The following is a 57,671-nucleotide window of genomic DNA, read 5'->3' as shown; positions in this document are numbered from 1 at the left end:
AGGACAGGCCGCTGGGGCAGTGCAGCCCCACGCAAGCGCCGGGCTGCATGCCGGCCTCCCGAAGCGACGCTGCCGCTTCTTCAATTTTGCCCAGCAACATCAGATAGGTGCACGGCGTCGCTTTTCCGAACTCAAGACAGGCTGTCCTGTTCGGCTGCCGAGCCACGGTTGCCGAAAACACCTCGAACAGATCAACGTCGCCAGTCATTTGAGCCACCCGACCGCCATGCTCCCAGCGGCTTCACCCATCGCCCAGCAACAGCCGGAAACCCGCGCGGAAGCCTGCGCTACACGATCCGATGAAAGGCACATGCCCGCGACCGCAAGATTCTTTACCCCGGCGACTCGCAGTGCCCGCTGAGGAATCTCATAATATCCGTCGTCCTCGAGATATTCCAACTCCAACCCCCTCTCGGACGTCCAATGCTCGATCGGCCAGGCGCATTTGCAGGCCGCATCTGGAAACCGCGCGAGCCCCCGCACATCACCACCCGTCAATTGATACTCGCCCTTTGCCCGCGCCCCACTGCGCCGCGTAATCTCGCCCGCCTGAATTGCAGCCGGCCTCGGGGCAACGAAGCGCTTTGCCAGAAAACGGTGCATGGCTTCGGCTATCTGGTCCGGGGTTGCGCGAGGCGCGAGTTCGTTCCGCACCGGGGCGACGGAGAGCTTGATATAGGCTTCATCCTCCCGCACCCCCATGTCGATCCACGCACCGGAGCATTCTTGCGGCAGTTGTCCCTCGACAACGGCCTGAGCGATTGCCCTCCGGAGCGCCAAACCACGAGGGAAAGCCAAGTCAGCAGACCGGATCCCACGGACGCGGAATATCAGCCCCTCGAGCGCCGGGATCGGATCCTCGTAGAGAAGGTCCGGATCTATGGACCTGACGGCGTTCGCGTGACCACTGCTATCGATCAGCGCGCGCGTTTGCAGAACGCGCGACGATCCACCCTGACGAAAGGTCACGGAAGAGATTGCCCCCCCGTCCGTCGTTACCTTCAGATCATTGACACCGAGAAAGGCACGGATACCCGGCTCCTCAGCTACCCATGCCTCAACGACTTGGCGATAGGTCCAGGGCGATGCGCTTAGAACCCAGGCCTTGCCGATTTTCCGCTTCTTGGTATCGGCGTCCCGCAGCAGCACCCTCTCGACAAGTTCGACGGGTAGCCCCTCGTTCATCCATCCGCCGAACGCGTCGTACAGGCCGGCTATCGTATGGATCAAGGCGTGCGTGACAATGCCGCCCACCTCCGGACGCGTGTCCAGAAGGGCAACCGATGCGTTGGCACGCGCAGCCGATATTGCTGCTGATATACCACCAGCACCGGCGCCGACGATAACGACATCCACATATTCCCGCAGCACCAACCCGATCCCACTTTAGCGCGCCGGCCGTCCGCTCCTGAGCGACGCCGCACATTGGCTTGTCGATGGGTGGCGGCCTGTCATCGAGGCAACGCTTCGATGACGCTCAATTCCGACCGGGTCCGCCGCACATCCACAAGCTCGAAGCCGGAGGTCGCCAGCAGGTCGCCAAATTCAGCCCGCGTGCGCTCACGCCCGCCGGGTAATACGACCATCATCTCAATGTCCGACCAGACCTCCGAGAAAGACGGGTTCCTGTCCGGCTGCACAACTTCAAGAAGTATCAACTTTCCATCATCCTTCATCGCCGTCCGGCAATTCCGAAGTATGATGCCCGCGTCTTCATCGCTCCAATCGTGGATGATATATTTCAACATATATATATCTCCGCCGCTGGGTACAGACTTGAAGAAGTCGCCAGAAACGACGCGACACCGCTCCCCCATCCCCGCTGACGAAAGATAGGATGTTGCTTTCTCCACAACCTCCGGCCGCTCGAACAAAACACCTTCCAGTTCTGGATTTCTTTCCAGAAGCTCTCGCAAGAGCAGTCCCGTTCCACCGGCCACATCGACCAGCGTCGCTTTGGTGTCGACACGGATCGCCAAGGCTATCGCTTCGGCATGGGCACTCGACGTGAAGGCCATGGCACGGTCGAAGACATCGCGCTCGTCCGGAAATTTCTCAAGATAACTGAACACGTCCTCAGAGAAGACTTTTTCGAAGGCGGATGTCGGAACATCGACGCTGCTGAGTATCTGAGCCCAGGCGCCGGCATGCCAAGGGCTGCCCATCATAAGGGCGAAATCGCGCTGCGAGGCAGACTCGCGCGCGCGCAAGGCCGCACCAAGAGGACGAAGCTCGAAAAGGCGCGGCTCAATCTCCGTCACCAGCCCCAACGCAGAGAGAGCTCTCAGCACGCGATACAGCCTCGGCTCGGCAGTACCCGTCGAAACCGCGAGCTCGGAGACCGTCCTTGGCGCATCAGCAAGAAGATCCGGAATATTCAGCTTGATAGCGGCATATAGGAGCTGCGTATGGACAATTCCATGACTCAAATTCGCCAACTTGATCGCGATCAACGGATCGATTGCCGACGAGGCGCTGTCATTTCCCACAGGGCGAGCTCCCATAGCCTCAAGACTGGCCTTTATTTTCAATTTTATTCGTTATGAAAATTTGTATATTATTCATTGTACTAAAATTCTCTTTTATCAAATCTTCGTCGAATACGGAAATTCCGAACGATTGCTCGAGAAATGACACAAGCTTCAGGAGAGTGAGGGAGTCGATCAATCCCAGCTCAAGCAAATCATCATCCGGGAGAACGGTGGAGGCGCTGGAGGCGGCCGCCGACTCCGTCTCAAGGAATTTTCGCAATTGCGGTATCACGTCCATCGCTTCAACTACTCCTGCATCGAAATTCATCAAGCCAAGCCTCCAATAGGCGCGTCGATCGCCGCTTGGCCGGCCAAGATCTGGATTCCTGCCACGTCGAGCGCCTGCCCATCCGATGCAGGCGCGTCAACCCCATGGGTGCCGACTGCACTCAATGCGCGAGACTGTCGCAAAATATGCCCCAGACTTCGTCGACCACACCGGCTTCAACGCCGTCATAGACCGGAAGACAGACTGTGCGGTCGGACAGCACGCCCGCCACGGGCGCGTTGGAGCACACCTCGCCAACCAGCGGATAATAATAGCGCCGGATCTGCAAGCCCGCCGCATGGCACTTTGCCACCACCTCTTCAACGCTGAGGTGGGACGGCAGCGTGACGGGAAAGCACTGCCAAGGTGAGGACTCCTCCTCACCGACCGCGCAAAATGTCTGAAGCCCCGCGGCCTGCGCCAGGCGATTGAAATGCCGCGCAGATGACTGACGCTCGTCCACACGGACCGCCAGTCCAGCGAACACGGCCCGCGCCATGGAGGCCGTCAACTCATCCATCTTGCCGTTGAAGCCGCTTCCTATCTCGACCGTGCCGGCAGACCACAGGCCGAAATTGAGCGCTGACCGAATGTCGTTCTCGAATGCCCGAGGGCCGACAACGACCCCACCTTCGCCGACGCTGAAAGGCTTGGTCGCATGAAGCGAGAAGACCTCAAACGCCTCCTCGACGGAGTATCGCTCCACGACATGCCGCCCAACGCCGAGGCCAGCCGCATTATCGAGGATCAGCGGGACATTCCATTGTCGGGCCAGATCACCCAGGTGCCCGATGTCGGACCAAATCCCGTAGGGACGGCCGGCGACGATGGCGCCGCATTTCATCCGGCCCAACGTGGTGGAGGCCGCATCATAGTCCAGCACGCCGGTCTTGGCATCGACATCGCAGATGATCGGCTCAAGGCCGGCAGCCCGAATGGCCGCGAGCGTCGCGGGAAATGTGAATGCCGATACCAGTACCGGGCCACGCACGCGCGCGGCGATCAGCGCCGCAGAAATACCAACCGTGCAGTTGGCGCAGGCGACAGCTCCTGTGCGCGGGAAAAACGCCGCTTCGAGATCCTCTTCGAAGGCTATCGATACCGGTCCGAAATTCGAATAAAATCCGGCTTGCCTTGAGACTTCAAAGAACTTGTCGACCTCGGAAAGCTCCGGCAATCGCGGCCTGACAAAGGGGAAGCGGATGCCCCTCTGGGCCTCCCAGATTCTTGGCTTAGCCCCCTCTCGCCCCAAGGGCTGCGCCTTGGAAGCGCGATCACCAACCGCATACTGCATGCCGCACCCTAACCTAGCAATGACCCACATAACATCACAAGGGGGTGGGGGCTGTTCGTTTTAGGGGAGGTTAGTGTTGGCTATGCCACGCGTCCGTGCGATATCCACCCCCGAGCGCGGCGACTATCGAAGGGACGACAATCTTCGCCTCACGGTTGGCATCACAGTTACGGTCGATGACATAGGCCGCCCAAAAACTCACAGTTTGCCGGTCCGCCCCACTCCCAAAGATACAATGAGCATCCTTGGGAAACAAAACGTGCGCCGCGCTACAAAAAACACCACTAGCCCCCCCCCCCTCCCCCTCCTCCGCAAGGGGTCGAGTGACATGTCGCTATCGCCTACGCACCCATATTGCAATCGATTTCGGCACGCGTTCGCGCGCCACCAATGTCATAAATGCACTGAAGAACACTCAGATTCGAACCCGCATAGGCAGGCAGAATTCGAAGGTCAATTCCGTGCCGGGAGAACTCCTCCCAATCGTAGAGCTCAGCTCCTCCCGGAGCATTTATATAGATTTCTGCATTCAGATGCTTACAAATACCTAGAATCCTCTGACTCGCCCTAAGCGTCGGGTCGATATCCAACGACGACGCCCGAATAACTGGCGTATTCAACTTCAGGATTTTTGCGGAAATATCGAGCAATCCGACAAGATAATCGACAGCCGACAGCTGAGGCAAAGCCATCGCTTCGACAAGGGAATGCAGTTCGGGTGTTGGATGGGTGCAGGCGGAAAAACGCCGCATGCGCTCCTGCATCACAACTTCGGCGTCCGGCAACAGCTGCACTTCGCTGATAGGCGTACCGCGGGACGGCTGAGAGAAAGGAGCGTTTATCCAACGCACAGCACCGTCAACGGAGATCAATTGATTTCGGTTGATCCAGCCCCTATTTGAGTACTGAACGGTATCCAACACCACGAAGCAATCAACGCCGTTCAATAGCCGAAAATAACCCGCGTAGGGGAGAAAATAGGGCTGCATAATTGCGATTTTGGTCATCAACTAACTACTGCATGAGTACAACGATCCAAACATGACATCACGACACGCGCGACACCTAAAGCATCCGAAAAGGCCCGCCCTCTTCTCTCGGGGCTAGAAAGATCCAAGGCAGACACGTTTTACGGGCACAGCAGAGTTGTCAAGCCCCCGTTGTTTCCTCCTAAATGCCGAGAATTTCCTGCCAGCCTCAACGGCGCGATCAGCTCTCGCGGCGAACGGTAGCCCCGCGCTTTAAAACATCCCCGAGGCTGCGGCCCGCGACGGCGACCGCCCCCCCCCGATCCGCCGGCTGAGGCGGGAACCACAGCGCGCGACGGATGAGCCCCCCCGCCCCCACAAAAGCGGCCGAGTTCTTCGCCGCTCCCGATCGGACCCACGCGCGGAACGGGATGGCATCGCCAGCGGGTCGACAGGCGGCACAAAAGGCAAGCCGAGTGTGCCTGGAAAGATGCACGGCGGCTCAAAACGACTGTCACCCCACGGATGGATATCGGAATCCGGTGGATACCGGGGGCCGTCCAATCGTGCTCACGCTTACCGGCGGACATCCCGGAGATGAGCCGCGAAGCGCAAACCGGTGGCACGGCCCGAACCGGCGGTACACGCACCGAGACATGCAGACCGCCGCGAACTCGCGAATGTGCCGCCTCGCGTGACCCGTAGGCCCGTAGGCAGGGAGCTGCGTGACGCCTGAACTAGCACGCGGACACGGCCTCAAAGGAATTGGCGACGCAGAAGCGATCAGGCAATAGCCGTCAAGAACGAGGCTGATAACAGGCGTACGGGCCCTGCGACAGCCCGCCAAGGGCCGCTAGCTATCTCCGCGCGCGGGGCCGTGTGTTGCGCTCGGAAATGGCCTGAGCTAGTGAGGGTGGAAGGGCTTACCGGCTGCGGCCGTGTCGATATTTTTTGCGATGCGGCTCAGCTTAGATAGTGGTTAGCTTAAGTCGGGGGGGGCTTGGCGCGTGGGAGAGATTTTTCGGTACGAGCAGAGTGATGTGCCACTTGATTTTACCGGCGAGCGGATGACTTCTGCTACCTCGGGACAGATCGAGTTCGAACATGTACACCGATATTGCTTGGCGCGGGAGTATTGTCGCGGTAAAAAAGTAGTGGATGTCGCTTCTGGAGAAGGATACGGCAGCGCACTTCTCGCACAGGTTGCAGAAAGCGTCGTCGGCATCGAAATTTCTCCCGACGCCGTGCTGCATGCTAGCAGATCCTTTGTCCGCCCTAATCTAAGGTTCGCGTTGGGGGATGCGCGCGCGCTGCCGATTGGTGACGGCGAGGTCGACGTCGTCGTCTCGTTCGAGACCATCGAGCATCTGCTCGAACATGAGATATTTATCTCGGAAGTCCAGAGAATATTGAGTGCGGACGGTATCTTTATCGTCAGCTCTCCCGATCGCGATGTCTACTCCGCGGGAGCGTGGGTCAATCCGCACCATGTAAACGAACTTACCAAGGATGAATTTACCAAACTGATAGCCAGTCGCTTTTCCTGTCATCAATTTCTTCAGCAACGGCCGATGATTGGATCGGCAATTTTTGCTGTCGATGGAGACACCTCCGGCGCACTGACTTTCGAGCGCCGAAATATGGATTACCTGGAAGCGTCACAAGGATTATCGCGAGCACCTTATCTGATTGCGGTGGCGTCCAACGCTCCTATTGAGCCAAGGGGGCACAGTGTTTACATCGATTATCGTTCGGTGAATGACGCGATCCAGAGCGATGGGATAGAACGCCTCGAGAGGGAGATTGAGCGCAACAAGGCCGAAATCCAATACCTCCAAAAGGCAGCGGACCACGCTCGTGGCTCCCTTTGGAAGCAGGCACGGGAGCTGAACGACGAACTCAAGACGCAGGTAAGAGGGTTGCACGAGGAGCTCAATGAGCAGGCTCGTGTAGATAAGATGCGGGTGCTCGACCTCCTGACGCTGATAGCCGAAATTCGCCCTTTAGCGGCAGAAACGAGGCGTCGCAACTGGCTTCAGGTGATACTAGGCCGTCTCAAGTCCGGAATTGCTGCCAGCGCACGCATGCCCGCAGCCAGGCGAGACTCCAAGGCGCTTGCGTCCCGACTGCTTGAGCCGCCCTCGCTCTTCGATGTGGCATGGTACCTCGATCAATATCCCGACGTCCGTGCATCCAACGTGCCCCCCCTGCTTCATTACCTCCGCTGGGGTGCGAAGGAGGGCAGAGACCCCCATCCGAACTTTAAAACACAATATTATTTGGACCAATATCCGGATGTGAGGGCCTCAGGCATCAATCCGCTGGTTCACTATTTGGAGTACGGAGCCAAAGAGGGGCGAGTTACCCGTCCGCCAGACAGGGAAGAGGCGCCCCACGACGCCCCGGATTTGGCCGTGGCCGGGCGCAGGGCATACCTCGCGGAAGGCTTCGATCCGCATTGGTATAGGCGCGCCTATGAAGATGCCGCGGCGAGCGACCTTGACCCACACGAACATTACCTTCGCTTTGGCTACCTGGATGGCCGGCCCGCCACGCCGTGGGCGGCGTCAACGCCACCTCTCCTGCCTCATGCCTTGCAATTCGAGAAATGCCTCGACCCCGAAGTAACGATCATCATTCCTGTCTATAAACATCACGTTGATACGTTGCGTTGCCTGCACTCGATAATGCAGGATACTATCAATATTGTCAGTTATGAGATCATCGTCGCAGACGACTGCCCAACCGACCCCACAGATCCGCATCTCGCGGAGGCACAGGGGATAACCGTGCTTAGCCAGCCCGAGAATCTCGGCTTCATTCGGAACTGCAATTCGGCAGCCAAGCATGCCAGAGGAAAGTATATCGTTTTCCTGAACAACGATACGCTGGTTCGGGAAGGCTGGCTGAACAATTTGGTCGACGTTGCGCGTCGCGACGAGAAAGTCGGCATGGTTGGGGCCAAGCTTCTCAATGCCGATGGGACGATCCAGGAAGCCGGCGGGGTCATATTTCAGAACGGCTGGGGTTATCCTTACGGCCGAGGCGACGATCCGTTCGACGCCAAATACAACTATGTCCGTGAAGTCGATGTCGTGACCGGCGCCTGCTTCTTGGTTCGCAAGGATCTGTTTGACGAACTGGGACCGCTTCGCGATGATTTTGCACCAGCCTTCTACGAAGAATTTGATCTTGCCTTTGTCTTTGCGGACCATGGCTACAAGATTGTCTATCAACCGGCGAGCGCGCTCTATCACCTCGGCAGCGAGTCCTATGGGCCGGAAGTCCGCAACCGCCAGTCGGTGATAAATCACGAGAAGTTTTGTGCCCGCTGGTCCGAGCGCCTGGCACTGCACGCCGTGGATCAAAGGAGCATCTTTCGAGCGAGAGAGCGTCAGCCCCGGTCTGGAACGATACTTATAATCGACGATTTTGTTCCCCAATACGATAAGCATGCGGGAGCACTGACGACCTTCCAATACATAAACCTTCTGCTCAACGAAGGCTTCAAGGTCATATTCATACCGGACGTGCGAGTCGCGATTGAGCCCTATGTCGGACATCTGCAACAGCTGGGCGTGGAGGTGCTCTACGATCTCCCCGACTTCGAAGGATGGCTCGAACAGGCAGGACTATGGCTGGATTGGGTTTGGGTTGCTCGTCCGAATGTCGCCCCCAAATACATCGAGCCGATCCGGCGGCTAAGTCGGGCACCTATTGTGTATTACACGCATGACCTGCATTTCCTGCGGGAGATGCGACGCTATGAGCTTTTCCGCCATCCGGAGGCGCTGGAGATGGCCGAGTCGCTCCGCGAGACCGAGATACGCCTGTTCCAGCAGGTGGACTGCGTGACAACGCCGAGCCTGGCCGAAGCGGATGTCATCGCGAAACTCGTACCTCATGCCGTCGTCAAGGTCCTTCAGCCCTATTTCTATAAACAGGATACGAAAGCTTCAGTGGCCGATTTGGGCAGCCGGCGCGGCATCCTGTTCGTCGGTGGGTTCAGTCACGCCCCCAATGTCGACGCTGCGCTTTGGCTGGTCGGGGAGATAATGCCGCTGGTGTGGCAGCAGATCCCTGACGCCAAGGTCATGATCGTTGGCAGCAATCCTCCGCCAGAAGTGATGCAGCTGGCAGGCCCCCTTGTGGAAGTGCCCGGGCATGTTCCGGATATTAGTTTTTACTATGCGCGAGCACGGCTGTCGCTGAGCCCACTGCGGTACGGCGCAGGCGTAAAGGGCAAGGTGGTTGCCAGCCTCGAGGCGGGGGTTCCCGTCGTTACGACGCCGGTCGGCAATGAAGGGATCGAACTTCTGCACGGCGCCGAAGCCATGATCGGCACGACGACGTCACAGCTGGCGGATCATGTCCTGCAGTTGTTCAACGACGATGATCTGTTGCGGCGACTGTCCGACAACGGCCTCAAAGTGGTGCGTGAGCGCTTCTCGGAGCAAAGTGCCAAGGCGGGTTTCCTGGACGCTTTGCGGGCAGCGACCCGCCACCATTCAAGGGGAGAACTTGACGCCAGATCGTAGTCCGGTCGAGGTAGATCACCTCTCGCCCAGCATCGATCCTGCCAAGGTTCGACCCAATGGCGAGGGGCGAGTTTGATCGGAGGCGTCTTCCTCGGCGAGGCTGGCACGATCTATCGGCGCAGATCACAGTCCTCCTCCCGGCAGCGTGGGCGGCCGGGAGGAGCAAATCTGAGCCAATCGGCGCCGCGCACCTGGGCGCGTACCGAGGTCCGCTGTTGGACGAATTTCCTGATTGCTCGACGCGGGTCACCGGCTTCTGTATGGTCCCAGTGCCAAGGAGAGCGCGAGCAGGACTCGCAAGTAAAACTAAGTGAGCAATGCCAGTGAGTATAGACATCGATCCTGACAATAATTCCGAAAATTCGGAAAATCGAGATCGCCTGGCAGGTCAGGAGGGCGAAGAGCCTGATCGCACTGCTTATTTAGCGGACCAGTTATCGCATCTTGACGCGATGGTACGCCGTATTGAAGCACAGTACGCAACATCTGAGCGTGTTGCAGCGCTTCATACCGAGATCTATGAGTTACGCGTTGCGCTTCAGCGAGAGGCCCGACGCGTGGACTATGCGCTGGCGGAACTGGAAGGCCTAGCGTCGCTTCGCGACGAGTTCCATCAGGCGAGGCGAACCGAGGAGTATCGGAGGGCTTTTACCGACCCCGAGCCGCTCGTCTCAGTCTGCGTAACCACTTATAATCGCTCGAGCCTTCTGATTGATCGCTGCATCACATCCTTGCGCGAACAGAGCTATCGCAACCTTCAGATTATCGTCTCAGGCGACCATTGCACCGATGATACCGCCGAGCGGCTCGCGAAAGTGGGGGATCCCCGGATCGAGTTCTATAACCTCGACCGTCGAATGCCTTACCCCCCGCCAGGCAAGGAGCGCTGGCTCGTCGCCGGTAGCCACGCCGGCAATCTGGGGCGCTCGCGAGTGAAGGGGCAATTTGTGACCCACCTCGACGAAGACGATACATTCGATCAGCGTCGTATCGAGATCGTTCTGGCGGCAGCTCAGCAGAATGAGGCGGATTTTGTCTGGCACAAGTTCTGGTATCAGCAGATGGACACCTCCTGGTTGGAATGGGGCAACGGAAAACTCGAACTCGGGCAAGTCGGCCTGGGTATGATTTTCTATCATCGCTTCTTTTCGAAACTGCCCGCAAACGTATACGCCTATAGACTGGATGAACCGGGCGACTGGAATTTCATAAGGCGCATCATGTATTTTCGGCCTAAACTTCTTTTTATACCTGAAGCACTAACAAGGTATTATAAATATCCTGCGAACGACACCCGGCAGCAAACAATTGATCATGAGTTTTTGGACTAGATGAGTTTTGTATAAAATATCGAAAAATTTATGATTTTCGAGGCACTGATGATTGATTCAAAATCGACAGAAATTCGAGAACGGATAGCAACATCTAATATTTACCCTTATGCTCCGGCAGCAGCCGGTGGCTTTTTTAATATCAAGCTTGAGTATCTGGAAAAAGACGCAGCCCTGGGGGTCGCCGACCGGTTTGGCGAGGCCCTTCTGGGGCAACCAAACCTCGGACGAACCATGGCGCTTCGCTCCCTTTATGAGCAAGCAAGTGCGTCGGAGACATTCTTTCAGCAGGTTTGGCCGCGCGGTTCTCATACTGTCCGCATGCCCTTGGTCTGGGGAGTGGGCCGGCAGCCGGACGTTCGGGTTCCGCAGCGGCAAATTTTTTGTGCGACCCTGTCTGATGCGCTTGTGACGGGCCGGTCAGGCATGATCCGGATCGGCAATTCGGTAGTCGTTGATTATTTTGACGACGAACTTAAGGACTGGCCCGTCGATTTCAGATTTGACCCCATTATATTCGCCCACACTGATGACGAGGCTGTGGTAGTCGGGGCAGGCGACGACGCTCCAGAGATAAGTGAAGCAATAAGCTTGCTCGGATGCACTTCATTTGCCTTCGGGCACTGGATCTCTGAATATATTCCCAAATATCTTATTTTTAAGAAAATTGGAGCGCCAGACGGCATACCCATTCTAATCGATGCAGATCTTCCGCCGCAGCAGCGTGAAGCGATGGCATCCTATACCCAGGGGCGTCATCCGATTATCGAAGTTGCCGGCTTTTCGTCGGTCAGGGTCCATAAATTGTGGGTCGTCAGCACGTTGGGTTTCGTCCCTATACTGCCGAAGCCGGGTACACCCATTGGCCTCAACCATATCTCCCCGCCAGCGGATTTCGTCGCCGACCTGTTTCGCGATATCGCTGGAACTCTTCCAACTATACCTTTCGGCGGATCTCGCTTGTATCTCGCCCGAAAACCCTCGCTGCACAGACGACTGATCAACCACGAGGAAATTACGGATATCTGCAAATCGCGGGGGTTCGAGATCGTCTATCCTGAAGAGCACAGCTTCGAGCGGCAGCTTTCACTCATTCGCATCGCTGACTATATCGTGGGCCCCGATGGTTCAGCCTTGCTGATGGCTGTGCACGCTCGACCAGGAACCAAACTCTTGATTATGAATCATCCGTTCTTGGAAAATCTTCCCACTCTGACTCATATATTGGAGGAAATTGGTCTGGATGTACAAATACTGGAGGGCGAGTGCACGAGATATGATCCGTCCTACCGCAAATTCTCGGATTACCGCATCGAGCCTACATCCTTGACCGCGATCCTCGACAGCTAGCCTCGGGGCGATCGACATTCGGGATTCGCCCGTGTGGAGCATGCTGATTCATAGGGTCCCGTATTTTGGGAGCACGGGCCCTGTGATGGCCGCGAAGCGATACGAGTTGAGCGACGCCCAACGGACGAAAATTGCGCCGCGGTTGTGAGGCAAGGCCACAGATCCGGGCCGGACAGGCTCCGATAACCGCGTGTTTGTGAACGGTTGTCTGTGAATTCTGCGCTCCGGTGCCCATTGGGGCGACCGGCGAGAGCGCTATGGCCGCTGGTGCGCGCCGGTATCGGCCCTCACTGGCCGAGGAGCAGGCCTCGATGCAGGCTTTGCGGCCCAAACCCTGCCGGCTGGCGAGCGATCCCGAGCTTTGTGCTCTGGTGGCCGACAGGCTCGAGAACCGGCGCAGCAGCCGGAGTCTGGCTGGCTGAAGGCTACTCATCCCGGCAGGAGGGAGATGCAGCTGTCTCACGAGACCATCTATCGAAGCCTCTTCGTCCAGGCCCGCGGCGTGCTGAAGAAGGAACTGCTGGCACGTCTGCGCAGCCGCCGCGTCATGCGACGCGGCAAGATGGCCACCGCCGCTGGCCAGACGCGGGGCCAGATCATCGGCGCCGTCTCGATGCGGGAGCGCCCGGCCGAGATCGAGGATCGCGCCGTGCCCGGCCACTGGGAGGGCGATCTTCTGAGCGGCGCCCGCAACAGCCACATCGCCACGCTCGTCGAGCGCCGGTCCCGGTTCGTCATGCTCGTGCGTGTCGCCGGCAAGGACAGCGAAAGCGTCGTCGATGCCCTCGTGCGTCGAGTCCGCCGGCTGTCAGAGGGCCTGATGGCCTCCCTGACCTGGGACCGTGGAACCGAGCGGGCCTATCACCGCAGGTTCACCCTGGCGACGGATGTCGCAGTCCACTCCTGCGATCCGCAAAGTCCTTGGCAACGGGGCAGCAACGAGAACACCAACGGCCTCCTGCGCCAGTACTCCCCGCGCGGCATGGACCTGTCAAGCCTGACCCAGGACCACCTGGATGATGTTGCTCTCAGCCTGAACACTCGGCCCCGAAAGACGCTTGGCTACAGGACCCCAGCTGATACCCTCAACGGAGCCGTTGCCCTGACCGGTTGAACCCACCGAGGCCTTCTTCGCGAGGGAAGCGACATGAGGTTCGCCTTCATCGCGAAGCACCCGAATATCTGGCCGGTGGCATGGCTATGCAACGCTCTGGATGTCTCGCGGTCGGGCTTTCATGCCTGGCTCAATCGCAGTCCCAGCGCGCATAGCCGGCACGATGACGGGCTCGCGACGACGATCAACGGCAGCTTCAAGAGCAGCGATCGGACCTATGGCGCACGACGCATCTGGCACGATGTACTGGCGGAAGGGCTCTCCTGCCGGCTGCATCGGGTCCAACGGTTCATGCGGGAGGATGGGTTGCGCGCCCGGCCGCGCCGTCGTGGGCTGCCGAAGGATGTCGGCGTGCGGGCCGCCGCGTCGGACCATCTGCTCGACCGCGCCTTCGAGGCCTCGGCTCCGAACCAGAAATGGGTGGCGGACTTCACCTATATCTGGACCACGGAGGGCTGGCTCGACGTGGCCGCCGTCGTCGACCTGTTCTCCCGCCGTGTCGTCGGCTGGGCGATGAAGGCAGAGAGGCCCAGCTCGTCACCGATGCTCTTCTCATGGCGATCTGGCGACGCGGCAAGCCGGATAGCCTGATGCACCATTCCGGCCAGGGCAGCCAATATGCCAGCGAGCCGATCCAGCGCCGGATGGCCGACCACGGCATCACCTGTTCCAAGAGCCGGCCGGCAACATCTGGGACAATGCGGCCATGAAGAGCTTCTTCTCGTCGCTGAAAACCGAGCGGACAGCCCGCAAGGCCTACCGAACGAGAGAGGACGCGAGGGCGGACGTGCTCGACTACGTCGAGCGCTTCTACAATCGCCGGCGCAAGCACTCGACATTGGGCCATCTCAGCCCCGTCGAGTTCGAGGAGCGAGCTGACTTGGCTTAACCTCGTGTCCACAGAGCCGCCAGCAGGCCAACGACACCGTTCATCGCGCCGTCATCGACGAAGCGCGCCCGTGACGTTGGCTCTCTGCATTAGCGTGTGGCACGTCGTCCAGGCAGCACTCGCCGCGCAGGAGCGGCACCGCCGCCGCGCCGTACGCTCACCGACCTGCCGTGCCAGTCGGGACAAGGCGAGGCGGTCGCCACACCGATCCCGAACCGCGCCGCCGCGGCTCACTCCGATGCGCCGTGGCCCACCGCTTGCAGAACCGTCAAGCGAAGATCATCCACATAATCCCGTGCCATCACGGCCTGCGTCAATGGAGACGGTGCGTCAAAACACAGGCCCCCCACCACTCCATCGAAGCGGCGTTCGGCGAACTTATTATAAAATAAGCATCTACAAACCGAGGGACGTTTAAAACGCGTAAGATCTGCGTTGGGGACTTGCCCGGCACGAAATGCTCGCGCCGAATTCGCGCCCCCTCCCCAACGCACCGATGATGGCCAGAGACCCGAACCGCGCGCCGAGGGCGCCCGCACAGCGGAACGAAAGTCGTGGGTCCTAAAAAATAGCCACCTAATAAATTTTCAATTCATCGGCGTTTTGCTTGTAGTTTCAGCCCATTCGCCGCGACGTGGACGTCAGCGCGACTGTACCCATATCGTGCCCCGCATGTCGCGCGTACGGTTCCCGGGCTGCCGAATGCCTGGGCAGCGTCGCTTGTGACGCATGGTCACGAATTTTTGTTCGTCGGCGAATCTGCCGCGGACGCCTGTCAGCGCCCTCGCATCGAGCCAAACGCACCGTCAGCAGTGCCGAAAGCCGGCGGCGGAGCGGATTGCCCTTGCCGTTCTATCCCCGGGAACGGCAAACAAGCTTTTTTAACTCACCGAAATACCGTTTGCCGGCATCGCCATTGCATATCAGGCCGCATCGGCCGCGATGAGGCCCGGCATTGCGCCGTCATACTTTCGGCCGCGCAATTACACCTTTGTCGCAGCCTTTTGCATCACTGACGCCGTTACCTTTTTAGCTCGTGCCTTGCGTTCTGAGCTTAATGTGCTGGGAACTGCCCGCGCAGCATAGGCCGCGCAGCAGGCCTTCAAGACAGCCCCACCCCCTGACTGGAGAAACACGATGACCATGGTCCGTATCAACAATGAAGCCGCCGTCCGCACCAAGCTGACCGCCGACGCCGCCAGCCTCCTGCAGACCCAGGCGGCAAAGACGATCGCCGATGTCGCCTATGACAATCTGCGCATCGATGTCGACACGCTCAATTCGACCTGCTGGTGCTTCATGGATCCGGTGGGCAAGCCGTCCTACACGCATGAGCTGATGAGCGACATTAGCCGGATGCAGTTCTCGATCCGGGACACCTTCGCCGCCCTGCCCAGCGCGGCCGCCGCGCCCTTCTCCTGGTTCGTCATGGCCTCGGCCGTGCCGGGCATCTACAATCTGGGCGGCGATCTCGGGCATTTCGCGCAGCGCATCCGCGGCGGTGACCTCGACGCCATGCGCCATTATGGCCATGTCGCCGTGGAAGCGATCCACCGCAACGCGGTCGCCTTCGATTCGCCGGTCGTGACCATGGCGCTGGTGCAGGGTGATGCGCTGGGCGGGGGCTTCGAGCACGCGCTGTCCTTCGACCTCATCGTCGCCGAGCGCAGCGCCAAGATGGGCCTGCCGGAAATCCTGTTCAACATGTTCCCCGGCATGGGCGCCTACAGCTTCCTGTCGCGGCGCATGGACCGCGCCAAGGCGGAGGCGCTCATCCTCTCCGGCCGCATCCACACGGCCGAGGAACTGCACGAGATGGGCGTGGTCGACGTGCTGGCGGAGGATGGCCAGGGCCAGCAGGCCGTGGTGGATTACATCGCTCGCCACAACCGCAAGCAGAACGCCCACCAGGCGGTCTATCGCGCGCGCCGGCGCGTCAACCCGGTGACGCTGGCGGAGCTGATCGACGTGGTCGACATCTGGGCCGAGGCGGCGCTGAACCTGACCGAGGCGGACCTGCGCAAGATGGACCGGCTCTGCGCGGCGCAGAACAAGCGGCTCGCCGGCCTTCAGGCCTCCCCTGTCCTCGTGGCCGCTGAATGATCACGCGTGGCGATGCGCCCGGGCGGGCGCATCGCCTGCCCGCGGACGCGGTCAGCCCAAGCCGGCCTCGCGCGCCGAATAGGCGCGCATGGCCTTCTGCGTGCGCTTCAGTTCCGCCTTGGCGACCCGCGCGAATTCGGGCGCGCCCTCCCGCAATTCCTCCCCCCGCAGATCCCGCCACGGCGCGCAGATCCGGCCGAGCGCGAGAGCGCCGATATTGGCTGAACTGCTCTGCAGCGCATGGGCATCGGTGCGGAAGGCCGTCAGGTCGCCCCTGGTCGCGCTCCGGGTCAGCCGATCGAGCATGATCTCGGCATCGGCGAGATAGTCTTCCATCAATTCAGTGACGAATTCCGCGCCGCCGAGCCGGCTGAGGCTCTCCACCGCCTTCTCGTCCAGGCTGGGCGGCGTGTCCGAATGAACCAGCGTCGGCCGTGGGAGCAGACGGGCCGGACGGCCGGGATCGTCGCGCGCGATGCGGTCCACCGCGGCCAGCAGCGCGGCCGGCTCGACCGGCTTGATCAGGCACTCGTCCATGCCGGCATCCCGCCAGCGATTGTCCATGAGCGCCGTCGCATCCGCCGTCAGGCCGACGATCGGCAGCCGCCGCCCCCCGGTCGCCATCATGCGGTAGAGCTTGGTGGCTTCCAGCCCGTCCGTATCGGGCATGTTGAAATCCATCAGCACGATGTCGATCTGGTCCGCCTTGTCCTCCAGCAGGTCGAGCGCCTGATCGCCGGTTTCGGCCACCAGCACCGCGTGACCGGCCGCTTCGAGGATGCGTGAGAACACCTTCTGGTTGATGCGGTTGTCGTCTGCCAGCAGCACGCGGCGCGCCCGGCTCGGCCGCGCCGGACGCACGGGGGCGATCGGACCCGTCGCCGGCGCCGCGAGCCGGGCGGCGAGGCTGAGGGCGTGGCGCATCTCCTCCAGGCTCGGACGCGCCGATATGAGGCTGGCGCAGCGCTGGCGCACGGCCAGCGGCGGCAGCGTCGGCGCGGCGCCCGGCTGGATCATCAGCACTTTCGGCGTCGAGCCACCCGTGACGGCCGATAGAAGCGGCAGGTTGCGGGTGTGGGGCTCGAACAGCAGGCGGATGGCGCCGGCGGCCTGCGGCGGAAACATCCGCGCCGGCCCCTGCCGCGGATCGGCGATCATCGGCCGGATGCCCAGCGCGGACAGCGTGGTCATCAGTTCCGCCAGCGACGCGGGGTCGCGGCAGACCAGCACCACACCCCGCTCGCGCCACACGGTCTCATCGGCCCGCTCATCCTCGGCAAGCGCTGCGAGGGTCATGTCGAAGCGGAACGTGCTGCCCTCCCCGAGCGCACTCTCCACCGCGATGGAGCCGCCCAGCAGTTCCACCAGCCGCCGCGCGATGGCAAGGCCGAGCCCCGTACCGCCGAAGCGGTTCAGGATGCTGGCATCGGCCTGGGTGAAATCCTCGAAGATGCGCTCCTGGTCCTGCGGCGCGATGCCGATGCCGGTGTCGGTGACCTCGATGGTGAGCCGCACGCGGCCATCGTCGGCCGGCTCGCCATCCACCGCGATCGTCACGCCGCCCTCGCGGGTGAACTTCACCGCATTGCCGACCAGGTTGACCAGGATCTCGTGCAGATGCTGGCGGCTGCCGGAGAGGCGCAGCGGCGTGCGGGGGGTCACGTGAATGTCGAAGCTCAGCCCCCGCTCGCGCACCTGCGCTTCCACCAGCCGGCGCGAATCGACCAGCAGTGCGACGAGATCGAACGGCTCGTCCGACACCGGCATGCGCCCGGCCTCGATGCGCGAGAGGTCGAGCAAGCTGTTGATCAGCGATTGCAGCGAGCGGCTGGCGACATCCACCGTCTCGACCATCTCGCGCTGCTCGGCAATCAGCGGGCTGGCCCGCAGCAGGCCGGTCATGCCGACGATGGCGGTGAGCGGCGTGCGCAGTTCGTGGCTCACGCTGGCGAGGAACAGGCTCTTCGCCTGGCTGGCCTCCTCCGCCGCCTGCGTCGCCTGCGAGAGCTTGCGGATCAACGTGCCGGCATAGGCCGGCAGGATGACGAGGCCGATCAGCAGCCCCAGCGACAGGTGCCAGCGCTCGTACCAGAATGGCGTGGTCAGCACGACGATGCCGAAACAGATCGTCGCCACCGGAATGGCGATGGCCAGCGAGGTGAGGCCGAAGCGGAAGCCGTTGCCGAAGATCACCCAGAGGTAGATCGGAAAGAACAGCGCGGCCACCTCCCCGCCCAGGTGCAGCTGCCAGGACAGGAACCCGCAATCGAGCAGCAGCGCGAAGATCCGCCGCGCGCGCGACACGCCGGGATAGAGCAGGATATGGCCGAGCACGCCCAGCGCGAGCGGGATGTACAGCGCCATCACGTTCAGCGCGTAGCCGAGATCGCTGCTGCTGCGGTTCACCACCAGAACGAGGACGATGATGAGCGAGAAGACGAGCCGGTTGAAGCTCATCTCGTGTTCGCTGTCAGGGCGGCCGCGCAGCCGCGCCGCCATCCAGCGGAAGGGCACGCCGAGAGCCTGAAGCGCCCTAGCCCGGGCCCGCATGTTCGCTCTCCGTCGGCCTCGACGCGACGTCGGCGTTCGCCCGCTCGTGCTCGCTCACCCAGGTGGCGAAGGCGTCGGCTGGAATGGGCCGGCTGAAATAATAGCCCTGCACCTCGTCGCACCCTTCCGAACGCAGCAGCGCCAGCTGCGATTCCTCCTCCACGCCCTCCGCCAGCACCTGCAGATGAAGGATATGGCCGAGATCGATGATGGTGCGCACGATGGCCAGCGCGCTGGGATCGCTGCCGAGATCCTGCACGAAGGAGCGGTCGATCTTCAGCCGGTGCAGGGGAAAGCGGCGGATATAGCTGAGGGAGGAGTAGCCGGTGCCGAAATCGTCGACCGAGAGGGTCACGCCCAGCGAGCGCAGCACATGCATCTGCGTGACGATCTGCTCGTCATGGCCCAGCAGGATGCCTTCCGTCACTTCCAATTCCAGCGATGTCGGGCGGAAGCCGGTGGTGCGCAGCGCGTCCTTGACGAGGCTTTCCACGCCCTGCCGGCGGAACTGGATGGGCGAGAGGTTCACCGCGATGCGAAGTTCGCCAAGGCCCTCCGCCTCCCATAGCGCGCCCTGCCGGCAGGCTTCGTTCAATGCCCATTCGTTGATGGGCACGATCAGGCCGCTTTCCTCCGCCAGGCCGAGGAAGGAGGCCGGCATCAAGAGGCCGTGCTGCGGGTGCTGCCAGCGCAGCAGCGCCTCGCCCCCCACTACCTTGTTGCTGCGCAGGTCGATCTGCGGCTGGTAGAACAGAACGAATTCGCGCCGCGTCAGCGCGCCGCGCATCTCCGCCTGCAACTGCGCGGTCTGGCTCGCGCGCGGGCGCATGTCGGCGGCGAAGAACCGCCAGGTGCCTCCACCGAGCGACTTGGCCAGATACATCGCCTGGTCCGAGTTCTTCAGCAGTTCGTCCGGGTCGGTTCCGTCCAGCGGCGCGAGCGTGACGCCGATGCTGGCGCCGATCTTGAGCGCCTCCAGGCTGTCCTCGTCGCTGTTGAGCAGGTGAAGAATCGCCTGCGCCAGCCGCTCGGCATCCTCGGGGCCGTCAATATCGGGCTGCAGGATGGCGAATTCGTCGCCGCCCAGCCGCGCGACGATATGCGTGCTGCCGACCAGCCCGGTGAGCGCCCGCGCGACGCGCTGGAGCAACTCGTCGCCCCGGTGATGGCCGTGCGCGTCGTTGATGGCCTTGAAGCGGTCGAGGTCGATGAAATGCAGCGCGAAATGCTGGTCGCCACGTCGCCCGCGCGCCAGTTCGCGGCGCAGGTGGTCGCGCAGCATCATGCGGTTGGGCAGGCCCGTGAGCGAATCGTGGCTGGCAATATGTTGCAGGCGCTTTTCGGCATGGCGCCGCTCGGTGATGTCGATGGAGGTCGTCAGGACGCTGGCAATATCGCCGCTCCCGTCATAGAGCGGCGCCTTGCTGGTGAGATAGATGCGGACATCGCCATTGGGGGCCTGCACCTCCTCCTCGCGGGAGGGGATGGCGCGGCCGGTCATCACGACCAGCTGGTCGAGGCGACGGCTGATATGCGCCCGCTCCTCGCCTAGCAGCACCTCGATGGGCTGGCCGACCAGATCGCCCGGCAGCTTGCCGATGAACGCGGCCTGATGGGCGTTCACGAACACGCAGCGCCCTTCGCGGTCCGTCGCGCTGATCATGGCCGGTACGGTATCGATAACCTGCGCCAGCGCCTCCCGGCTCTCCCGCAGCAGCTGCTCCTTGGCGCTGAGCGTGCTCTCCAGAAAATCCGCGCGCCGCAGGATCTGCAGCTGCTGCGTCCGCAGCTTCAGGAGGTTGCGCGCGCGGGCAAGGAACTCGACGTGATCCACCGGGCTGAGCAGGAAATCCGTGGCTCCCGCCTCTAGAGAGGTAAGCCGATACTGCTGATCGCTATAGGCCGTGACGACGATGATCGGCACGTCCCGGTTGAGCGAATTGGCGCGGATGGCGGTAATCAACGCCGCGCCGGACATCATCGGCATCTTGTAGTCGGTAATGATCAGATCGGCGGTGTGCTCTGTCAGCCAATCGAGCGCCTTCGTCGGGTTTTCAAACGAGCGGACGTTGACATTTGATTCAAGCTGCCGGGCAAGCCTCGAATAGATGCGCCTATTGGTCGAGCTATCATCGATGATCAGTATTGTGGGCATCAGTTCTTGCGCCATCAGACACTCGAAACACGTCTCACAATAGCATTAGCACGGTGAACCGCGAACACCGGATAACGCTGGACGCTGCTTTTAAAATGGTCGGTCATGAAACCGGCTCCGATGGGGAGCCCGCCTTATCCGGCCGCACTCTGCGCAGATCGCTGGCATGGACCGCTCTCTCGGTCCGCCGGACGCAGCGAGGCCGGCCGAGGCCTTCTCAAGGCTTGGTCTCGCCCGACATGCGCCACCCCGGCGCATCGCTTGCGTCCGTGGAGAGACGAGGCTTCGGAACCCGTCGCGGCGACTGACCCGAAGCCCCGGGAACGCAGACCGGCCGCGCAATCCTCATCCGCGAGCCGCCCGCACGCATCCCCATCACTCACTCCAACCGGCCCGCGGAACGCCCCGCCCCGCCTATCGACACATGGTAGCCGGGAAGTGCCGCTGCACGGCGGTATCGTGATGACGCCGACGCCAAAGCGGCATCGCGGCCGGGCGGCACTCCCGCCGACGGTGAGCCCGGCGCCGATCAGACCTTGCCGAGATCCTCGAAGCTCGCGTGCAGCGCCCAGTCACCGGCACTGAAGCGGTCGCGGGCGAAATTGTGCTGGTGCCAGTAGGGGTAGAGATAGGGCGGCCGGCTCACCTGATTCAGCCGCTCCAGCTCCTCGGCCGTCAGTTCGAGAGCGACGGCGGCGATATTGTCCTGGAAATGGCTCTCCTGCGTGCCGCCCACCACCAGCGAGGCGATGCCCGGGCGCGACAGGGTCCAGGCGATGGATACCTGCGCGGCAGTGACGCCGTGCGCGGACGCGATGTCGTTCAGCACGTCGACGATGGCCCATAGCCGCTCGCGGTCGCGGATCGGCGGCTCGGTCCAGCCGGCGGCCTGGCGCGAATCCGCCGGGAACTTGTCGCGCCCGAAGGCGCCGGAGAGCAGGCCGGCAGCCAGCGGGCTCCACACCATCACCCCCACGCCCTGGTCGATGGCGATGGGCAGCAACTCGTATTCCGCCTCGCGCGCCTCCAGCGTGTAGTGGATCTGCTGGGTGACGAAGCGCGGCAGGTTCTTCGCCTCGGCGATGCCGAGCGCCTTCATCACGTGCCAGCCGGAATAGTTGGAGCAGCCGATATAGCGGATCTTGCCCTGCCGCATCAGCGCGTCGAGCGCGGAAAGCGTTTCCTCGATCGTGGTGAGACCGTCCCATTCGTGCAGGAAATAGATGTCGATATGATCGGTGCGCAGGCGCTTCAGGCTGTTCTCGCATTCGCGGATGAGGTGATAGCGCGAGGTGCCCTCGTCATTGGGTCCCTCCCCGATGCGCATGCGCGCCTTCGACGAGATCAGCACCCGCTCGCGCCGCCCCTCCAGCACCTCGCCGACAATCTCCTCCGAGCGGCCGAGCGAATACATGTTGGCGGTGTCGATGACATTGATGCCGCCATCGAGACACACATCCACCAGCCGGCGCGCCTCGTTCACGCCGTGATTGGCGACCTTGGCGAAATCACCGACGCCGCCGAACGAAAACGTGCCCATGCTGAGCGCCGAAACCTTGAGGCCCGAGCGGCCGAGCGTGCGGTATTTCATCGAAGGCGTCTCCCTGAGATGGCGGATGTGTCGCGCGGCCGTTCAGGCCTCGTCTCGTGCGCCGAGCGCGACGGCAATTGCGGCGATGCCGAGTTCAGGGCTGGTGAGCACGCGAACCGGCCCATCGGACGCGGCGTCGAGGGCGCTGGCCATGGAGGCCTGCGCCAGCACCACGACATCGACCTGCGGCGCCACCTCATCGAACGCCGCGCGGATCATCGCGTCATGCACATCGCGGCGGCCCTGCGCGAGTTCGGCGAAAGCGCCCTCGCACAGCCGCTCCAACACCGTGATCTCGCGCCCCTGCGCCAGCGCGGTGTCCCGGATCAGCCGCAGCGTGGGCCCCAGCGTGGTGGGGAGCGTCGCCAGCACGCCGATGCGGGACCCCTGCCGAACCGCCGCCTCGGCCATGCCGCGGTCGATGCGGAACAGCGGCACGGGACTGTGCGGCCGCAGCCGGTCGACCGCCTCGCCGAGCGTCGAACAGGTGACGAGCACGGCATCGGCCGAACCGGCCGCGTCGCGCACATGCGCGGCGAGCCGGGCCTCGGTCGCCTCCGTCAGCCGGCCCTCGCGGATCGTATCCGCCAGGAGGCTTTCATCGACCCGGTGAACGCGCTCCCAGGCGGGCAGCGCCTCCTCGACCAGCGGACGGAAGCGCTGCACCAGCGCGGGCACCGTGTGGATGAGGGCGATCCGGGGCATGACGTCTCCTCAGGCGGTTTCGGCGACGCCGCGCCGGCGGACCGATCGCGGCGCCGGACGCGGCTCGGCCGGCCCGCGGTCGCTCATGCGGGTGACGAGGCGGGCGCCGACCAGGATCTTCACCGGCGGCGGCGGCTCGGCGGCATTGATGAGGTCGTCGAGCACGGTGACGGCGAGATTGCCGATCTTGCGCTTGGAGACGTCGATCGTGGTCAGCGCCGGCTCCATGGTGGAGGAGAGCGGCAGATTGTCGAAGCCGACCACCCCGACATCGTCGGGAATGGCGATGTTGAACTCGCGCAGGGCCTTGATGAAGCCGTAAGCGATGACATCGTTGGTGCAGAAATAGCAATCGGCGAGATCGATGCCCTCGGCCAGCGCCTTCACCGTGTCGGCATGGGCGCCGTCATGGGTCGATTCCACCGAGAGGATATGCGCCGGATCGACCTCGAGGCCGAGCCGCGCCATGTTGCGGTGGAACGCCTCCTGCCGCAGGCGGAAATTCGTGGTGTCGACATGGCTCGCCACGAAGCCGATGCGCGAGAACCCCTGCTGGCGCAGCCGCGCCAGCACCTGATACACCGCATCCTCATTGTTCATGTTGACGAAATTGGCCTCGACCACGTCGTAGAACGTGTCGATGAACACGGTCGGCAGACCGACGCCCTGCAGCACCCTTATGTCGACCTCGGACAGTTCGGTGCCGAGCGCGATGACACCGCTCACCGGCGCCACCGCCAGCGTGTCAGCGACCGCGATGATGCTCTGCCACTCATGGCTGACCACCTCCAGCGTGAAGCCGCGCCGCGTCGCCTCGGCCGACATGCCGTCAATATAGTCGGAGACGAACACGCTGTGGTCGCGGTTCACCGTATGGCCGTGCTTGGCGATCTTGAGAAAGCGGATCGTGCCGGTCGCTTCCGTGCGGGTGCGGACGATGCGCGGGGCATAGTTGAGCCGGGCGGCCGCCTCCAGCACGCGGGCACGGGTGAGGCCGGAAATCTCGCCCTTGCCGTTCAGCACCAACGACACCGTCGCCGGGGAAACTCCCGCCGCTCCGGCTATGTCCCTGATGGTGAAAGACTTCCTTGCTTTCATGACGCGAAGCGCTTCCTGGAGCCGTTATAGCCGCCCAAGGGCGATTTTTGTTTAGTAAACATTCAGGCTCTCTTTCCGACGGTTAAGGCAAAAAGCGTGACGTTGCAACTGCCTTGCCACCGAGCCATGCGAGGATAGTGAGACCGCCTGGATGGCGCCCAATAATTGGGCCGGCAGCGTCCGTATGTTGAGCAGCCGACGCACGCGGCGCGCGCCTCGGCACGGGCCGGAGCGATGGACGGCAACAGAGAACTTTGCTGCAATGCATATAAAATAAGGATTTCTGGTATACCAGAAACCAACCGTCACGCGATCCCGACGCCGTCGCGGGGCATGGCGTGCATTTGGTCAGGCGCGCGCCCGTTGCCGCCCCTCCTCCCTGGCACGACACGCGCGAAACCGACCACGCTGCCGCTTGCACCCTGCCAAAGGCTTTGCTACGCATTTAGTAAAGCTGGTCAGAATTTACTAAAAAACGAACCAGGCTCGGGAGGAGACCATGCGGAATACCGGCGGACAGCTGGTCCTGCTCATCGTCATCAACGTGGCGGTGCTGGGCCTTGGCGCGGCCATTTCCGGCGGCTCGTTCCTCGCCCCGTTCAATCTCCAGTCCATGGCCGGGCAATTGCCGGAAATCGGCTTCCTCGCCATCGGCGTGATGCTGGCCATGTGCGCCGGCAATGGCGGCATCGACCTCTCCGGAATCGCGCTGGCCAACCTGTCGGGCGTGGTCGCGGCGGTCGTGGCCGGCAAGTTCCTGTCGAGCGCCGATCCGTCCAGCGCCTATTCGCTGGCCTTCATCATCGGGGCACTGCTGGTCGGCCTCATCGGCGGCACGGTCAACGGGCTGCTGATCAGCCGCCTCAACATCACGCCCATCCTGTGCACGCTGGGCACGCAGATGCTGTTCACCGGCCTTGCTGTCGTGGCCTCCGACGGGCGCGCGGTGGCAGTGGGCAGCCCGGACCTGCTGGCGCAGATCGGCAACGGCCTGTTCCTCGGCGTGCCGATCAGCTTCCTCATCTTCATCGGCGTCGCCGCGCTGGTCGCCGCGCTGCTGAAATTCACCCCGTTCGGCCTGTGGCTGATGCTGATGGGCACCAACCCGAAGGCCGCCACCTATGCCGGCTTTCCCCGGACGGGCGTGCTGATCACCACCTATGCGACGAGCGGCCTGCTCTCCGGCCTCGCCGGCATCATCATCGCCGCCCGCAACGTCAACGTGAAGTGGGATTACGGCACGTCCTACCTGCTGATCGCCATCCTCATCGCCGTCATGGCCGGCGTTCGCCCCGAGGGCGGCTATGGCCGGGTGGTCTGCGTGGTGCTGGCGGCGATCGCGCTGCAGCTCATGTCCAGCATGCTGAATTTCGGCGGGCTCTCCAACTTCGTGCGCGATTTCGCGTGGGGGGCGCTGCTCCTGACCTTCCTGGCGGTCGGCCGCTACAACGTGGTCGGCTTCCTCATTCCCAACAAGAGCACCAAGCTCGTGTGATGCGCGCCCTCACGCATCGAAACTGGTCCTGAGGGTGACAACAACAATGGAGGAAACGATGGGAACCCTTTCCAAGAAGGTTCTGCTCGGCTCGACCCTGGCTGCGGCCCTCATCGCCGGCTCCGCCGGCGCGCTGATGGCCCAGAACAAGCCGGTCATCGCCACCGTGGTGAAGATCAGCGGCATTCCGTGGTTCGACCGCATGGAAACCGGCGTCAAGCAGTTCCAGAAAGACAATCCGGACGTCGTCGCCACCCAGTATGGCCCGGCCACCGCCGACGCCGCCCAGCAGTTGCAGATCGTCACCGATCTCATCGCCAAGGGCGTGAACGGGCTCGCCGTGGTGCCGATGGACCCGTCCGTGTTGGAGGGCACGCTCAAGCGCGCCATGGATCGCGGCATCATCGTCGTGACCCATGAGGCGGACAACCAGAAGAACACCAACGCCGACGTCGAGGCGTTCGACAACGCCGATTACGGCCGCGCCCTCAACGAGCGCCTCGCCACCTGCATGGGCGGCAAGGGCAAGTGGACCACCTTCGTCGGCTCGCTCGGCAGCCGCACGCACATGCAGTGGGTCGGCGCGGGCGAAGCCAACGCCAAGTCCAAGCACCCCGACATGGCGCTGGTCGACGCGAACAACGAATCGTTCGACGACGCCAACGGCACCTATGAGAAGGCCAAGGAAATCCTGCGCAAGCACCCCGACATCAAGGGCTTCCAGACCTCGGCCGGCAATGATGTGCTGGGCGTCGGCCGTGCCATCGACGAAGCGGGCCTCTCGGGCAAGGTGTGCCTGGTCGGCACCGGCCTGCCCAACCCCTCGCAGGATCTGCTGGAGTCCGGCGCCATCACCGCCATCGGCTTCTGGGATCCGCAGAAGGCTGGCATGGCGATGAACTCGGTCGCCAAGAGCCTGATCGCCGGCAAGAAGATCGAGGACGGCGCCAATCTCGGCGTGCCCGGCTACGAGAAGGTGAAGGTCACCAAGGGGCCGGGCGTGGGCGTGCTCATCGTCGGCAACGGCATGGTGATCGCCGACAAGGCCAACTACAAGGAATTCCTCTTCTGATCGCCCGATAGCCGCAAAAGCCGGGGAACACCATCGTCGTTCCCCGGCGCTCCTGCCCGCGCCCTTGCCGGCGCGCGCCGCCTCCGGTGTCAGGAAAACCCCGTGTCCCACGCCTCCATCGCCCCGGCCACGTCTGCCGCCAGCGCCGCGACCACGCCCGCACGCCCGTTCCTGGAGCTGCGCGGCATTCACAAGCGTTTCGGCGGCGTGCACGCGCTGCGCGGGGTCGGCTTCACCATCCGGCCCGGCGAGGCCTATCACCTGCTCGGCGAGAATGGCTGCGGCAAAAGCACCGTCATCAAGATCATGTCCGGCGCGCACGCGCCGGACGAAGGCGAGATCATCCTGGAGGGCACGAGCCACCGCTCGCTCACCGCGATCCAGTCGCTCAGCGCGGGCATCGAGACCGTTTATCAGGACCTCTCGCTGCTGCCCAACCTCACCGTGGCGGAGAATGTCGCGCTCAGCGAGCAGCTGGTCGCCCATGGCGGCCGGCTGGCCCGCCTGTTCGATCGCGCCCGCCTGCGCGAGACGGCGGCCACGGCGCTGAAAGCCGTCGGACTGCCGGCCGACCGCGCCTTCCTCTCCACCGTGGTCTCGGACCTGCCGCTGGCGCAGCGCCAGCTCATCGCCATCGCCCGCGCCATCGCCACCCGGGCGAAGATGGTGATCATGGACGAGCCGACCACCTCGCTCACCCGCCGCGAGGTGGACAACCTCATCACCGTGGTCGAGCGCCTGCGCTCGGAAGGCGTGGCGGTGCTGTTCGTCACCCACAAGCTCGACGAGTGCTACCGTATCGGCGGCCACGCCATCGTCTTCCGCGACGGCCAGTGCGTGGCGCAGGGTCCGCTCGCCGACTACACGAAGCAGCAGCTGGCCGAATTGATGACCGGCCGCCGGATCGACGCCGAACGCTACCGCACCGGCACGGCGGGGACGGAGGAGCTGATCGCGGTCCGCGGCCTCTCCCGCCCGCCTTACCTGCGCGACGTCAGTTTCACCGTGCACCGGGGCGAGATCGTCGGCATCACCGGCCTGGCCGATTCCGGGCGCAACGAACTCGCCATGGCCATTGCCGGCGTGATGCCGGCGGTGGACGGCAGCATCGCCGTCGAGGGCCGGGTGGAGCGTATCCGCCATCCCGCGCAGGCGATCCGGCTCGGCATCGGCTATGTGCCGGAGGACCGGCTGGCGGAAGGCCTGTTCCTCGACAAGTCGATCCTGGAGAACGAGATCGCCCTCGTCGTGCGCCAGCTCGCCAACGCCTTCGGCATCGTCGACCAGGCGAAGGGCCGCGCCCTCGCCGACACGCTTTCGCAGGACATGCGGCTCAACACCCGGAACCTCGACCTGCCGGTCGGCGCGCTGTCGGGCGGCAACCAGCAGCGCGTGCTGATCGGCCGCTGGCTGTCCATCCGGCCGAAGCTGCTCGTGCTGCACGGTCCCACGGTCGGCGTCGATGTCGGTTCCAAGGACACCATCTACCGGGTGATCCAGCTGCTCGCCGAACAGGGCATGGGCCTCGTCATCGTCAGCGACGACCTGCCGGAACTCTTGCAGAACTGCGACCGCATCCTGGTGATGAACGGCGGGCGCATCGTCGCCGAACATGACGCGCGGGCGGCGGACGAGGACCTTCTCTACCGGGCGATGCTCGCCGCCAAACCCGCATCCGCCGCCCAGACGCGGCCTGCCGTCGCGACGGAGTCCCGCCCATGAGCGCCACCCATCTCCACGACAGCGCCGCCGCACCCGCGGGCCGGCCGAACGCCTTCATGGCGCTGGTGCGCCGACGGCCGGAAATCATCACCTTCGCGCTGCTGCTGGCGATCTGCGTCGCCGTCTCCCTCATCAACCCGGCCTTCCTGCAGCCGTCCTCGCTGGTCGATATCGGCCGGGCGAGCGTGGTGATGGGGCTGTTCGCGCTCGGGGTGTTCATCATCCTGGCGGCGGGCGGCATCGACGTGTCGTTCACCGCCATCGCCGCCTTCACCATGTACTCGCTGACGCTTCTCGTGAAGAACCACTGGCCCGACGCGCCGATCGCGCTGGTGCTGGTGGCGGCGGTGGCTGGCGGTGCGCTGCTCGGGGTCGTCAACGGCCTGCTGGTGCATCACCTGAAGGTGCCCTCGCTGATCGTCACCATCGGCACGCAATATCTGTTTCGCGGCATCCTGCTCGCCTTCATCGGCACGGTTTGGATCATGTCGCTGCCGCCGAACATGGGCGCATTCGGGCGCCTGCCGCTGGTACAGTTCGACGCGGCGGACGGGCGCACCATCACCCTGCCCTTCTATTTCCTCGTGCTGCCGGCGGCCGCGCTGGGGACGTGGTGGATGCTGAACCGCACCCTGATGGGCCGCGCCATTTTCGCGGTGGGCGGCAATGCCAATGTGGCCGAGCGCCTCGGCTACAGCCTCAGGACCATCCACATCTTCCTGTTCGCCTATGCCGGCGGCCTCGCGGGGCTGGCGGGCATCATCCACACCTGCGCCAACCGGCAGTCGAACCCGTTCGACCTCGTCGGCAGCGAGATCAACGTCATCGCCGCCGTGGTGCTGGGCGGGGCGCGCATCACCGGGGGAACCGGCTCGGTGCTGGGCACGCTCTTGGGCGTGCTGCTGGTGGTGGTGGTCAACAGCGTGCTGGTCATGGTCGGCATTCCATCCACCTGGCAGCGCGTCGTGGTCGGCAGCTTCATCCTGCTCGCCGCCGCCTTCTTCGTGACCGCGCAGAAGAAAAGCTGAGCCGTCGGGTCAACGCGCCGTTGGGTAACGAGCTTTGGGAGTTAACAGGACAATGAAGAAGTTTCTCAACGATCCGGCGAACTTCGTCGACGAGATGCTGGACGGCATCTACCGGGCGCATCCGCAGGTGACCTATGTGAACGACGACCGGCGCTGCCTCGTCGTCGCCAGCCGCAAGGCGGGCAAGGTCGGCATCGCCACGGGCGGGGGCTCGGGACACCTGCCGCTGTTCCTCGGCTATGTCGGCGACAACATGCTCGATGGCTGCGCCGTCGGCGGCGTGTTCCAGTCGCCCAGCGCCGAGCAGATGTACGAAGTGACCAAGGCCATCGATCAGGGCGCCGGCGTGCTCTACATCTATGGCAACTACACTGGCGACATCATCAATTTCGACATGGCCGCCGAGCTGGCCGACCTTGACGGCATCACGGTGAAGCAGGTCGTCGGCAATGACGACGTCGCCTCCTCGGTGGTCGGCGAGGAGCACAAAAGGCGCGGCGTCGCCGGCATCTTCTTCGTCTACAAGGCGGCCGGCGCGGCGGCGGCGAACGGGCTTTCGCTCGACGAGGTGACGCGCCTCGCCGACAAGGCGCGAGCGAATGTGCGCACCATCGGCGTCGCGCTGTCCAGCTGCGTGGTACCGGAAGTCGGCCATGCCACCTTCGAGGTGGGCGCGGACGAGATGGAAATCGGCATGGGCATCCATGGCGAGCCCGGCATCGGCCGCACCAGGCTCGCCCCCGCCGACGCGGTGGTCGACCAGATGATGGCCCGTGTCTTCGCCGAGTTGCCGGCGGGCAGCGGCGACGAATTCGCGGTGCTGGTAAACGGCCTCGGCGGCACGCCGAAGGAAGAGCTCTACATCCTGTTCCGCCGCGTCTCGCAGCTGTTCGAGGAAAAGGGCGCCAGGGTGAAATATGTCTGGATCGGCGAGTTCGCCACCGCCATGGAAATGGCCGGCGCCTCGATCTCGGTCTTGAAGCTCGACACCGAGCTGGATCCGCTGATCGCCGCCCCGGCGAACACGCCGTTCTTCGCCCATTACAAGGCGTGAGGAGACACCCCATGGACGCGATCCGCGCCGAGGACCTCATCGACCTCATCCGCGCCTGGCGCGACATGTTCGCCGCGCAGCGCGAATTTTTGATCGCGCTCGACGGCAAGGTCGGCGACAGCGATCTCGGCATCACCATGGCGAAGTCCTTCGCCGCCGCCTATGACGCGGTGGCGGCGGAAGGGCCGGCGGCGGGGCTCACCAAGCTGCTGCGCAGCGCCGGCGCCACCATGGCGAAGACCGCGCCCTCCACCATGGGCACGCTCACCGCCACCGGCTTCCTGCGCGGCGCCAAGGCGCTGGAGGGCAAGGACGCGATCGGCACGCCGGAACTGGCCGCCTTCTGGCGCGCCTACACCACCGGCATCGCCGAGCGCGGCAAGGCGAAGGTCGGCGACAAGACCATTCTCGACGTGCTGGATCCGGTCGCGCGCGTGCTGGAAGCGCAGGCCGCTTCCGGCGCCGCGCTGGCCCCGGCTTTGGCGGCGGCGGCGGAAGAGGCCGAGGCGGCGCTGGAGCGCACCAAGACCCTGGTGGCCCAGCACGGCAAGGCGGCCGCCTTCCAGGAGAAGACCCGCGGCCTGCAGGATGCCGGCGCCACGGTCGGTGTGCTGCTGGTCAAGACGATGAGCGAGGTGGCCACCGGCTGACGGCGCGCGATCATCAGGTCGCGCAAAACCCGCCGGGGAAGGCGGACATTCACCTTTCCCCGGCGGGGGATGACTGTACGATGGGCATCCTTCCGCCGCCGTCGCCCGCCCTGCCGACGTCGGCCGCATTTCCGGCACAGGCGTTCCAGGTTACGTTCCATGTCACCATCGACGACACGTCCCAACATCCTGATCTTCGTCGTCGACCAGCTGAACGGAACATTCTTCCCGGATGGGCCGGCCGATTTCCTCAAGGCGCCGCATCTGAAGGCGCTGGCCGCGCGCTCGGCCCGCTTCGCGCAGGCCTATACGCCGAGCCCGCTCTGCGCCCCGGCGCGCGCCTCGATCATGAGCGGGCAATTGCCCTCGCGCACCCGCGTCTATGACAATGCCGCCGAGTTCGCCTCCGACATCCCGACCTTCGCCCATCATCTGCGCCGCGCCGGCTATGCCACCTGCCTGTCGGGCAAGATGCACTTCGTCGGCCCCGACCAGTTGCACGGCTTCGAGCAGCGCCTGACCACGGATATCTACCCCGCCGATTTCGGCTGGACGCCGGATTATCGCAAGCCGGGCGAGCGCATCGACTGGTGGTACCACAATCTCGGCTCCGTCACCGGCGCGGGCGTCGCCGAGATCACCAACCAGCTCGACTATGACGACGAGGTCGCCTTCCAGGCCGAGCGCAAGCTCTATGACATCGCGCGCGAGCCAAATCCGCGACCGTGGGCGCTCACCGTCAGCTTCACCCACCCGCACGACCCCTATGTCGCGCGCCGCCGCTTCTTCGATCTCTATGACGGCGCGCCCGAGCTTGATCCCGCCGTGCCGGCAATTCTCGCACGCGAGCTCGATCCGCATTCGGTGCGCCTGCTCGAGGCGTGCAACGCGGCCGACTACGCGATCACCCGCGATCAGGTGCGGCGCTCGCGGCAGGCCTATTTCGCCAATATCTCCTATCTCGACGAGAAGATCGGAAGCCTTCTCGCCCTGCTGGAGCGGCTGCGGCTGGCCGACGACACCATCGTCGTCTTCCTCTCCGACCATGGCGACATGCTGGGCGAGCGCGGCATGTGGTTCAAGATGAGCTTCTTCGAGGGCTCGGCCCGCGTGCCCTTCATGATATCCGCGCCGGGCCTTTCCACCGGCCGCATCGACACGCCGGTCTCGACGCTCGACCTCACCCCCACCCTCGCCGAACTGGCCGGCATCGACCTCGCCGAGATCCGCCCGTGGACCGACGGCGAGTCGGTCGTCTCGCTTGCCAGTGGTGGCACGCGGGGGCCGGTCTATATGGAATATGCGGCCGAAGGCTCGCGCGAGCCGCTGGTCGCGCTGCGCGACGGGGCGTGGAAATACGCCGTCAGCGCCTCCGATCCCGCCCTGCTGTTCGATCTCGAGGCCGACCCGCTGGAGCGCGTCAACCGCGCCGGCGATCCTGCGCTTGCCGAGGTCGAGGCCCGGCTGAAGGCGCTCGCGGCGGAGAAATGGGACCTCGCCCGCTTCGACGCCGAGGTGCGCGCCAGCCAGGCGCGTCGACACGTGGTCTACCCCGCCCTGCGCAACGGCGCCTATTACCCCTGGGATTTCCAGCCACTGCAGAAGGCCTCCGAGCAGTACATGCGCAACCACCTCGATCTCAACAATCTGGAAGACGACCGCCGCTATCCCCGCGGGGAGTAACACAGCGGCATCGGGCGGCGGGGCGACGACCGACGCCGGCATCTTACCCAGCGTCATGAATGCTTGCGCCATTTCTGCGCTCGCGCAGCGAAAACCTACAAAAATAGTATAAATCCTATTGAAAGTGACGCGACTTCGGTGTCTCATCTTGGTCCATACGACATCTGACCAGGGGACGGATCGTCGGCGCGTCTGTCACGAGCGACCGCATCCGAGCACGTCATGGCTGTTTTGACCGTTTCACGCCGCCTCCTTCTGCAAGGCACCGCCGCGCTGGCGGGTCTGGCCGCACTCGGCCTGCGGGCTCACGCGGCGGGAGGCGGCCGGCTGGTCGTCGCCGCCGATTCCGAGCCGAAGAACCTCAACCCCGCCATCGTCGCCTCGAACGGCGTGTTCTTCGTGGCCAGCAAGGTGATCGAGCCGCTGGCGGAAGCCTCCTATACCGGCGAGAACGGTCTGGCGCCGCGTCTGGCGCTCTCCTGGGAAGGATCGAGCGACGGGCTTTCCGTCACCTTCCATTTGCGCCCCGGCGTCACCTGGCATGACGGCAAGCCCTTCACCTCGGCCGACGTCGCCTTCTCCGCGCTTCAGGTATGGAAGCCGCTGCAGAATCTCGGCCGTACCATCTTCGCCGACCTGACGGCGGTGGACACGCCGGACCCGCTCACCGCCGTGTTCCGCTTCAGCCAGCCAACGCCCATCCAGCTGATCCGCAACGCGCTGCCGGCGGTAACCGCCGTGTTGCCCAGGCACCTCTATGAGGGCACCGACATCGCCACCAACCCGGCCAATGTGCAGCTGGTCGGCACCGGTCCCTACAAGTTCGCCGAATACAAGCCCGGCCAGTATTACCGGCTCACCCGCAACGACGCCTATTGGGACACCGGCAAGCCGGCGCTGGAGGAGATCGTGTTCCGCGTGCTGCCCGACCGGGCGGGCGCGGGCGCCGCGCTGGAGGCGGACGAGATCCAGCTCGCCGCCTTCTCCGCCGTGCCGCTGGCCGATCTCGCCCGCATCGCCAAGGTGCCGGGCATCAAGGTGATCCCTGAGGGCTATGAGGGGCTGACCTACCAGCTCGTGGTCGAGATCAACCACCGGCGCAAGGAACTGGCCGACCTCAAGGTGCGCCAGGCCATCGCCCACGCGATCGACCGCACATATGTCGTCGACACCATCTTCCTCGGCTACGCCACCGCCTCGACCGGGCCGGTGCCGAAGAATGCCAGCGAGTTCTACACGGCCGATGTCGAGACCTATCCGTTCGATGTCGCACGCGCCAACGCCCTGCTGGACGAAGCCGGCTATGCGCGCGGCGCCAATGGCGTGCGCTTTTCGCTGAAGCTGCTGCCGGCACCCTATTTCAACGAGACGCGGCAGTTCGGCGATTATCTCAAGCAGGCGCTGGCCGCCATCGGCATCGACGCGCAGCTCGTCAACAATGACGCCGCCGCCCATATCAAGGCGGTCTACACCGACCACGCCTTCGACCTCGCGGTGGCGCCGCCGGTGTTCCGCGGCGATCCCGCCATCTCCACCACCATCCTGGTCAAGTCGGGCCTGCCGGCCGGCGTGCCCTTCTCCAACCAGGGCGGCTTTGTGAGCGCCGAGATCGACGCGGTGATCGCCCAGGCGGCGCGCACGGTGGATACCGGCGCCCGCACCCAGCTCTACAAGACCTTCCAGAAGCTGGTGGCGGCCGACCTGCCATTGATCAACGTCGCCGAGTGGGGCTTCATCACGGTGGCACGCGACACGGTGGAGAATGTCGCCAGCAACCCGCGCTGGGCCGTTTCCAACTGGTCGGACACGGCGCTGAAGGGGTGAGGCACGGGCAGACAGGCGGACAGGCGGGCGCGGCGGCAGACGGGGCGTCGGGGTGACACGCAGTTGGGTTCTCGTGCGCCGACGCGCGCTGGCGGCCGTCCCGGTGCTGCTGATCCTTGTGCTCGCCACCTTCCTGCTGCTGGAACTGGCCTCGGGCGACGCGGTCGATGCCTATCTCGTTTCCAGCGGCGGCGGCGATGCGAACCTCGTCGCGCAGATGCGCCAACATTACGGCCTCGACCAATCCGTTCTCGCCCGGCTGTGGATCTATCTCGCCGCGCTGGCCCATCTCGATCTCGGCTGGTCGTTGGCCTTCGACCGGCCGGTCGGCGCGCTGATCGCCGAGCGCCTGCCGAACACGCTCATGCTGATGGGCGCGGCGCTGGCGCTGTCCTTCGGGCTCGGCTCGCTGCTCGGCGTGGCGGCCGGGGCGCGGCCCGGCAGCCTCACCGACCGGCTGCTCTCGGTGGGCTCGCTCGCGCTTTATGCCATACCGGGCTTCTGGCTCGGGCTGGTGCTGGTGCTGTTCTTCGCGGTGGACCTGCGCTGGCTGCCGGGCTCCGGCATCGAGACCATCGCCTCCGGCAAGACCGGGCTGGCGCGGGCGGCCGACATCGCCCGTCATCTCGTGCTGCCGGTGGCGGCGCTCGGCTTCATCTATCTCGCGCTGTTCCTGCGCGTCATGCGCTCGGCCATGGCGGAGGTCTGGCGGCTGGATTTTGTGACCTTCGCGCAGGCCAAGGGGCTGTCGCGGCGACGCATCGTGTGGCGGCACGTGGCGCGCAACGCGCTGCTGCCGCTCGTTACCATGCTCGGCCTTCAGGCTGCCGCCATGCTGGGCGGGTCCGTCGTCATCGAGAGCGTCTTCGCCATTCCCGGCTTCGGGCGGCTGGCCAGCGAAGCGGTGGCCGGGCGCGACGGGCCGCTCTTGGCCGGCATCATCCTGGTGAGCGCGGTGATGGTGATCGCCATCAACCTCGCCGTCGATCTTCTCTATGCGTGGCTCGACCCGCGCATCGGCGCGGGGCACGCGAGCTGATGGCCTTTCTGCGCCGCTACCTGCGCTCGGGCGCCGGCATGGCCGGCCTCCTCATCATTGCGACCATCGCGCTCGGCGCCATCGCCGCGCCATGGCTGGCCCCGCGCGACCCGCTCGCCATTGCTGGCCCGGCGCTTCTGCCGCCCTTCACCGACGCGCGGCTGCCGCTCGGCACCGACCGGCTGGGGCGCGATATGCTCGCCGGGCTGATCCATGGCGCGCGCGCCTCGCTCGCCGTCGGGCTGGCGGCGATGGTCGCGGCGCTGGCGATCGGCTCGGTGGTGGGAACGGTGGCGGGCTTTGCCGGCGGGCTGGTGGACGAGGCGCTGATGCGCGTCACCGATGCCTTCCAGGTGGTGCCGCGCTTCCTCCTGGCGCTCGCCTTCGTCTCCACGCTCGGCCCCTCCATCGGCACGGTGGTGATCGCCATCGCGCTCGGCGCCTGGACCGAGCCGGCGCGGCTGGTGCGGGCACAGGTGCTGTCGCTGCGCGAACGCGACTTCGTGGCGGCGGCCCGGGTGATCGGCATGCATCCGGCGGAGATCGCCTTCCGGGAGATCCTGCCCAATGCGCTGACGCCCGCGCTCGCCATTGCCGCGCTGATCGTGGCGGCGGCGGTGCTGATCGAGGCCGCTTTGTCCTTCCTCGGGCTCGGCGATCCCAACATCGTCACCTGGGGCACGATGATCGCCGAGGGGCGCAACCTGCTGCGCACCGCGCCCGCGCTCTCGCTTCTGCCGGGGCTGGCGCTGGTCATCACCGTGCTCGGCATCTATCTCGTCAGCGAAGGCATCGGCGATGCGCTGGAAAGGCGCGGGAGGACGACGCCGTGATTCCACCCCGCGCCGATGCCTCGCTCTGCCGGCTGCGCGGCCTCGGCGTGCGCTATGCCGGCAGCGCGCAGCCGGCGCTCGGCCCGATCGATTTCGACATCGCCGCCGGCGAGCGACTCGCCATTATCGGCGAGAGCGGCTCGGGCAAATCGACGCTGGCGCGCGCCATTGCCGGGCTGCTGCCGGCGGGCGCCGCGCTCACCGGCACGCTCGACTGGCCGGCATCGGGCCGGCGCCCCCACCCCGGCCGGGATCTGGGCTATGTGTTCCAGGATCCGGGCCAGAGTCTCAACCCGGTGCTCACCATCGGCGAGCAGGTGACCGAGGGCGCCCGCCGCCATCTGGGCCTGAGCGCGCGCGCGGCGCGCGCCCACGCCGCCGACCTGCTGGCGCAGGTGCAGTTGCCGGACCCCGGCCGGCTGCTCGCCGCCTATCCGCACCAGCTCTCGGGCGGCCAGCGCCAGCGTGTCGCCATCGCCGCCGCCATCGCTGCCGGACCCGCCATTCTCATCGCCGACGAGGTGACCTCCGCGCTCGACACCACGGTGCAGGCGGCCATCGTCGCGCTGCTCGATGCGCTGACGCGCGACCGAGGCATGACGCTGATCTTCGTCACCCACGACATGGCGCTCGCCGCCCAACTGGCCGATCGCATCGCGGTGATGGGTGCGGGACGGCTGGTCGAGGCCGGGCGGGCTGGGGACATTCTGCAGCGGCCGATCAGCGCCGAGGCGAGACGGCTGCTCGACGCGCATATCGACCTCGACACCCCACCGCTCATCGGCGAGGCGGCGCCATGACCGCGCCACTGCTGGAGGTCGTGGGCCTCACCAAGTCGTTCCACAGCGGGGGACGGCGCGTCGTCGCGCTGGACGACGTGTCGCTCAGCCTCGCCCCCGGCGAGACGCTGGGCCTGGTCGGCGCCTCCGGCTACGGCAAGTCGACCCTCGCCCGGGTACTGGTGCACCTCATCGCGCCCGAGGGCGGCAGCATCCGCTTTCGCGGGCAGGACTGGCTGGGGCTGAACGGCGCACCGCTGCGCGCCGCGCGCCGGCATCTGCAGATGGTGTTCCAGGACCCGCTCGCCGCCTTCAACCCGCGCGCGACGGTCGGCAGCGTGCTGACCGATCCGTTGCGCATCCACGCCCTCGCCCCGCGCGCCGCCTGGCGCGAGGAAGTGGCGCGTTTGCTCACGCGCGTCGGCCTTGCGCCAGAGCATGCCGGCCGTTCGATCCTCGATCTGTCCGGCGGCCAGCGCCAGCGCGTTGCCATCGCGCGCGCGCTGGCGCTGAAGCCGGACCTCATCGTGCTGGACGAGGCCGTCTCGGCGCTCGACGTGGCGGTGCGCGCGCATATCCTCGAACTGCTGGTCGAGCTGCAACGCGCGAGCGGCCTCGCCTACATCTTCATCTCGCATGATCTGGCCGCCGTCCGCGCCGTGTCCCACCGTATCGCGGTGATGGAAGCCGGGCGGATCGTGGAGAGCGGCCCGGCGGCACGCATCGTGCGCGCGCCCGAGAGCGCGGCGGCGCGCGCGCTCATTGCCGCCGTGCCCCATCTCGTCAGGGAGAAACAAGGATGACCCCGCCCGACTGGTCGCTGCTGCTCGATCCGCCCCCTTTCCCGCCGCACGGCTATGCCCGGATCGCCGATCGGCTGGCCAGCCTGCTCGGCACCAAGGCCGATATCGTGTTCGTGCAGGCCGAAGCCGTGGTGGCGCTGGAGGCGGTGGCGGCGAGCCTCGCCCGACCGGGCCTGCCCGTGCTCAACATCATCACCAGCCCCTATGGCGGGATGGTCGGCGGCTGGCTGCGCCGGGCCGGCGCCGAAGTGGTGGACCTCACCGCCGAACCGGGCGAGCCGATCAAGGCGGAAGCCGTCGCCGGCGCGCTTGACCGCCACCCGCAAACCGCGCTGCTCTCGCTGGTCCACGCGGAATCGGCCAGCGGCATCCTCAACCCGTTGCCGGACATCCTCGCGCTCGCCCGCGCGCGCGATATCGTCACGGTGGTGGACGCGGTGGCCTCCGCCGGCGGCCATGCGCTCGATATCGATGCGCTCGGCATCGACGTCGCCGTCATCGGCCCGCAAAAGGCGCTGGGCGGACCGGCCGGCCTCTCCGCGATATCGCTCACCCCGCGCGCCTGGGCGCTGGCCGAGCGGCCGGAGGCGCCCACCGGCTCGATCCTCTCGCTCATCGATCTCAAGCAGGGCTGGCTGGACACCGGACGCGGGCCGCTGCCCGGCATGCCCGCGCCGCTGGAATGGCACGCATTCGCCGCCGCGCTGGACCGGATCGAGCGCGAGGGGCTGACGGCGGTCATCGAGCGCCACGCTGTTGCGGCGGCGGCGACCCGCCGGGCCTTGGAACGGCTCGGGCTGGCGCTTTGGCCCGCGCACGGCGCGCCCTCGAACCTCGTCACCGCGGCGGTGCTGCCCGAGGGCCTCGATCGGGCCGCGCTGCTCGCCGCCCTCCCCGCCGAAGTGGAGATCACCGCCTGCATCGGCCCCGGCACGGAGCATCTGATCCGCCTCAACCACACCGGCCCGCGCGCCACGCCGATAGCCGTCGCGCGCGGCATCGAGGCATTGGGGGCGGCGCTGCGCCAGGCCGGGGTGCCCGCCGACACCGAGGCCGCGCTCTCCGATCTCCCGCCGCGCGCCTGAACCTGGCGGCAGGACGCGCGCTCAGAAGCGGTCGACGACCGTGACGCCCGTGCCGTCGAAACGGTCCATCGTGGTCAGCGCGGCGATCGATTCCTCCAGCGTGATCCGCCGGCCGATGAGGCGCTGCGGCGTCAAGGTGCCGGCGCGGATCATCGCCAGCATGTCGCCATAGCGATGCGCCTGCATGCCGTGGCTGCCGAGGATCTCCAGTTCCCTGGCGATCACCTGCGCCATGGGAATGGGCGGGGCGGCCTGATCGGCGAGCAGCAGGCCGACCTGGATGTGTCGCCCGCGTTTGCGCAGGTTCGCCACCGAGTTGAAACAGGTCTGCGGGTGTCCCAGCGCGTCGAGCGAGACATGCGCGCCGCCCTGGGTGACGTCCATCACCGCCGCCGCCACATCGCCGACCCGCGCGGCGTTGATGACGACTTGCGCGCCCATCTCGCGGGCGAACGCCAGCTTCTCGTCGGAAATATCCACCGCCACGACATTGGCACCCAGCGATGCGGCGATCATGATCGCCGACAGGCCGACACCGCCGCAGCCATGCACCGCCACCCACTGGCCGGCCGTGGTGCGTCCCTGGTCCACCACCGCGCGGAACGAGGTGACGAACCGGCAACCCAGCGTGGCGGCGGTGACGAAATCGATCTCTTCCGGCAGACGCACCAGATTGAGGTCGGCCTGGTCGAGCCGGACATACTCGGCGAACGACCCCCAATGGGTGAAGCCGGGCTGGAACTGGTGGTCGCACACCTGCTGATGGCCGGCATGGCATTGCGGGCACGCGCCGCAGCCGGCCACGAAGGGCACCGTCACCCGGTCGCCCACACGGAAGCGGATGACGCGGCGCCCCACCGCGACGATGGTGCCGGCCAGTTCATGGCCGGGCACATGCGGCAGGCGGATGTCGGGATCATGCCCCACCCAGCCGTGCCAGTCGCTGCGGCAGACGCCCGTCGCTTCGACCTTGACCACCACGCCATGCGGCTCCGGCGTAGGATCGGGAACGACCCGGATTTCCGGGGCCTGTCCGAAGGCTTCATAGACAACGGCTTTCATGATGCGCGCACCCTCGGGATCCGGCTGCCCCGGCGTGCCGGCATCTGCGCGGCACGGCCAAGGCGAATGTGATCACATCGGAGCATGCCGCCCGCGCGCCGGCAAGGGCCTCGTCACCTAAGAATACCAGCGGCGCCGCGAGCCCCTCACTCGGCCGGCACGAGCCCTGGGACGCCTTGGCCTGCCCTGGAACGCCTTGGCCTTAGGAGCAAAGGCGGGCCAGCCGGCACCCGCGCCGGCCGACCGCGTTCCGGAAGGGTGCCCCCGGGAGAGAACCGGTGCCCGGGTTGTTCTGGCGCCCCGGTGTCTATGTCAGGCGATGGGCATGGATCGCGGCGGGACGATCCGCACGGCTCACAGCGCCGTCCACCCTCCATCCAGCATCAGCGCGCTGCCTGTCATGAGCGACGCGCAATCGCTGGCGAGGAACACCGCCGCCGCCGCCACCTCCTCCACCTGCCCTATGCGGCCCAGCGGGATCTTCGCCAGCACCTCCGCGCGGAACACCGGGTCGCGGAAATAGGGCTCCGTCATCGGCGTCTCGACAAAGGTCGGGCATATGGTGTTGACGCGGATGCGGTGCGGCGCAAGTTCCACCGCCAGCGCCTTGGTGAAGCCCTCGATGCCCCATTTCGAGGCGCAGTAGAGCGTGCGGTTGGCCGCCCCGACATGGCCCATCTGCGACGACATGTTGATCACCGAGCCGCCGCGCCCCGCCTCGATCATCCGGGCGGTGACGGCCTTGGCCGCGAACACGGCGCTGCGCAGGTTCAGCCCCAGCACGGCGTCGTAATCCTCCACCGTCACCTGCGCGAGGGGCTTCGGCCGGTTCGTGCCGGCATTGTTGACGAACACGTCGAAGGCAGGGCGCGCCGCGACGAGCGCGGCGAACCCCTCCACATCGGTGACGTCGGCCGGCAACACCTCGGCCTTGAGGCCCTGATCCCGCAGGTCCTCGGCCGCCGCGCCGATCTCGCCCGCCGAGCGGGCGCAGAGCGTGACCTCCGCGCCCGAGGCGGCACAGGACTGCGCGATGGCGAGGCCTATGCCCCGCCCCGCGCCTGTCACCAGGACCCGTTTTCCATCAAGCCGGAACGAGGGCGCGGCGGCGCTCATTCCGCCGCCTCGCCATAGGGCACGTTCTTGTGGCCATAGCGGCGCACGCGCACATTGCACTGCTCGGCATGGCCGACGAAGCCTTCCAGCAGGCACAGCCGCGAGCCATAGGCGCCGATCATCGCCGCCGCCTCGTCGGTGGTGATCCTCTGGTAGCTGTGCGTCTTGAGGAACTTGCCCACCCAGAGGCCGCCCGTGTAGCGCCCGGCCTTGTGGGTCGGCAGCGTGTGGTTGGTGCCGATCACCTTGTCGCCATTGGCGACATTGGTGCGGGCCCCGAGGAACAGCGCGCCATAGGAGTGCATGTTGGCGAGATACCAGTCGTCGCGGTCGGTCATCACCTGCACATGCTCGGAGGCGATGTCGTTGGCGACGGCGAGCATCTCCTCATGGCTGTCGCACAGGATCACCTCGCCGTAATCGGCCCAGGATTTCGTCGCCGTGTCGGCGGTCGGCAGCAGCGCCAGCAGACGGTCGATCTCGGCCAGCGTGTCCTCGGCGAGGCGGCGGCTATTGGTGACGAGCACGGCGGGCGAGTTGTAGCCATGCTCGGCCTGCCCGAGCAGGTCGGTGGCGCAGATCTCGCCATCCACCGTGTCGTCGGCGATCACCATGGTCTCGGTCGGGCCGGCGAACAGGTCGATGCCGACGCGGCCATAGAGCTGGCGCTTGGCTTCGGCGACATAGGCATTGCCCGGCCCGACCAGCATGTCGACGGGGGCGATGGTTTCCGTCCCGATCGCCAGCGCGCCGACGGCCTGGATACCGCCCATCACATAGATCTCATGCGCGCCGCCCAGATGCATGGCGGCGATCACCGCCGGGTTCGGCTCGCCCTTGAAGGGCGGGGTGGCGGCGGCGATGCGCGGCACGCCGGCGACCGCGGCGGTCAGCACCGACATATGGGCCGAGGCGACCATCGGGAACTTGCCGCCCGGCACATAGCAGCCGACCGATTGCACCGGGATGTTCTTGTGGCCGAGGATGACGCCGGGCAGCGTCTCGATCTCGATATCGGTCATCGAATTGCGCTGGGCCTGCGCAAAATTGCGCACCTGCGCCTGCGCGAAGCGAATGTCTTCCATGTCCCGCGTCGAAACCCGCGCCATCAGCGCCTCGATCTCGCCCGGGGTCAGACGGAAGGCCGGCGGCGAATAGCGATCGAACTTCTCCGACAGCTCGCGCACCGCCGCGTCGCCGCGCTGCTCGATGTCGGCAAGGATGGTCTCGACCGTTTCGCGAACCTTGCGGTCGTCCTGCGAGCGCTCCTCGGAGGGCTTGCCGCGCTTCAGATGGGTTACGGCCATGGTGCTGGTCCTTACGTTTACGTGTGTCTCGAAAGCGAGAAGAGCCGGATGGGCTAGGGAGCGAGGCCGCCGGCCTTCTTGAAGGCGGCAATGCCGGTGAGTGCGCGGTCGCGCCAGGCGCGACGGGCCGCGAGTTCCGCTTCCGGAAGCGCCTCGCGGCGCTCCTCGCCGGCCCGGCGGATCGTCTCTTCCGGCCAGGCGCGCGGCGTGCGGCTCTGGGCCATGGCGTGGTACATGCCCCCGAGCCGGGCGGCGTAGTCGACAATGCCGCCGGGCGCGTTCAGGTCGATGGTCTCGAACGGTCCCATGAAGGCCCAGCGCAGGCCGAGCCCGTGGGCGATGGTCGCGTCAATGTCGGCGAGGCCGGCATAGCCCTCATCATAAAGCGCCCAGGCCTCGTTCAGCAGCGCGCCCTGCAGGCGGTTCAGGATGAAGCCGTCAATCTCGCGGGAGAGCGTTACCGGCACCTGCCCGACCGCCTGCATCAACTCGCGCGCGCCGGCCAGCGCCTCGGCCTCGGTCCACGGCGCGGGCACCAGTTCGACCACCGGGACGAGATGCGGCGGGTTGACCGGATGAGCGATGAGGAAGCGCCCACGATGGGCGCAGTCCTGCGTGAAGCGCGAAGCGGGAATGCCGGAGGAGGACGAACCGACAATGGCATTGGGTGCCATGACGGCATCGATGGCGCGGGAGATCTCGCTCTTCACATCCACCCGCTCGAACACCGATTCCTGGATATAGGTGGCGCCGTCCAGCGCCGCCTCCAGCGTGTCGACCACATGCAGCCGCGCCATGACCGCCTCGACATCCTCGATCAGGCCAACTGCGGCCAGCGCGGACGCACTCTCCCGCGCCCAGGGCAGGATGCCGGCGCGCACTTCGGCAACGGGGTCGTAGACCTGCACCCGCAATCCGGCGCGGGCAAAGACCAGCGCCCAGCCGGAGCCGACCAGACCGGCGCCGACAATGGCGACAGGGTGGGCCGTGTCAGGTGCCGGGCGCGTCATGCCGACACCTTCGAGCTCTCGCCATCGGCAAGGCAGATCTCGGTGATGCGCAGGCCGTCCTTGGTGATGCGGGAGGGGAAGGTGTCGCGCAGCCGCTCCTCATGCACCGGGATGACGCGGTGGGAATCGTAGCCCACCTGCTTCATCATCGCCTCGGTGGCGAGCACCAGATTGGTCTGGCTGCCGACCGCGAGGCCGACCGGCGTGTAGACTTCCTTCTCGTCCACGGCCGCGCCGGGCCCGTGGATGTTGTCGAAGACATAGACGAGGTCGCCCGCGAGCACCCAGGTGTCCTGCGACTGGGCCTGCCCATCATTGCGCACCGTCACCCACATCGAGCCCCAGGTGTGGCTGTCATCGGCGGCGTGGAGGTCGATGCCGGGCAGCACGTCGCTCACGGCACCGTTGACCGTGACGAGACGCTTCTGCCGGGCGAGATCGGCGCCGCGCACGATGTCGCCGGGATCGACCGCCACCATCATCCAGCGCAGCCGGTCGGGCAGCGACATCGCCCAGACCCATTTCGCGATCTCGCGCTCCTGGATGTAGAACTTCGCGTTCGGGAAGTCCTCGACATTGCCGAAATGGTCGAAATGCGCGTGGGTAATGAAGCAGGTATCGACCTCTTCCGGCTTCACGCCGATTTCGGCCAGAACCGTGGTGGGGCTGCGCCAGTTCTCCACGCCGAAGCGATCGCCCAGAACCTTGCCGTAATCCTTGTCGTTGTAGCCGACATCGACCATGGCGATGTGATCGCGGCCCTTGATGACGACATAGCAGTAGGGAAGCTTCACGAAACCCTGGTTATGCGCGCCGTAGAGCACGCCGCTCTTGTGATAGTTCTTGACGTAGGAATATTCGCACACCCAGATCGAATAGTCGGACATGGCTCGTTTCCTTCCTTTTCGGCTTTGTTCTTAGATCCGGCGGTTCAGCGCCCGCAGGAGCAACAGGCATGGGAGAGATCCACCATGGCGAGCCCTGCTTTCTCGGCGGTGGCCGCGCTCAGATGGGCGTAGGCCCGCCGCACATGGCGGGAGATGACGTCGAAGGCGGCCTCGTTATCGCCGCGCGGGCGAAGCTCAGAGAACGTTCCCAGCGCAAGGCCGGAAAAAGCGTGCGCGGCCACGATCTGCTCGCGATGCGGGGCGAGCGCGTCGGGGGCGGTGAGCGCCGCGATCCGCTCGCCCGCCGCGGTCCAGCGCTGCCGGCAGCTCTCCAGTTCGGCGAGGCTGGAGACGTCCGAGGAGGCGGTGAGCTGCGCCAGGATCATCAGCCCGGCCAGCTGCCCGACGACGCGGCGCAGATCCTCGAAGACCGGACGGCAGGCGTCGGCGTAGCGGCCGCTCGTTTCCGAACCAAGCCTCAGGGCGAGATCGTCCGGGCCCATGACCTGCGCCGGCAGCGGACCATCGGCGAACAGCGCGCAGTCCGGGCGGTGCACGGTGGTCAGGCGATCGAAAAGAGTGTGTCGCTGCAGCGTCATGCCGTTTCTCCATCGCGCCGGCGCGTCGTGTGGCGCTCGATCAGCCGTCCCGGCGGCAGCCGCAGGATGTGCGGATCCTTCTGGCGATCGACGGCCAGATCGCGGGCGAGACGGACGGTCGCCGCCATCATCCCGTCCAGCGGCTGTGCCACCGTCGTCAGTTGGTGAGAGGGCCAGCCCGCCATGGTGATGTCGTCGAAGCCGACCACCGAGAGGTCGTCCGGCACGCGGAGCCGGCCGCTTTCCTGCACCCCGGCGATGAAGCCGATGGCGACGATGTCATTGGCGCAGAACACGCCATCAATCGGGCGCCCGGCCCTCTCCGCCTCAAGTCCGGCGGCATAGCCGGCCTCGTAGCTGAAGCGGCCGGCCTCGATCACGATCGGGCGCTCGAAGCCGCGCTCCTCCGCCCGCCGGCAGAAGCCCCGGTGCCGCTCCACATTGGTGGAGGCGCCGGGAAAGGCCGAGATATAGGCGAGGTGCTTGTGGCCGCTCGCGATGAGGTGATCGGCCACCAGCCGGCCGCCGGCTTCGTTGTCGCAGGTCACGCCAAAACCGAGGCCGTCGGCGGACAGGCGGTTGAAGAAGATGCACGGCGCCCCGGCGCCCTCGCATTTCTCGCGGGCGTGCGAGGCCATGTTGGCAGCGAGCACGATGACGAGGTCGGGCTGGTAGGTCAGCAGCAGGTCGACCGCATCGTCGATCTTCTCCGGCTGGTTGGCCGCGGCGAGCATGACATTCATGCCCGCCTCCTGCAGCATCGCCGTCATCTCGGTCATGACTTCGGGGTAGAACGGGTTGGTCAGGTCGGAGACGACCATGCCCACGATCTGGGTCTTCTTGGTGATCAGGCTCTGGGCGAAGGGATTGGGACGATAGCCGAGCGCGGCGGCGCGTTCCAGCACCAGCCGGCGCGTCTGCGAGGCGACGACCGCGTCCGGGTAGAAGGCCCGCGAGACCGTCGAGACGGACATGCCGAGATCGCGGGCAAGATCCTTCACGGTCACCCGGCGTCCCTTGTCTCGTTGCGCGTCGCTCAAGGCCTGTCTCCTGTCTCGCCACCGCCGGCGGTGCTGTCGGGTCCGTTGCGGGAGGAAAGCAGATTCGTTCGCAGCCGGGATATCGCGATACCCCGACCGGGCATCGGGCCGCCCGGCACCGAAGAGCGCCGGGCGGCAGGTCGTGTCGGCTCGCGCCGCCTCACTTCACCGTCGATTGCACCTTGGTGAGCTTGTACTGGTCCTTGGCGGCCTCGCAGCGGGCGCAATTGATGCCCGGCTCATTGGCCGCCTTGACGATCTCGGCCGGCAGCGGCTGGATCGTCGCGCCCTTCACCGGCGTGCCGTTCAGGGCGGAGTCGATGTTCACCTCCGGCAGCAGCACGGGATTGAGCACCTCGGTGACGAAGGAGGACGGCACGCGGTCCTTCGGGAAGACGTTGCAGCCATTCTCGAACGTGTCGCCCGAGCAGACCTTCACCTTGTCGGCGGGAACCCACGGCAGCGGGTATTCGATATTGGTGGGCTTGAGCTCGCGCTTGCCGGTGAGGATTTCCATCATCAGCTTGAAGGCATAGCCCGACTGCGCCGGCGGCGAGCCGGCCGAGACGCCGGTCAGCCCCTTGGCCTGCATGGCCGGATCGGCGAGGGCGAGGCGGAAGCCGTTGGAGTTCTCGCCGGTGAGCGGCACGAGATTTCCGCCCTTGTCGAGCAGCGCCTGGATGGCGCCATATTCGCCCGCCTGCGCCCAGATGCCCTGGACGTCGGGATGCGCGGCGAGCGCCTTGGCGGTTTCCTGCTGGGTCGTGCGGTCGTCCCAGAACGAGTAATATTCGGACACCACCTCGATGCCGGGATATTTGGCGAAGATGTGCTTGGCGCCGTCGGTGTGGCGCTGGTCGACCGAGTTGCCGGGCACGCCGCGTGACAGGAAGATCTTGCCCTTGCCATTGAGCGCGTTCACCAGAGCCTGCGCCGAGTTCTCGCCGAAGCCGGAGGAGAGATAGCTGACATTGTAGGCGCAGTTCTCGGTCACGGTGGCGTCGTACATGAAGAACAGCACGCCCTGCTCGCAGCCGCGCTTGATGGTGCGGTTGAGCGCGGTGGCGGAGATCGGGAAGCTGACAATGCCGTCGGCGCCGGAGTCGATCATGCTCTCATAGGCGGAGATCTGCGCCTGCGGATCGGCGCCGGAGATGACCTCCTTCAGCTCGACCAGGTCGTTATAGGGCGGGGTGGCCGCCAGCGCCTTGACGATATTGGCCGCCTCGGACTGCCAGGCATTTCCCGAATAGCTGAGGCTCAGGTAGATCTTGTACTTCTTGCCGTCCTTGGGGGCCCCGGCCTCGGCGGGCTGGATGGCCCCCAGGCAGGCCGCGCCGAGCAGCAGGGCAGCGGTCGCGGTCTTGAGCAGCGTCGATATCATCGTCGTTTCCTCCTGAGATGTGCGTTGTTCTTGTGGTTCGTCTCGCTCGCCCGGGCTCAACGCCAGAGCGAGCCGAGTTTCTGGAAAAGCTCCTCGCGCAGCAGCAGCAGCGCGGTGAGAACGATCGCCCCCTCGATAATGGTGCGCAGGCCGAATTCGAGGCCGATGGCGGAGATGATGGTGCCGAGCGTGGTCAGCAGGATCGCCCCGCCCACCGTGCCGAGAAACGTGCCGCGCCCGCCGAGGATCGAGGAGCCGCCGATCACCACCGCGGCGATGGAAGGCAAGAGGTAGCTGTCGCCCATGCGCAGCGTGGCGCCGCTGGAATAGCCGACCAGCATCAGGCCGGCGAAACCGGCGCTCACCGCGCTGATCACATAGGGCAGGATACGCATCGCCGTGACCGGGGCGCCGGCAATGCGGGCGGCCTCCACATTGGTGCCGATGGCATAGAGATAGCGCCCATAGATCGAGCGGCTCTGGAACAGCCAGCCCAGCAGCACGAAGGCGACGAGGAACAGCACGGGTGCAGGCAGGCCGAGCAGATGGCCCTTCATCAGCGCCACTGCCGCGTCGGGCGCCGCGCCACGGGGGGTGCCCTTGGTGTAGCCCAGCAGCAGCGAGGACACGATGATCGACATGGCCAGCGTCATGATGAAGGGCGGCACCTTCAGCCAGACGATGCCGGCGGCGGAGAGAAAGCCGACGCACCCGCAGACCAGCAGCACCAGCGGCAGCAGATACCAGGCGCCGGGGTCGCTCGCCCCGACCCAGTTGGTGGCGAGAATGCCCCCCAGCGTCGCCACCGCCGGCAGCGAGAGATCGAGCCCGCCGGTGAGGATCACCAGCCCCTGCCCGAAGGACAGCACCACCAGGAAGGAGCCCAGCACCAGCACCGTCTCGACCTGCGACCAGGAGCCGAGCGAGGGGCTGATGAAGCGCGCGCCGACAAGCAGCGCCACGCACAGGATGGCCACCGCGAGGGTGCTGACGGTCTCGGCGCTGATGCGGGCACTGCGCCGCGTGTCGCCGCTCTGCTGGAAGCGGGCCTGCGAGGTCGGGTTCTCGTTCATGACTGTCATTTCCGCTCTCCGATGCGGGTCAGCAGGCCGCTGAAGACCACCGCCACGATCAGCACCACGCCCTGGAACAGGCCGGTGTAGAAGGAGGAGACGCCGCTGGAGAACAGCACCTTCTGCAACAGGGTGAGCGTCGCCGCGCCCATTACCGAGGCGAACAATCCGCCACGTCCGCCGCTCAGCGAGGTGCCGCCCAGCGCCACCGCCGCGAAGGAGAGCAGCAGCAGTGGCGCGCCGGAATTGGGATTGCCGGTCGCCGTCTGCGCGCTCAGCATCAGCCCGGCGAGGCCGTAGAGCATGCCGGCCATGACGAAGGTGAGGAAGCGGGTGCGCCGCACATTGACGCCGGAGAGCGCGGCGGCCGGCTCATCGGCGCCGATGGCATAGAGTGCGACACCATAATCGGTGCGCCGCACCAGCAGCCACAGCCCAACTACCGCCGCAACAGCCAGCCCCGAGACCGGCACGGCGCCCCACAGCCGCCCCGTCAGCTCGTCGGCGATCCATTCCGAGACATAGCCGCCCGGCGCATTGAGGATCACCAGCGCGATGCCCTGGCAGATGATCATTGTCGCCAGCGTGGCGGCGATGGACTGGAGCCGAAGATAGGCCACCAGCCAGCCATTCACCGCCCCGACGGCACCGCCAATGGCGAGGCAGAGCAGCATCGAGACCAGAGCCCCGCCCGGCCCCTCCAGGGGATAGACGGCGAGCACGACATTGCAGAGCGAGATCACGCCGGCGATCGAGAGGTCGAAGCCCCGGCTCAGCACCACCAGCGTCTGGCCGGCGGCGGCCAGCGCCAGCGGTGCCGTGTTGTTCATCAGCGCCGCGATGGCATAGGCGTCCAGAGCACGCGGCTGCTGATAGGCGTAGAGCGCGTAGAGCAGCACATAGAGCCCGAGGATCAGGCCGGCGCCCTGCGTCAGACGCCAGAGCCGGTGACGGGGGGCCGGGCCGGAGCGGGCGGCGGGAAGGGCGGCGGCGGACGTGGTTGCGATATCGCTCATCGGGCGCTCTCCGCGACGGCGTGAACGGGACCGGCGGAGGAGACGGACGAGTGGCCGGCCGGCGGGCGCGTGCCATGGCCGATCATCGCCGCCACCAGCTTCTGCTCGGCGATGTCGGCGCCTTCCAGTTCGCCGAATACCTGTCCGCCATAGAGAACCAGGCAGCGGTCGGCCAGCTGGACGATTTCCGGCAGTTCCGAGGAATAGAACAGCACCGAGCCACCGCCCTCGGCGAAGGCGCGGATGGCGGCATAGATGGATTCCTTTGTGCCGACATCGACGCCGCGCGTGGGGTCGAACAGCAGCAGGGTGCGCGCGCCGGTGGCCAGCGTGCGCGCCATCAGTGCCTTCTGCTGATTGCCGCCGGACAGGTCGCCAATGGCGAAGCCGAGATAGCGCGGGCTCAGCGCCACGTTCTGCGCCGCCGGCAGCGCCGCCCTCTCCTCGTCGCGCCGGCCGATCAGGCCCGCCCGGCCGACACGCGGCAGAAAGGGCAGCACCACATTGGTGGCCGCCGACAGGCCCGCAAGGATGCCCTCGGTCTTGCGCTCCTCGGGGAGATAGCTGATGCCGGAGCCGCAGCGCAGCGCCGCGCGCGGGGTGCGATAGGCGGCCGCCTTGCCGTCGACGCGGATCCCTCCGCCGGTGGGCGTCTCCAGCCCGGCCAGCACGCGGAACAGCCCGCGCTGCCCCTGCCCTTCCAGCGCGGCGACGCCGAGAATCTCGCCTTCCCCGAGTTGGAAGCTCACACCGTGCAGCCCGTGTCCGGCCAGATCTTCGGCGGCGAGGCGCGGCGCGCTGGCCGTGCCCGCCACCCGCCCCGGCCGACGCGCATGCTCGACCCGGTGGCCGACCATCATCTCGAAAATGTCGCCATCGCTGGCGCTGCCGAGGCCCACCGTGCCGATGGAGCGGCCATTGCGCAGCACGGTGGCCGATGTGCAGATCTCCCGCACCTCGGCAAGACGGTGCGAGATGTAGAGAATGGCGACGCCGCGCGCGCGCGCCTTGCCGATCTGCTCGAACAGCCAGTCGGTTTCGGCAAGCGAGGCGGTCGGCTCGTCGAGGATCAGCACACGGCCGGCATTCTCGATGGCGCGGGCGATCTCGATGCGCTGGCGCTCGGCGAGCGGCAGGTCGCCGACACGCGCGGCGGGGTCGATGCGGCGGAGCGCATGACGCTCCAGGATGTCCGCACCGCGAGCGATCACCTGACGGGCGGAAATCAGCGGGCGCCCCGGCCGGGCCAGCGACGGCAGCAGGAAGTTCTGCGCCACGGTGAGATTGGGAACGAGGCTCAGTTCCTGAAAGGCGGTGGCGACCTCGCGCTGGCGCGCCTCGAGGATGGAGCGCGGCGCGTAGGTCTCGCCATGCAGCTGCATCTCGCCGCGATCGGGGATCACCGCGCCAGTGAAGATGCGCACGAGAGTGGATTTGCCAGCCCCGTTCTCGCCGAGGAGCGCGTGAACCTCACCGGCCCTGAGCGCAATGTCGGCATGCTCAAGAGCGACGGTCGCGCCATAGGACTTGCTGACGCCCGAGGCACGCATTTCACGAAACGAGGGTTGCCGCTCCCCGATATCGGGGCGGCCTGTGGCGTCCGTCATTCTTTCTTCCTCCCACGTGCCCGGAGCCGCTCCACTTGCGGGAACGTTCTCTGAGAACGTTCCCATTGTTGCCAATCTTTCTGATTTCGGTCAAGCGCACGCGCTCGGTTTTGTGGCTCGGGCGAAGGTGAGCACACCCGACATCCGCGCAAACCATTGATAATATTAGACGAAAAATCACAGGACATTTGATGCCCCCACCCCGACCTCGCCGGCATGGGGCCCGTGCGGCACTTTTCTTCCCACGGCAGGAGCCGCCGGTCGCAGGGCCGGGATCGTGGCGCGATTCCACGAGGTGGACGCGCGCGAACGGGAGATGACCCTGGCACGGCCGGTTTTCAGGATGGCTGCGAGCGTTGAACTCTCCGCAATAATTGTGGAAGAAAAATCCATCTCACGTCAAAATGTTTCATAATCGATCATTCCACACCGTGGAGCGACCCCCCATCCATGGTCGTACCGAGGGATTCCATGACCACGAGCGAACGGCAGGGCGACGGCGGCGAGGAGATGGCGCGCGGGCGTGTCGACATGATTCCCGCCAAGCGCCGGGCGCTCATCCTCGAACGCCTGAGGCGCGAGGGCGCGGCGGGCATCCAGGAACTGGCCGATGCCATCGGCGCGTCGCCATCGACCATCCGGCGCGACCTTGAGCATCTGGTGAAACAGGGCGCGCTGGAGCGCACCCATGGCGGCGCCCTGCTCCAGAGCACCGAGCGGGCCACGTTCGAACCGGATGCCGCCATCGCCGCACAATTACGGTGCCGGGAAAAAAACGCGATCGCCGCCGCCGTCGCTGATGAATTGCAGCCCGGGCAAAGCGTCATTTTCGACGCCAGCACGACGGTGCTCGCCGTGGCGCGCGCCGTCGTCACCCGCCACCTGCCCCTCACCGCCGTCACCAACAGCCTCGCCATCGCCCAGATACTGGCCGGCGCGCCGAATATTCACCTCGTCGTGCCCGGCGGCACGGTGCGGCAGGGTTCGCTGACGCTGGTGGGTCGCCCCGGTGAGGATTTCCTGCGGAGCCTCCACGCCGACATCGCCCTGCTCGGGACCCATGCCATTACCGGCCGAACGCTGACGGAGACGTCCCTGGAGGTGGCAACGATGAAGCAGGCGATGATCGCGGCGGCCCGGCGCGTCATCGTGCTCGCCGACAGCTCCAAATTCACCAGCCCGAGTTTCTGCACCATTTGCGATGTCTCGGACGTCCAGGAGATCGTCACGGATGACGGCGTCGATCTGGCCGTGCTGGCGGAACTGGCCGGAATGAATGTCGCCGTGCGTGTCATTCCCGTGCCCCGGCAGCCGCAGGACGGCCCTTGTGACTGAGATGCCGGGCGTGCGCATCCTTGCCGATGACCTGACCGGTGCGCTGGACAGCGCCGCGGCCTTTGCCACGCCCTTATCTCCCCTTCCGGTGCTGTGGCGTGCCGAGCATGGCCTGCCGGCCATGGCGGCCATCGATGCCGCCACGCGAGAGGTCGATGTCGACACGGCCGTTGCCCGGCAGGGCCGGTTCACGGATTGGCTACTCGCGGGCGAACCGGCCTTCAAGAAGATCGACAGCCTGATGCGCGGAAACTGGGCGGCGGAACTTGGCGCGCTCGCGGTGATGGCGGAAGGCCGGCGGCTCGTCGTCGCTCCGGCGTTTCCCTTCCAGGGCCGCGTCACCCGGGACGGTCGCCAGTGGAAGACGGATGCGGCCGAGCCGCTCGGTGGCGCGATTCACGCGGCGCTGCGCGATGCGGGGCTCATCCATGCCGATATCGGCGTGCATGATGCCGAGAGCGATGCGGATCTCGACGCCATCGTCACACGCGAGATGTCCGGTCACCGTCCCCGGCTCTGGGTCGGCACCGGCGGCCTCGCGGCGGCGCTTGCCCGGGCCCGGCCAGCGCCGGCGGTCCCGGCCAGCGCGCCCACGGGGAGCCCGCGCCATGATGCGCCCTTGCTCGCGCTCATCGGCTCGAACCACCCGGTGACACGAACGCAGATCGAGCGTGCCATGGCGCCGGACCCACGCCGGCATGTCCGGCTCTCGGCAAGCCCGTCCGACATCGACCGGGTTCTCGAACGTCTCGCCCGAGGCCAGTCCTGCATAGTCACCGTGGCCTTCGAGGGCCCCCGCGCCGATGCCGCTCTCGTCATTGCCGAACGGTTTTCCGGGCTGCTCGCCCGTTGCCCGTCACCGTGCACCCTGTTCGTGGCGGGCGGCGAAACACTGCGCGACGTCGCCGATGCCATCGGCGCCGACAGTCTCGCGGTGGAGGGCGCGCGGGAGCCCGGACTGGCCATGTCGCGCCTGCGCGCCGGGCGCTTCGACGGTGCCCGCGTTCTCTCGAAATCCGGTGCGTTCGGGCGTCCCGATCTGCTGCACGAGCTGTTCGAAGAGGCGTCGAGCGGCCGATAAAGATATTTATTGCGCGATTATGATCTATTTTGATATCGAATGGCGCATTCTGGGAAGAGGATGACGTTCATGGCTGCTCCGCGCCTTGCCATCACCATGGGAGACCCGGCCGGCATCGGGCCGGAAATCATCGTCAAGGCCGGCACCCACCTCGCCCCCCGCCTGGAGGCGGGCGAATTATCGCTGGTCGTCATCGGCAGCGTGGCCGCCCTGCGGTCGGCCGAGGCCATGCTGGCGGCAGCGCCGATCCCCGAAATCACCGACCCCGCGCAACCTCTCGCCCTGGCCATCCTGGAGGCCGGCCCCGAACGGGAACCGATCCGCGTCGGGCACATGAGCGCGGAGGGCGGCCGGCTGGCCTATCTCGCCATAGAGAAGGCGGTCCGCCTCGCCCAGTCCGGCACCGTCGCCGGCATCGTCACCGCGCCGCTGAACAAGGAGGCGCTGAATCTTGCCGGCTACGCCTATTCGGGCCACACCGACATGCTCGCCGACCTCACCGGGGCACGGGATTCCGTGATGATGCTGGCTCATGGCGACTTTCGCGTCAGCCATCTCTCGACCCATGTCGCGCTGGCGGACGTTCCCTCAAAACTCACGCCGGCGCGCCTGCGCCGCGTCATCGACCTGACGGCGGGCATGCTGCGCTCGCTCGGCATCCGCCATCCGCGCATCGGCGTCGCCGCCCTCAACCCCCATGCCGGCGAAGGCGGCATCTTCGGCCGCGAAGACATCGACGTGACGGCCCCGCTCGTCGCCAGCTATGAGGGCTCGGATATCACGGTGATCGGCCCGGTGCCCGGCGACACGATCTTCGTCAAGCTGCGCGGCCGCAGCTACGACGCCGTGGTCGCGATGTATCACGATCAGGGCCATATACCGGTGAAGCTTCTGGGCTTCGATGTCGACCCGGAAACCGGCGAGTGGAAGGCGCTTTCCGGCGTGAACATCACCCTCGGGCTGCCCATCATCCGCACCTCCGTCGATCATGGCACCGCCTTCGATATTGCGGGGAAGGGCATCGCCAAGGAGGAAAGCCTGATCGAGGCCATCGACTTCGCGCTTCGACTGGCACGCAATCCGGTGAGTTGAGCGCGCGCGCCGCGGAATGAGGACAGCATGCTCAATCCTGGCCGTGTTCGCTCGGCCCGGCGCTCGGTGTCGCGGAGGCTGACATATTGCGAGCCGCGGTCGCTATGGCGCACCAGGCCGCCGCGATGCACGGGCCGCCGCACGTGAAGGGCCGGCTCCAGCGCATCCAGCACGAAGCCGGCATGCGCGGTGCGGCTCGCCCGCCAGCCGACGATGCGGCGGGCATGGGCGTCGATCGCGTCAGCGCACATGCGGTGCAGTGCATTTGTCGCGTGGCGACGTAGACGAAGCCCGACGAGATGCAAAGCCGGGGCGGGTCAGAGTGGAGCGGCTGCCAATGCGAGCCGGGTCGGCTCTACTACGGCGTCCCTGAGGAGTTTGTCTTTAACGTCTGCGCCATCCTGTTTCCATGATGCTGGCCCCCCGCCGCAAATGAGAAATCACGGCGATGAAGCGCAGCCAGAATTCGCCGCACCGTGGCGATAGACGGATGTCGGAACCCTTCTCAGGCCATAAGCAATTCTTGAGTCCACGGATGGTTTTGGTCACGTTTCCCGCCAAGCGGGAAACGCATGCCGCCGCCGAATGGGCTGTTGAATTCCATCATAGCCGGCATGCGTTTCGCCACGCGCTTGTGCCAGCCGCCCATGGTCGGCTCAGAACTTCGTGCCGCCGCTGAAACGGAAAGACTGTGTCTGGTCGTAGTCTTCCTTCGTGAGCACCCAGGCATAGTCAAAGCGCAGCGGGCCGAAAGGCGACTTCCAGATCAGGCTGACGCCGACCGAGGAGCGGATGGAGTCGCTGTCGGCGACACACACATTCGCATAGCCCTTGGTCTTCGAGCCCGCGATGGCGGAGCAGTCCGTCAGGTTATCTTCCCAGCCGGATACATTAGTGAAGGTCGTCCCGCCCTCGTAGCCCCACAGCGAGCCGGCATCCGCGAAGACCGCACCCTTCATGCCCAGATCCTTCGGCAGGAAGGTCAGCGGGAACTGCATCTCGGCCGAAGTGCCCCAATAGAGGGTACCGCCCAGCGCATCCGGGTCGGACCCGTCGAGGCCGGAGGCGAGGTCGCGCGGACCGATGCCATTGGACGCGAAGCCGCGGACGATGTCCGGACCCTTGAAGAAGTTGTCGAGGATGCGCAAGTCGTCGCCACCCCACGAGGTGATGTTGCCTGCCTGACCGCGGAGCATGAGCACAACGTCTCCATAGACCGGGAAGTAGAACCGCGAATCGAAGGTGCTCTTGACGTAGTCGACGTCACCACCGAGACCGGCGAAATCCTGCTTCAGTTCGAGCAGATAGCCGTTGGTCGGATCGATGTTGTTGTCGAGCATGTTGTAGGTGAGCGTGTAGCCGACGGAAGAGGTGATGGACGCAACACCACTTACCTCCCGCAGGGCCCAGGACGGCGTCCCGTAGTCGGCAATCGTGTCCGCGTCGATCGTGATTTCCTTCTGGTACAGGCTGTAGCGCAGGCCCAGGGTCAACTCGTCGGTCAGCGGCAGCGATACGCGCAGCGTGCCGCCGCCCGTGGTCGTGTCATAGGGGCTCGAACTCGTCGCGCTGGTCACCTTGTAATAGAGGTCGAAGCCGGCGGCGACGCGGTAATCGAGGAAATACGGCTCGGTGAAGCTGAAATCGACACCCTGGGTGTTCTCGCCCAGCGTGCCGGCCAGACGCACATACTGGCCGCGGCCGAGGAAGTTCTTCTCCGAGATCGCCACTTCGCCGATGAGGCCGTCGTCGGTCGAGTAGCCACCCGAGATCGAGAAGTCACCCGTCGGCTGGTCGTCGACCTGAACCACCAGGATCACGCGATCCGGCGCGGTGCCGGGCTCGGTGGTGATCTTCACGTCCTTGAAGTAGCCGAGATTGCGCAGCCGCCGCTCGGCCCGGTCGATCAGCACGCGGTTATAGGCATCGCCCTCGGCGATGTCGAACTCGCGCCGGATGACCCAGTCGCGGGTGCGGGTGTTGCCGCGGATCTCGATGCGCTCGATATAGACGCGCGGCCCTTCCTCGACGGCGAATACCAGCGAGATGGTGCGGTTCTGCACGTTGCGATCGCCACGCGGCCGAACCTGGGCGAAGGCATAGCCGGCCTTCGACACTTCGATCGTCGCGTTCTCGACCGACTTCTCGACCAGCTCCGCGTTGTAGACCTGACCCTTCTGAACCCGCAGCGCCGCGCGGATAGTCGACGGATCCACATCCTTGATGCCGGAAACGACGTCCACCGAGCCGATCGTATATTGCGGGCCCTCGTCGATGACATAGGTCAGGATGAAGCCGTTCTTCGCGCGATCGAGATCGGCGGTCACGGAGATGATGCGGAAATCGGCGTAGCCGTGCTTCAGGTAGAAGCGGCGCAGCAGTTCCTGGTCCGAATTGATGCGGTCGACGTCATAGACGTCGGTGTTCTTGAGCCACGACAGCCAGTCGGTCTCGGTCGTGGTCATCTCCTCCTTCAACTTGTTGACGGAGAAGGCCTTGTTACCCACGAA

The 57,671-nt window shown here is 65.5% G+C and carries 45 protein-coding genes and 2 pseudogenes (1 of these 47 running past the window's edge); 22 read left to right on the top strand and 25 right to left on the bottom strand.

Features of this window, described 5'->3' with window-relative positions; all coding sequences use genetic code 11:
• From FHS55_RS11285 to FHS55_RS11260, 6 genes are all read right to left on the bottom strand, one after another.
• Positions 1 to 208: the 5' end (the start) of a class I adenylate-forming enzyme family protein gene (locus FHS55_RS11285; protein ID WP_183189868.1), read on the bottom strand. Its footprint begins 1,271 nt before the window's first position; only the first 208 of its 1,479 coding nucleotides appear in the window; it begins with the start codon at positions 206 to 208; its stop codon lies off the left edge, out of view.
• The gene (locus FHS55_RS11280; RefSeq protein ID WP_183189867.1) at positions 205 to 1,371 is read right to left on the bottom strand and encodes an FAD-dependent oxidoreductase; all 1,167 of its coding nucleotides are present in this window, start codon (positions 1,369 to 1,371) and stop codon (positions 205 to 207) included. The genes FHS55_RS11285 and FHS55_RS11280 overlap by 4 nt, the downstream gene beginning before the upstream one ends.
• 80 nt (positions 1,372 to 1,451) lie before the next feature.
• Positions 1,452 to 2,489 (bottom strand): methyltransferase, encoded by a 1,038-nt coding sequence (locus FHS55_RS11275; protein ID WP_183189866.1) that lies wholly within the window; start codon positions 2,487 to 2,489, stop codon positions 1,452 to 1,454.
• A 19-nt stretch (positions 2,490 to 2,508) separates the two neighbouring features.
• Positions 2,509 to 2,799 (bottom strand): acyl carrier protein, encoded by a 291-nt coding sequence (locus FHS55_RS11270; RefSeq protein WP_246340124.1) that lies wholly within the window; start codon positions 2,797 to 2,799, stop codon positions 2,509 to 2,511.
• Between the two features lie 121 nt (positions 2,800 to 2,920).
• Positions 2,921 to 4,093, bottom strand: coding sequence for a DegT/DnrJ/EryC1/StrS family aminotransferase (locus FHS55_RS11265; protein ID WP_183189864.1), 1,173 nt, complete (start codon positions 4,091 to 4,093; stop codon positions 2,921 to 2,923).
• Positions 4,094 to 4,434: 341 nt separating this feature from the next.
• Positions 4,435 to 5,100 carry a WbqC family protein gene (locus FHS55_RS11260; RefSeq protein WP_183189863.1) on the bottom strand — a complete coding sequence of 222 codons (666 nt, stop codon included), beginning with the start codon at positions 5,098 to 5,100 and terminating at the stop codon, positions 4,435 to 4,437.
• A 968-nt stretch (positions 5,101 to 6,068) separates the two neighbouring features.
• On the opposite strand from FHS55_RS11260, the gene FHS55_RS11255 reads away from it, so the two are divergent.
• The 6 genes and pseudogenes from FHS55_RS11255 (at position 6,069) to FHS55_RS11230 (ending at position 16,386) form a co-directional block, all read left to right on the top strand.
• The gene (locus FHS55_RS11255; protein WP_183189862.1) at positions 6,069 to 9,599 is read left to right on the top strand and encodes a glycosyltransferase; all 3,531 of its coding nucleotides are present in this window, start codon (positions 6,069 to 6,071) and stop codon (positions 9,597 to 9,599) included.
• Between the two features lie 323 nt (positions 9,600 to 9,922).
• Complete coding sequence (locus FHS55_RS11250) at positions 9,923 to 10,930, top strand: glycosyltransferase (RefSeq protein ID WP_183189861.1); 1,008 nt, start codon at positions 9,923 to 9,925, stop codon at positions 10,928 to 10,930.
• A 30-nt stretch (positions 10,931 to 10,960) separates the two neighbouring features.
• Positions 10,961 to 12,280, top strand: coding sequence for a glycosyltransferase family 61 protein (locus tag FHS55_RS11245; RefSeq protein ID WP_183189860.1), 1,320 nt, complete (start codon positions 10,961 to 10,963; stop codon positions 12,278 to 12,280).
• 448 nt (positions 12,281 to 12,728) lie between these two features.
• Positions 12,729 to 13,394: an IS30 family transposase gene (locus FHS55_RS11240; protein WP_183189859.1), complete on the top strand. Its 666-nt coding sequence runs from the start codon at positions 12,729 to 12,731 to the stop codon at positions 13,392 to 13,394.
• 6 nt (positions 13,395 to 13,400) lie between these two features.
• Positions 13,401 to 14,283: pseudogene (locus tag FHS55_RS11235) on the top strand (IS3 family transposase); the annotation flags it as partial.
• 1,137 nt (positions 14,284 to 15,420) lie between these two features.
• Entirely contained in the window at positions 15,421 to 16,386 is a 966-nt protein-coding gene (locus FHS55_RS11230; protein ID WP_183189858.1) for a crotonase/enoyl-CoA hydratase family protein, read from the top strand.
• Positions 16,387 to 16,437: 51 nt separating this feature from the next.
• Here FHS55_RS11230 and FHS55_RS11225 read toward each other — a convergent pair whose 3' ends face one another.
• The 5 genes from FHS55_RS11225 to FHS55_RS11205 form a co-directional block, all read right to left on the bottom strand.
• The gene (locus tag FHS55_RS11225) at positions 16,438 to 18,936 is read right to left on the bottom strand and encodes a sensor histidine kinase (RefSeq protein WP_183189857.1); all 2,499 of its coding nucleotides are present in this window, start codon (positions 18,934 to 18,936) and stop codon (positions 16,438 to 16,440) included.
• Positions 18,920 to 21,106, bottom strand: coding sequence for an EAL domain-containing protein (locus FHS55_RS11220; RefSeq protein ID WP_246340068.1), 2,187 nt, complete (start codon positions 21,104 to 21,106; stop codon positions 18,920 to 18,922). Before FHS55_RS11220 ends, FHS55_RS11225 begins: the two co-directional genes overlap by 17 nt.
• Positions 21,107 to 21,620: 514 nt before the next feature.
• The gene (locus tag FHS55_RS11215; protein ID WP_183189856.1) at positions 21,621 to 22,682 is read right to left on the bottom strand and encodes an aldo/keto reductase; all 1,062 of its coding nucleotides are present in this window, start codon (positions 22,680 to 22,682) and stop codon (positions 21,621 to 21,623) included.
• Positions 22,683 to 22,724: 42 nt separating this feature from the next.
• Complete coding sequence (locus tag FHS55_RS11210) at positions 22,725 to 23,387, bottom strand: aspartate/glutamate racemase family protein (RefSeq protein WP_183189855.1); 663 nt, start codon at positions 23,385 to 23,387, stop codon at positions 22,725 to 22,727.
• A 9-nt stretch (positions 23,388 to 23,396) separates the two neighbouring features.
• Positions 23,397 to 24,485: a LacI family DNA-binding transcriptional regulator gene (locus tag FHS55_RS11205; RefSeq protein ID WP_183189854.1), complete on the bottom strand. Its 1,089-nt coding sequence runs from the start codon at positions 24,483 to 24,485 to the stop codon at positions 23,397 to 23,399.
• Between the two features lie 499 nt (positions 24,486 to 24,984).
• Between FHS55_RS11205 and FHS55_RS11200 the strand changes: the two genes are divergently transcribed.
• From FHS55_RS11200 to FHS55_RS11140, 13 genes are all read left to right on the top strand, one after another.
• Positions 24,985 to 25,980 (top strand): ABC transporter permease, encoded by a 996-nt coding sequence (locus FHS55_RS11200; RefSeq protein WP_183189853.1) that lies wholly within the window; start codon positions 24,985 to 24,987, stop codon positions 25,978 to 25,980.
• Between the two features lie 58 nt (positions 25,981 to 26,038).
• Positions 26,039 to 27,052, top strand: a complete 1,014-nt coding sequence (locus FHS55_RS11195) for a substrate-binding domain-containing protein (protein ID WP_183189852.1) — start codon at positions 26,039 to 26,041, stop codon at positions 27,050 to 27,052.
• 102 nt (positions 27,053 to 27,154) lie between these two features.
• Positions 27,155 to 28,774, top strand: a complete 1,620-nt coding sequence (locus tag FHS55_RS11190) for a sugar ABC transporter ATP-binding protein (RefSeq protein ID WP_425485804.1) — start codon at positions 27,155 to 27,157, stop codon at positions 28,772 to 28,774.
• A gap of 56 nt (positions 28,775 to 28,830) precedes the next feature.
• A complete protein-coding gene (locus FHS55_RS11185) occupies positions 28,831 to 29,802 on the top strand; it encodes an ABC transporter permease (RefSeq protein WP_246340120.1) in 972 nt (323 codons plus the stop codon).
• A gap of 52 nt (positions 29,803 to 29,854) precedes the next feature.
• Entirely contained in the window at positions 29,855 to 30,856 is a 1,002-nt protein-coding gene (locus FHS55_RS11180) for a dihydroxyacetone kinase subunit DhaK (RefSeq protein ID WP_183189850.1), read from the top strand.
• Between the two features lie 11 nt (positions 30,857 to 30,867).
• Positions 30,868 to 31,506, top strand: coding sequence for a dihydroxyacetone kinase family protein (locus tag FHS55_RS11175; protein WP_183189849.1), 639 nt, complete (start codon positions 30,868 to 30,870; stop codon positions 31,504 to 31,506).
• A gap of 159 nt (positions 31,507 to 31,665) precedes the next feature.
• Positions 31,666 to 33,189, top strand: coding sequence for a choline-sulfatase (gene betC, locus FHS55_RS11170; RefSeq protein ID WP_183189848.1), 1,524 nt, complete (start codon positions 31,666 to 31,668; stop codon positions 33,187 to 33,189).
• A 222-nt stretch (positions 33,190 to 33,411) separates the two neighbouring features.
• A complete protein-coding gene (locus FHS55_RS11165) occupies positions 33,412 to 35,013 on the top strand; it encodes an ABC transporter substrate-binding protein (RefSeq protein ID WP_183189847.1) in 1,602 nt (533 codons plus the stop codon).
• A gap of 52 nt (positions 35,014 to 35,065) precedes the next feature.
• Positions 35,066 to 36,052, top strand: a complete 987-nt coding sequence (locus tag FHS55_RS11160; protein ID WP_183189846.1) for an ABC transporter permease subunit — start codon at positions 35,066 to 35,068, stop codon at positions 36,050 to 36,052.
• Positions 36,052 to 36,885 (top strand): ABC transporter permease, encoded by an 834-nt coding sequence (locus FHS55_RS11155; RefSeq protein WP_183189845.1) that lies wholly within the window; start codon positions 36,052 to 36,054, stop codon positions 36,883 to 36,885. The genes FHS55_RS11160 and FHS55_RS11155 overlap by 1 nt, the downstream gene beginning before the upstream one ends.
• A complete protein-coding gene (locus tag FHS55_RS11150; protein ID WP_425485803.1) occupies positions 36,882 to 37,685 on the top strand; it encodes an ATP-binding cassette domain-containing protein in 804 nt (267 codons plus the stop codon). The genes FHS55_RS11155 and FHS55_RS11150 overlap by 4 nt, the downstream gene beginning before the upstream one ends.
• On the top strand, positions 37,682 to 38,467 hold the full coding sequence (locus FHS55_RS11145) for an ATP-binding cassette domain-containing protein (protein ID WP_183189844.1): 786 nt from the start codon (positions 37,682 to 37,684) through the stop codon (positions 38,465 to 38,467). Before FHS55_RS11150 ends, FHS55_RS11145 begins: the two co-directional genes overlap by 4 nt.
• Positions 38,464 to 39,552 (top strand): aminotransferase class V-fold PLP-dependent enzyme, encoded by a 1,089-nt coding sequence (locus FHS55_RS11140; RefSeq protein ID WP_183189843.1) that lies wholly within the window; start codon positions 38,464 to 38,466, stop codon positions 39,550 to 39,552. Before FHS55_RS11145 ends, FHS55_RS11140 begins: the two co-directional genes overlap by 4 nt.
• Positions 39,553 to 39,573: 21 nt before the next feature.
• On the opposite strand, the gene FHS55_RS11135 is transcribed toward FHS55_RS11140, so the two are convergent.
• From FHS55_RS11135 to FHS55_RS11085, 11 genes are all read right to left on the bottom strand, one after another.
• On the bottom strand, positions 39,574 to 40,614 hold the full coding sequence (locus tag FHS55_RS11135; RefSeq protein ID WP_183189842.1) for a zinc-dependent alcohol dehydrogenase family protein: 1,041 nt from the start codon (positions 40,612 to 40,614) through the stop codon (positions 39,574 to 39,576).
• A gap of 354 nt (positions 40,615 to 40,968) precedes the next feature.
• Entirely contained in the window at positions 40,969 to 41,730 is a 762-nt protein-coding gene (locus tag FHS55_RS11130) for an SDR family NAD(P)-dependent oxidoreductase (protein ID WP_183189841.1), read from the bottom strand.
• Entirely contained in the window at positions 41,727 to 43,037 is a 1,311-nt protein-coding gene (gene hisD, locus FHS55_RS11125) for a histidinol dehydrogenase (RefSeq protein ID WP_183189840.1), read from the bottom strand. Before hisD ends, FHS55_RS11130 begins: the two co-directional genes overlap by 4 nt.
• A gap of 53 nt (positions 43,038 to 43,090) precedes the next feature.
• The gene (locus FHS55_RS11120) at positions 43,091 to 44,047 is read right to left on the bottom strand and encodes a 3-hydroxyacyl-CoA dehydrogenase (RefSeq protein WP_183189839.1); all 957 of its coding nucleotides are present in this window, start codon (positions 44,045 to 44,047) and stop codon (positions 43,091 to 43,093) included.
• On the bottom strand, positions 44,044 to 44,934 hold the full coding sequence (locus FHS55_RS11115) for an N-acyl homoserine lactonase family protein (protein WP_183189838.1): 891 nt from the start codon (positions 44,932 to 44,934) through the stop codon (positions 44,044 to 44,046). The genes FHS55_RS11120 and FHS55_RS11115 overlap by 4 nt, the downstream gene beginning before the upstream one ends.
• A gap of 44 nt (positions 44,935 to 44,978) precedes the next feature.
• Complete coding sequence (locus FHS55_RS11110) at positions 44,979 to 45,533, bottom strand: hypothetical protein (protein ID WP_183189837.1); 555 nt, start codon at positions 45,531 to 45,533, stop codon at positions 44,979 to 44,981.
• Positions 45,530 to 46,573 carry a LacI family DNA-binding transcriptional regulator gene (locus FHS55_RS11105; protein ID WP_183189836.1) on the bottom strand — a complete coding sequence of 348 codons (1,044 nt, stop codon included), beginning with the start codon at positions 46,571 to 46,573 and terminating at the stop codon, positions 45,530 to 45,532. Before FHS55_RS11105 ends, FHS55_RS11110 begins: the two co-directional genes overlap by 4 nt.
• A 160-nt stretch (positions 46,574 to 46,733) precedes the next feature.
• Positions 46,734 to 47,957 (bottom strand): sugar ABC transporter substrate-binding protein, encoded by a 1,224-nt coding sequence (locus tag FHS55_RS11100; RefSeq protein ID WP_183189835.1) that lies wholly within the window; start codon positions 47,955 to 47,957, stop codon positions 46,734 to 46,736.
• 56 nt (positions 47,958 to 48,013) lie between these two features.
• A complete protein-coding gene (locus tag FHS55_RS11095) occupies positions 48,014 to 49,039 on the bottom strand; it encodes an ABC transporter permease (RefSeq protein ID WP_183189834.1) in 1,026 nt (341 codons plus the stop codon).
• Positions 49,036 to 50,046 carry an ABC transporter permease gene (locus FHS55_RS11090; protein WP_183189833.1) on the bottom strand — a complete coding sequence of 337 codons (1,011 nt, stop codon included), beginning with the start codon at positions 50,044 to 50,046 and terminating at the stop codon, positions 49,036 to 49,038. Before FHS55_RS11090 ends, FHS55_RS11095 begins: the two co-directional genes overlap by 4 nt.
• A complete protein-coding gene (locus tag FHS55_RS11085) occupies positions 50,043 to 51,653 on the bottom strand; it encodes a sugar ABC transporter ATP-binding protein (RefSeq protein WP_183189832.1) in 1,611 nt (536 codons plus the stop codon). The genes FHS55_RS11090 and FHS55_RS11085 overlap by 4 nt, the downstream gene beginning before the upstream one ends.
• A gap of 471 nt (positions 51,654 to 52,124) precedes the next feature.
• Here FHS55_RS11085 and FHS55_RS11080 point away from each other — a divergent pair, with 471 nt between their 5' ends.
• From FHS55_RS11080 to pdxA, 3 genes are all read left to right on the top strand, one after another.
• Entirely contained in the window at positions 52,125 to 52,988 is an 864-nt protein-coding gene (locus tag FHS55_RS11080; protein WP_183189831.1) for a DeoR/GlpR family DNA-binding transcription regulator, read from the top strand.
• A 1-nt stretch (position 52,989) separates the two neighbouring features.
• Positions 52,990 to 54,069 (top strand): four-carbon acid sugar kinase family protein, encoded by a 1,080-nt coding sequence (locus tag FHS55_RS11075; protein ID WP_246340119.1) that lies wholly within the window; start codon positions 52,990 to 52,992, stop codon positions 54,067 to 54,069.
• Between the two features lie 69 nt (positions 54,070 to 54,138).
• On the top strand, positions 54,139 to 55,161 hold the full coding sequence (gene pdxA / locus FHS55_RS11070; protein WP_183189829.1) for a 4-hydroxythreonine-4-phosphate dehydrogenase PdxA: 1,023 nt from the start codon (positions 54,139 to 54,141) through the stop codon (positions 55,159 to 55,161).
• A gap of 50 nt (positions 55,162 to 55,211) precedes the next feature.
• Here the strand turns inward: pdxA and FHS55_RS23455 are convergent.
• The 3 genes and pseudogenes from FHS55_RS23455 to bamA all read right to left on the bottom strand — a co-directional run.
• Positions 55,212 to 55,406 (bottom strand): annotated as a pseudogene (locus FHS55_RS23455) (DDE-type integrase/transposase/recombinase); the annotation flags it as partial.
• 260 nt (positions 55,407 to 55,666) lie between these two features.
• The gene (locus tag FHS55_RS11065; protein WP_183189828.1) at positions 55,667 to 55,810 is read right to left on the bottom strand and encodes a hypothetical protein; all 144 of its coding nucleotides are present in this window, start codon (positions 55,808 to 55,810) and stop codon (positions 55,667 to 55,669) included.
• A 7-nt stretch (positions 55,811 to 55,817) separates the two neighbouring features.
• Positions 55,818 to 57,671: outer membrane protein assembly factor BamA (gene bamA, locus FHS55_RS11060; RefSeq protein WP_183189827.1), on the bottom strand; the 1,854-nt coding region annotated here is incomplete at its 5' end.

This window comes from Ancylobacter tetraedralis (assembly GCF_014195655.1).
Taxonomy (GTDB): Bacteria; Pseudomonadota; Alphaproteobacteria; order Rhizobiales; family Xanthobacteraceae; genus Ancylobacter; species Ancylobacter tetraedralis.
This window is presented reverse-complemented; position numbering and strand designations above follow the sequence as displayed.

Coding starts and splice junctions, on each gene's coding strand:
- FHS55_RS11270 (WP_246340124.1), bottom strand. CDS start 2,799: ATGAATTTCGATGCAGGAGTAGTTGAAGCGATGGACGTGATACCGCAA.
- FHS55_RS11265 (WP_183189864.1), bottom strand. CDS start 4,093: ATGCAGTATGCGGTTGGTGATCGCGCTTCCAAGGCGCAGCCCTTGGGG.
- FHS55_RS11260 (WP_183189863.1), bottom strand. CDS start 5,100: ATGACCAAAATCGCAATTATGCAGCCCTATTTTCTCCCCTACGCGGGT.
- FHS55_RS11245 (WP_183189860.1), top strand. CDS start 10,961: ATGATTTTCGAGGCACTGATGATTGATTCAAAATCGACAGAAATTCGA.
- FHS55_RS11240 (WP_183189859.1), top strand. CDS start 12,729: ATGCAGCTGTCTCACGAGACCATCTATCGAAGCCTCTTCGTCCAGGCC.
- FHS55_RS11230 (WP_183189858.1), top strand. CDS start 15,421: ATGACCATGGTCCGTATCAACAATGAAGCCGCCGTCCGCACCAAGCTG.
- FHS55_RS11225 (WP_183189857.1), bottom strand. CDS start 18,936: ATGCGGGCCCGGGCTAGGGCGCTTCAGGCTCTCGGCGTGCCCTTCCGC.
- FHS55_RS11220 (WP_246340068.1), bottom strand. CDS start 21,106: ATGGCGCAAGAACTGATGCCCACAATACTGATCATCGATGATAGCTCG.
- FHS55_RS11215 (WP_183189856.1), bottom strand. CDS start 22,682: ATGAAATACCGCACGCTCGGCCGCTCGGGCCTCAAGGTTTCGGCGCTC.
- FHS55_RS11210 (WP_183189855.1), bottom strand. CDS start 23,387: ATGCCCCGGATCGCCCTCATCCACACGGTGCCCGCGCTGGTGCAGCGC.
- FHS55_RS11205 (WP_183189854.1), bottom strand. CDS start 24,485: ATGAAAGCAAGGAAGTCTTTCACCATCAGGGACATAGCCGGAGCGGCG.
- FHS55_RS11200 (WP_183189853.1), top strand. CDS start 24,985: ATGCGGAATACCGGCGGACAGCTGGTCCTGCTCATCGTCATCAACGTG.
- FHS55_RS11195 (WP_183189852.1), top strand. CDS start 26,039: ATGGGAACCCTTTCCAAGAAGGTTCTGCTCGGCTCGACCCTGGCTGCG.
- FHS55_RS11185 (WP_246340120.1), top strand. CDS start 28,831: ATGGCGCTGGTGCGCCGACGGCCGGAAATCATCACCTTCGCGCTGCTG.
- FHS55_RS11180 (WP_183189850.1), top strand. CDS start 29,855: ATGAAGAAGTTTCTCAACGATCCGGCGAACTTCGTCGACGAGATGCTG.
- FHS55_RS11175 (WP_183189849.1), top strand. CDS start 30,868: ATGGACGCGATCCGCGCCGAGGACCTCATCGACCTCATCCGCGCCTGG.
- betC (WP_183189848.1), top strand. CDS start 31,666: ATGTCACCATCGACGACACGTCCCAACATCCTGATCTTCGTCGTCGAC.
- FHS55_RS11165 (WP_183189847.1), top strand. CDS start 33,412: ATGGCTGTTTTGACCGTTTCACGCCGCCTCCTTCTGCAAGGCACCGCC.
- FHS55_RS11155 (WP_183189845.1), top strand. CDS start 36,052: ATGGCCTTTCTGCGCCGCTACCTGCGCTCGGGCGCCGGCATGGCCGGC.
- FHS55_RS11145 (WP_183189844.1), top strand. CDS start 37,682: ATGACCGCGCCACTGCTGGAGGTCGTGGGCCTCACCAAGTCGTTCCAC.
- FHS55_RS11140 (WP_183189843.1), top strand. CDS start 38,464: ATGACCCCGCCCGACTGGTCGCTGCTGCTCGATCCGCCCCCTTTCCCG.
- FHS55_RS11135 (WP_183189842.1), bottom strand. CDS start 40,614: ATGAAAGCCGTTGTCTATGAAGCCTTCGGACAGGCCCCGGAAATCCGG.
- FHS55_RS11130 (WP_183189841.1), bottom strand. CDS start 41,730: ATGAGCGCCGCCGCGCCCTCGTTCCGGCTTGATGGAAAACGGGTCCTG.
- hisD (WP_183189840.1), bottom strand. CDS start 43,037: ATGGCCGTAACCCATCTGAAGCGCGGCAAGCCCTCCGAGGAGCGCTCG.
- FHS55_RS11120 (WP_183189839.1), bottom strand. CDS start 44,047: ATGACGCGCCCGGCACCTGACACGGCCCACCCTGTCGCCATTGTCGGC.
- FHS55_RS11115 (WP_183189838.1), bottom strand. CDS start 44,934: ATGTCCGACTATTCGATCTGGGTGTGCGAATATTCCTACGTCAAGAAC.
- FHS55_RS11110 (WP_183189837.1), bottom strand. CDS start 45,533: ATGACGCTGCAGCGACACACTCTTTTCGATCGCCTGACCACCGTGCAC.
- FHS55_RS11100 (WP_183189835.1), bottom strand. CDS start 47,957: ATGATATCGACGCTGCTCAAGACCGCGACCGCTGCCCTGCTGCTCGGC.
- FHS55_RS11095 (WP_183189834.1), bottom strand. CDS start 49,039: ATGACAGTCATGAACGAGAACCCGACCTCGCAGGCCCGCTTCCAGCAG.
- FHS55_RS11090 (WP_183189833.1), bottom strand. CDS start 50,046: ATGAGCGATATCGCAACCACGTCCGCCGCCGCCCTTCCCGCCGCCCGC.
- FHS55_RS11085 (WP_183189832.1), bottom strand. CDS start 51,653: ATGACGGACGCCACAGGCCGCCCCGATATCGGGGAGCGGCAACCCTCG.
- FHS55_RS11080 (WP_183189831.1), top strand. CDS start 52,125: ATGACCACGAGCGAACGGCAGGGCGACGGCGGCGAGGAGATGGCGCGC.
- FHS55_RS11075 (WP_246340119.1), top strand. CDS start 52,990: ATGCCGGGCGTGCGCATCCTTGCCGATGACCTGACCGGTGCGCTGGAC.
- pdxA (WP_183189829.1), top strand. CDS start 54,139: ATGGCTGCTCCGCGCCTTGCCATCACCATGGGAGACCCGGCCGGCATC.
- FHS55_RS11065 (WP_183189828.1), bottom strand. CDS start 55,810: ATGGGCGGCTGGCACAAGCGCGTGGCGAAACGCATGCCGGCTATGATG.